Origin of the sequence: Manganibacter manganicus, from assembly GCF_002075885.1 — a bacterium.
Classification (GTDB): domain Bacteria; phylum Pseudomonadota; class Alphaproteobacteria; order Rhizobiales; family Rhizobiaceae; genus Mesorhizobium; species Mesorhizobium manganicum.
This window is the reverse complement of the sequence record NZ_MDET01000001.1, coordinates 1-57,671: the sequence shown is the minus strand read 5'-3', so window position 1 is coordinate 57,671 and position 57,671 is coordinate 1. Positions and strand designations below refer to the sequence as shown.

Annotated in this window: 48 protein-coding genes and 1 pseudogene (1 of these 49 running past the window's edge); 16 read left to right on the top strand and 33 right to left on the bottom strand. The window is 61.9% G+C overall.

From position 1 onward, the window contains the following. Positions 1 to 382, bottom strand: partial view of an omega-aminotransferase AptA gene (aptA, locus tag BFN67_RS00245; protein WP_080917587.1) — the 5' portion only. The gene continues 947 nt to the left of window position 1, outside the view; the window shows 382 of its 1,329 coding nt (coding positions 1–382); its start codon is at positions 380 to 382; its stop codon lies beyond the left edge, outside the window. A gap of 237 nt (positions 383 to 619) precedes the next feature. Between aptA and BFN67_RS00240 the strand changes: the two genes are divergently transcribed. Then, entirely contained in the window at positions 620 to 1,252 is a 633-nt protein-coding gene (locus tag BFN67_RS00240; RefSeq protein ID WP_080917586.1) for a TetR family transcriptional regulator C-terminal domain-containing protein, read from the top strand. A 96-nt stretch (positions 1,253 to 1,348) separates the two neighbouring features. Continuing rightward, the gene (locus BFN67_RS00235) at positions 1,349 to 1,657 is read left to right on the top strand and encodes an EthD family reductase (protein ID WP_080917585.1); all 309 of its coding nucleotides are present in this window, start codon (positions 1,349 to 1,351) and stop codon (positions 1,655 to 1,657) included. A 25-nt stretch (positions 1,658 to 1,682) separates the two neighbouring features. Here the strand turns inward: BFN67_RS00235 and BFN67_RS00230 are convergent, their stop codons facing one another. The 5 genes from BFN67_RS00230 to BFN67_RS00210 form a co-directional block, all read right to left on the bottom strand. Further along, entirely contained in the window at positions 1,683 to 2,057 is a 375-nt protein-coding gene (locus BFN67_RS00230; RefSeq protein ID WP_080917584.1) for a DoxX family protein, read from the bottom strand. Positions 2,058 to 2,161: 104 nt separating this feature from the next. After that, positions 2,162 to 2,620, bottom strand: a complete 459-nt coding sequence (locus BFN67_RS00225; protein ID WP_080917583.1) for a carboxymuconolactone decarboxylase family protein — start codon at positions 2,618 to 2,620, stop codon at positions 2,162 to 2,164. A gap of 17 nt (positions 2,621 to 2,637) precedes the next feature. Beyond that, entirely contained in the window at positions 2,638 to 3,153 is a 516-nt protein-coding gene (locus BFN67_RS00220) for an RrF2 family transcriptional regulator (protein WP_080917582.1), read from the bottom strand. A 209-nt stretch (positions 3,154 to 3,362) separates the two neighbouring features. Continuing rightward, entirely contained in the window at positions 3,363 to 4,676 is a 1,314-nt protein-coding gene (gene preA, locus BFN67_RS00215; RefSeq protein ID WP_080917581.1) for an NAD-dependent dihydropyrimidine dehydrogenase subunit PreA, read from the bottom strand. A gap of 2 nt (positions 4,677 to 4,678) precedes the next feature. Then, positions 4,679 to 6,043 (bottom strand): NAD(P)-dependent oxidoreductase, encoded by a 1,365-nt coding sequence (locus tag BFN67_RS00210; RefSeq protein WP_080917580.1) that lies wholly within the window; start codon positions 6,041 to 6,043, stop codon positions 4,679 to 4,681. A 236-nt stretch (positions 6,044 to 6,279) separates the two neighbouring features. Here BFN67_RS00210 and BFN67_RS00205 point away from each other — a divergent pair, with 236 nt between their 5' ends. Next, the gene (locus tag BFN67_RS00205; RefSeq protein WP_080917579.1) at positions 6,280 to 7,053 is read left to right on the top strand and encodes a VOC family protein; all 774 of its coding nucleotides are present in this window, start codon (positions 6,280 to 6,282) and stop codon (positions 7,051 to 7,053) included. Positions 7,054 to 7,107: 54 nt separating this feature from the next. Here BFN67_RS00205 and BFN67_RS00200 read toward each other — a convergent pair whose 3' ends face one another. Together BFN67_RS00200 and BFN67_RS00195 are read right to left on the bottom strand one after the other, a co-directional pair. Next, entirely contained in the window at positions 7,108 to 7,503 is a 396-nt protein-coding gene (locus tag BFN67_RS00200) for a type II toxin-antitoxin system VapC family toxin (RefSeq protein WP_080917578.1), read from the bottom strand. After that, positions 7,503 to 7,748, bottom strand: coding sequence for a type II toxin-antitoxin system VapB family antitoxin (locus tag BFN67_RS00195; RefSeq protein WP_080917577.1), 246 nt, complete (start codon positions 7,746 to 7,748; stop codon positions 7,503 to 7,505). The genes BFN67_RS00200 and BFN67_RS00195 overlap by 1 nt, the downstream gene beginning before the upstream one ends. A 188-nt stretch (positions 7,749 to 7,936) precedes the next feature. Between BFN67_RS00195 and BFN67_RS00190 the strand changes: the two genes are divergently transcribed. Next, positions 7,937 to 8,530 (top strand): transglycosylase SLT domain-containing protein, encoded by a 594-nt coding sequence (locus BFN67_RS00190; RefSeq protein WP_080917576.1) that lies wholly within the window; start codon positions 7,937 to 7,939, stop codon positions 8,528 to 8,530. A 36-nt stretch (positions 8,531 to 8,566) separates the two neighbouring features. On the opposite strand, the gene BFN67_RS00185 is transcribed toward BFN67_RS00190, so the two are convergent. The 6 genes from BFN67_RS00185 to BFN67_RS00160 form a co-directional block, all read right to left on the bottom strand. Next, the gene (locus BFN67_RS00185; RefSeq protein WP_080917575.1) at positions 8,567 to 11,281 is read right to left on the bottom strand and encodes a dipeptide ABC transporter ATP-binding protein; all 2,715 of its coding nucleotides are present in this window, start codon (positions 11,279 to 11,281) and stop codon (positions 8,567 to 8,569) included. Positions 11,282 to 11,337: 56 nt separating this feature from the next. Next, positions 11,338 to 12,498 (bottom strand): ABC transporter permease, encoded by a 1,161-nt coding sequence (locus BFN67_RS00180; RefSeq protein ID WP_080917574.1) that lies wholly within the window; start codon positions 12,496 to 12,498, stop codon positions 11,338 to 11,340. A gap of 11 nt (positions 12,499 to 12,509) precedes the next feature. After that, complete coding sequence (locus BFN67_RS00175) at positions 12,510 to 13,544, bottom strand: ABC transporter permease (protein ID WP_139788960.1); 1,035 nt, start codon at positions 13,542 to 13,544, stop codon at positions 12,510 to 12,512. A 244-nt stretch (positions 13,545 to 13,788) separates the two neighbouring features. Continuing rightward, a complete protein-coding gene (locus BFN67_RS00170) occupies positions 13,789 to 15,450 on the bottom strand; it encodes an ABC transporter substrate-binding protein (RefSeq protein ID WP_080917572.1) in 1,662 nt (553 codons plus the stop codon). A 300-nt stretch (positions 15,451 to 15,750) separates the two neighbouring features. Further along, positions 15,751 to 19,929: a translocation/assembly module TamB domain-containing protein gene (locus BFN67_RS00165; RefSeq protein WP_080917571.1), complete on the bottom strand. Its 4,179-nt coding sequence runs from the start codon at positions 19,927 to 19,929 to the stop codon at positions 15,751 to 15,753. Positions 19,930 to 19,931: 2 nt separating this feature from the next. Continuing rightward, positions 19,932 to 21,860 carry an autotransporter assembly complex protein TamA gene (locus BFN67_RS00160; RefSeq protein WP_245295115.1) on the bottom strand — a complete coding sequence of 643 codons (1,929 nt, stop codon included), beginning with the start codon at positions 21,858 to 21,860 and terminating at the stop codon, positions 19,932 to 19,934. Between the two features lie 299 nt (positions 21,861 to 22,159). Here BFN67_RS00160 and BFN67_RS00155 point away from each other — a divergent pair, with 299 nt between their 5' ends. The 7 genes from BFN67_RS00155 to BFN67_RS00125 all read left to right on the top strand — a co-directional run bounded on the left by BFN67_RS00155 (position 22,160) and on the right by BFN67_RS00125 (position 34,574). After that, a complete protein-coding gene (locus tag BFN67_RS00155) occupies positions 22,160 to 27,640 on the top strand; it encodes an alpha-2-macroglobulin family protein (protein ID WP_080917569.1) in 5,481 nt (1,826 codons plus the stop codon). 46 nt (positions 27,641 to 27,686) lie between these two features. Continuing rightward, on the top strand, positions 27,687 to 29,777 hold the full coding sequence (pbpC, locus tag BFN67_RS00150; RefSeq protein ID WP_080917568.1) for a penicillin-binding protein 1C: 2,091 nt from the start codon (positions 27,687 to 27,689) through the stop codon (positions 29,775 to 29,777). 302 nt (positions 29,778 to 30,079) lie between these two features. Then, positions 30,080 to 31,105 (top strand): sulfate ABC transporter substrate-binding protein, encoded by a 1,026-nt coding sequence (locus BFN67_RS00145; RefSeq protein ID WP_080917567.1) that lies wholly within the window; start codon positions 30,080 to 30,082, stop codon positions 31,103 to 31,105. A 65-nt stretch (positions 31,106 to 31,170) separates the two neighbouring features. Next, complete coding sequence (gene cysT, locus BFN67_RS00140) at positions 31,171 to 32,022, top strand: sulfate ABC transporter permease subunit CysT (RefSeq protein WP_080917566.1); 852 nt, start codon at positions 31,171 to 31,173, stop codon at positions 32,020 to 32,022. Continuing rightward, positions 32,015 to 32,890, top strand: coding sequence for a sulfate ABC transporter permease subunit CysW (cysW, locus tag BFN67_RS00135; RefSeq protein WP_080917565.1), 876 nt, complete (start codon positions 32,015 to 32,017; stop codon positions 32,888 to 32,890). The genes cysT and cysW overlap by 8 nt, the downstream gene beginning before the upstream one ends. 13 nt (positions 32,891 to 32,903) lie before the next feature. Continuing rightward, on the top strand, positions 32,904 to 33,947 hold the full coding sequence (locus BFN67_RS00130) for a sulfate/molybdate ABC transporter ATP-binding protein (protein WP_080917905.1): 1,044 nt from the start codon (positions 32,904 to 32,906) through the stop codon (positions 33,945 to 33,947). A gap of 177 nt (positions 33,948 to 34,124) precedes the next feature. Continuing rightward, positions 34,125 to 34,574, top strand: coding sequence for an RrF2 family transcriptional regulator (locus BFN67_RS00125; protein WP_080917904.1), 450 nt, complete (start codon positions 34,125 to 34,127; stop codon positions 34,572 to 34,574). 23 nt (positions 34,575 to 34,597) lie between these two features. Here BFN67_RS00125 and BFN67_RS00120 read toward each other — a convergent pair whose 3' ends face one another. Both BFN67_RS00120 and BFN67_RS00115 read right to left on the bottom strand, forming a co-directional pair. Beyond that, a complete protein-coding gene (locus BFN67_RS00120; protein ID WP_080917564.1) occupies positions 34,598 to 36,148 on the bottom strand; it encodes an alkaline phosphatase family protein in 1,551 nt (516 codons plus the stop codon). A 29-nt stretch (positions 36,149 to 36,177) separates the two neighbouring features. Beyond that, positions 36,178 to 36,861 (bottom strand): annotated as a pseudogene (locus BFN67_RS00115) (FadR/GntR family transcriptional regulator); the annotation flags it as partial. Between the two features lie 243 nt (positions 36,862 to 37,104). Between BFN67_RS00115 and BFN67_RS00110 the strand changes: the two are divergent. Beyond that, complete coding sequence (locus BFN67_RS00110; RefSeq protein ID WP_080917903.1) at positions 37,105 to 38,043, top strand: NAD(P)-dependent oxidoreductase; 939 nt, start codon at positions 37,105 to 37,107, stop codon at positions 38,041 to 38,043. 17 nt (positions 38,044 to 38,060) lie between these two features. Here the strand turns inward: BFN67_RS00110 and BFN67_RS00105 are convergent, their stop codons facing one another. From BFN67_RS00105 to BFN67_RS00085, 5 genes are all read right to left on the bottom strand, one after another. Further along, positions 38,061 to 38,831 carry an ABC transporter ATP-binding protein gene (locus BFN67_RS00105; RefSeq protein ID WP_080917562.1) on the bottom strand — a complete coding sequence of 257 codons (771 nt, stop codon included), beginning with the start codon at positions 38,829 to 38,831 and terminating at the stop codon, positions 38,061 to 38,063. Positions 38,832 to 38,844: 13 nt separating this feature from the next. Beyond that, a complete protein-coding gene (locus BFN67_RS00100) occupies positions 38,845 to 39,543 on the bottom strand; it encodes an ABC transporter permease (RefSeq protein WP_080917561.1) in 699 nt (232 codons plus the stop codon). A gap of 9 nt (positions 39,544 to 39,552) precedes the next feature. Next, entirely contained in the window at positions 39,553 to 40,275 is a 723-nt protein-coding gene (locus BFN67_RS00095) for an ABC transporter permease (protein ID WP_080917560.1), read from the bottom strand. A 66-nt stretch (positions 40,276 to 40,341) separates the two neighbouring features. Continuing rightward, positions 40,342 to 41,181 carry a transporter substrate-binding domain-containing protein gene (locus BFN67_RS00090; protein ID WP_080917559.1) on the bottom strand — a complete coding sequence of 280 codons (840 nt, stop codon included), beginning with the start codon at positions 41,179 to 41,181 and terminating at the stop codon, positions 40,342 to 40,344. A 155-nt stretch (positions 41,182 to 41,336) separates the two neighbouring features. Continuing rightward, positions 41,337 to 42,320, bottom strand: coding sequence for a sugar-binding transcriptional regulator (locus BFN67_RS00085; protein ID WP_245295128.1), 984 nt, complete (start codon positions 42,318 to 42,320; stop codon positions 41,337 to 41,339). A 191-nt stretch (positions 42,321 to 42,511) separates the two neighbouring features. Here BFN67_RS00085 and BFN67_RS00080 point away from each other — a divergent pair, with 191 nt between their 5' ends. After that, a complete protein-coding gene (locus tag BFN67_RS00080) occupies positions 42,512 to 43,315 on the top strand; it encodes a hypothetical protein (protein ID WP_080917558.1) in 804 nt (267 codons plus the stop codon). Here the strand turns inward: BFN67_RS00080 and ptsP are convergent. The 5 genes from ptsP to BFN67_RS00055 form a co-directional block, all read right to left on the bottom strand. Further along, complete coding sequence (gene ptsP, locus BFN67_RS00075; protein ID WP_080917901.1) at positions 43,312 to 45,297, bottom strand: phosphoenolpyruvate--protein phosphotransferase; 1,986 nt, start codon at positions 45,295 to 45,297, stop codon at positions 43,312 to 43,314. The genes BFN67_RS00080 and ptsP overlap by 4 nt on opposite strands. A 61-nt stretch (positions 45,298 to 45,358) precedes the next feature. After that, on the bottom strand, positions 45,359 to 45,739 hold the full coding sequence (locus BFN67_RS00070) for a PTS glucitol/sorbitol transporter subunit IIA (protein WP_080917557.1): 381 nt from the start codon (positions 45,737 to 45,739) through the stop codon (positions 45,359 to 45,361). A 22-nt stretch (positions 45,740 to 45,761) separates the two neighbouring features. Beyond that, positions 45,762 to 46,763 (bottom strand): PTS glucitol/sorbitol transporter subunit IIB, encoded by a 1,002-nt coding sequence (gene srlE, locus BFN67_RS00065; protein WP_080917556.1) that lies wholly within the window; start codon positions 46,761 to 46,763, stop codon positions 45,762 to 45,764. Positions 46,764 to 46,778: 15 nt separating this feature from the next. Then, positions 46,779 to 47,540 carry a PTS glucitol/sorbitol transporter subunit IIC gene (srlA, locus tag BFN67_RS00060; RefSeq protein ID WP_080917555.1) on the bottom strand — a complete coding sequence of 254 codons (762 nt, stop codon included), beginning with the start codon at positions 47,538 to 47,540 and terminating at the stop codon, positions 46,779 to 46,781. Positions 47,541 to 47,571: 31 nt separating this feature from the next. Next, a complete protein-coding gene (locus BFN67_RS00055) occupies positions 47,572 to 48,009 on the bottom strand; it encodes a transcriptional regulator GutM (RefSeq protein ID WP_080917554.1) in 438 nt (145 codons plus the stop codon). A gap of 166 nt (positions 48,010 to 48,175) precedes the next feature. Between BFN67_RS00055 and BFN67_RS00050 the strand changes: the two genes are divergently transcribed. Both BFN67_RS00050 and BFN67_RS00045 read left to right on the top strand, forming a co-directional pair. Continuing rightward, on the top strand, positions 48,176 to 48,826 hold the full coding sequence (locus tag BFN67_RS00050) for a hypothetical protein (RefSeq protein ID WP_080917900.1): 651 nt from the start codon (positions 48,176 to 48,178) through the stop codon (positions 48,824 to 48,826). A 51-nt stretch (positions 48,827 to 48,877) separates the two neighbouring features. Next, positions 48,878 to 49,552 carry an HAD family hydrolase gene (locus tag BFN67_RS00045; RefSeq protein ID WP_080917553.1) on the top strand — a complete coding sequence of 225 codons (675 nt, stop codon included), beginning with the start codon at positions 48,878 to 48,880 and terminating at the stop codon, positions 49,550 to 49,552. An 18-nt stretch (positions 49,553 to 49,570) separates the two neighbouring features. Here the strand turns inward: BFN67_RS00045 and BFN67_RS00040 are convergent, their stop codons facing one another. From BFN67_RS00040 to BFN67_RS00020, 5 genes are read right to left on the bottom strand one after another with little or no spacing between them, the layout of a single operon-like run. After that, positions 49,571 to 50,317 carry a 5'/3'-nucleotidase SurE gene (locus tag BFN67_RS00040; RefSeq protein WP_080917552.1) on the bottom strand — a complete coding sequence of 249 codons (747 nt, stop codon included), beginning with the start codon at positions 50,315 to 50,317 and terminating at the stop codon, positions 49,571 to 49,573. Beyond that, positions 50,314 to 51,480, bottom strand: coding sequence for an MBL fold metallo-hydrolase (locus BFN67_RS00035; RefSeq protein ID WP_080917551.1), 1,167 nt, complete (start codon positions 51,478 to 51,480; stop codon positions 50,314 to 50,316). The genes BFN67_RS00040 and BFN67_RS00035 overlap by 4 nt, the downstream gene beginning before the upstream one ends. A gap of 2 nt (positions 51,481 to 51,482) precedes the next feature. Then, entirely contained in the window at positions 51,483 to 52,562 is a 1,080-nt protein-coding gene (locus tag BFN67_RS00030; RefSeq protein WP_080917550.1) for an ABC transporter ATP-binding protein, read from the bottom strand. After that, positions 52,550 to 54,253, bottom strand: a complete 1,704-nt coding sequence (locus tag BFN67_RS00025; RefSeq protein WP_080917549.1) for an ABC transporter permease — start codon at positions 54,251 to 54,253, stop codon at positions 52,550 to 52,552. Before BFN67_RS00025 ends, BFN67_RS00030 begins: the two co-directional genes overlap by 13 nt. A gap of 37 nt (positions 54,254 to 54,290) precedes the next feature. Beyond that, complete coding sequence (locus BFN67_RS00020) at positions 54,291 to 55,289, bottom strand: ABC transporter substrate-binding protein (RefSeq protein WP_080917548.1); 999 nt, start codon at positions 55,287 to 55,289, stop codon at positions 54,291 to 54,293. A 196-nt stretch (positions 55,290 to 55,485) separates the two neighbouring features. Here BFN67_RS00020 and BFN67_RS00015 point away from each other — a divergent pair, with 196 nt between their 5' ends. After that, on the top strand, positions 55,486 to 56,454 hold the full coding sequence (locus BFN67_RS00015) for a sugar-binding transcriptional regulator (protein ID WP_080917899.1): 969 nt from the start codon (positions 55,486 to 55,488) through the stop codon (positions 56,452 to 56,454). 8 nt (positions 56,455 to 56,462) lie between these two features. On the opposite strand, the gene BFN67_RS00010 is transcribed toward BFN67_RS00015, so the two are convergent. Together BFN67_RS00010 and BFN67_RS00005 are read right to left on the bottom strand one after the other, a co-directional pair. Beyond that, a complete protein-coding gene (locus BFN67_RS00010) occupies positions 56,463 to 56,831 on the bottom strand; it encodes a hypothetical protein (protein WP_080917898.1) in 369 nt (122 codons plus the stop codon). A gap of 94 nt (positions 56,832 to 56,925) precedes the next feature. Further along, on the bottom strand, positions 56,926 to 57,671 hold a 746-nt coding region (locus tag BFN67_RS00005), incomplete at its 5' end, for a 2-oxo acid dehydrogenase subunit E2 (protein WP_192856738.1).

Below are 57,671 nucleotides of genomic sequence, written 5' to 3'. Positions count from 1 at the left end.
CGATGGCCATCTTGAGCGCCGTCTCGACCGATTCAGAGCCTGAATTGGTGAAGAACACATGGTCCATGCCCTTGGGCGCGATATCGACCAGCCGGTTGGCCAGTTCGAAGACGATCGGGTGGCCCATCTGGAAGGCAGGCGCATAGTCGAGTTCGGCGGCCTGTTGCTGGATCGCCTCGGTGATCTTCGGTCGGCAGTGGCCGGCATTGACGCACCACAGGCCGGCGGTGCCGTCCATGATCTTGCGGCCGTCACTCGCCGTGTAATGCATATCCTTGGCGGCAACCAGCATGCGCGGCGCCTGCTTGAACTGCCGGTTCGCGCTGAATGGCATCCAGAATGCGCTGAGATCGTTGGGCGTTACCTTGAGCCGGTTGGACATGACCAAGCCTTCCTTTCAGTTGTGGTGTTTCATCGCGGCCAACGCTTGGTCCCGGCTGTCATTTCGTGCTAGCAATTTTTGACCGTTTGGACAAACGTTAGCACCGCCATGGTAGCGGTCAAGGGATTAGTAGCGGAAATGCGACTTGCGAAGCGCGCTCCACAAGCCAGCAAAAAACTGGTCCAGATTATTGGTCCAGAAACCGCCCATCCGCCTGAAATCCGGCCATTAGCAATCATGGAAGCCGTCGCCCCACGCCGCACCCGCATCCAGAAGGAAAAGCGCGAGTTGATTCTCGAGGCCGCGCTCGACACATTTTCAACCCATGGCTTCCGTGGCGCCACCATCGACCAGATCGCCGAGGCGGCGGGCATGTCGAAGCCAAACCTGCTTTATTATTTCCATCGCAAGGAAGACATTTTCGAGACGCTGATCCAGCGCCTACTGATCACATGGCTTCAGCCGCTGCGCGAACTGGACGACGTCGGCGATCCACTGACCGAACTTGGCGCCTATATCCGCCGCAAATTGGAAATGGCGCGCGACTATCCCCGCGAAAGCCGTCTGTTCGCCAACGAGATCCTGCAAGGCGCGCCTCGCATCATGCCGATGCTGGAAGGCGAGTTGAAGTCCCTGGTGGACGACAAGGCCGCGATCATCGAAGGCTGGATGCGCGCCGGCCGCATCGCCGAAACAGATCCCTATCACTTGATCTTTTCGATCTGGGCGACCACCCAGCATTATGCCGATTTCGACGTTCAGGTGCGCGCCGTGCTTGGTCCGGAGCGCGGCGGCAATGCCCGTTTCGAGGATGCCGCACAATTTCTGGAGCGGCTTTTTCTGGGTTCATTACGACCGCAGTGCCCTTGACCCTGCCACTTGACGTGGACTTTTCTCCAATTGCCGCATGGTACATCGTTCCTGCACTGTGGCGGATCGGCTTGTTACGACCCATGGGAGAAAAAAATGGCCAAATTCGTCGTGCTTTATAAGACGCCGAAGGATAAAACGGCGTTCGACCGCTATTACGCTGCAACGCACATACCACTGGCGAAGAAACTGCCCGGCCTGCGCAAATATGACATCAGCGACGGCGGCGTTCACGGACCGGGCGGTGAAACCGGCTATCATCTCGTCGCGACGCTCGACTTCGATTCATTGTCCGCCATCAAGGCCGCCCTCGCCTCGCCGGAAGGTCAGGCCGCAGCCGGCGACCTCGCTAATTTTGCCGACGGCGGCGTCGAACTGCTGTTTTTCGACACCAAAGAGGTGTGAGCGATGCGCCTGCCGTCTCGGCACGTCAAAGCGCCTGCCCCATCACCATCAGCAGGCCACCGCACAGCGTGATGTTGACCAGCGTCAGGTAAAGATGCGGATCGCGCTCCTTGCCGTGGAACAGGAAGAGATTGTGGTAGAGCGGCGTTGCCATGAGCAGGAACAGGATCAGCATGGCCGCACCGACCACCACATGCCAATTGAGGATCAGTAGCACTCCGCCGACAAGTTGCATGGCAAAGCCGATGGCCAGCATGGGCGCCGGCAGCGGCCAGCCGTAATTGGTCGTACTCATCGCCCTGCGTTCGCGGAAATTCCAGAAATTGCGAATACCGGCGATCAAAAAGAAACCGCCGAAAACCACGCGACCCACGACCATCAACAAATCCGCGTTCGCCATTGTCCCCTCATCGCCACAAGAGATGAACCGGCGACCAATTGGCCGCCGATTCCCGAAGTCGTATCACTATGATCGCAGGACACAAGCCGCGCCTGCCGGTGACCTCACGCCGCTTTCTGCGCCGACACCGGGTGCAGCGCATGGAAGGGCACGCAAAGCCTGTTCCACACATTGATCATGCCGATGGCCACGCTGAGCTTGACCAGTTCCTCTTCCGAAAAGTGCTTCAGCGTCGCTTCATAAAGTGCGTCGGGCACGCCCGCGTTGGAGATAAGCGTCACCGCTTCGGTATAGGCGAAGGCAGCGCGTTCGCGTTCGGTAAACAAGGGCGATTCCTTCCATGCCGCAACCAGGAACAGGCGCTGCTGCGTGTCACCGTCACGCAACGCCTCCTTGCTGTGCATGTCGACACAGAACGAGCAGCCGTTGATCTGCGAGGCGCGAAGCTTGACCAAATGCAGCAGCGAGTGCTCCAGCCCGCACTCATCGACGGCCTTGTTGAGCGCCTGCACCTGCTTCAGAAGGTCCGGCGCCTTGGCAAAAAACTGCAATCTCTGTTTCATCGTCTTTCCTTTCGATTTTAAGGCTTGGGAGAGCCGGGTTTCTGCGGGCGCTGATGGCGTTCAATGAAGGCGCAACCGGCAGCGACGGAGCGCGGATCGGCGTCCGTCATGAATTCGGCCACGATGTCGGAAAGCTTCTCCGTAGCGAGAGCCGCGCGATAGGCCTTTTCAGCGCGCAGCATCGCGGCATTGATGCCGCACGGCTTGGCATAGGCGGACGCCGGCAGTTTCACCGGCCCGCGCCGACGGATTTCACCGCAGCGGAAGGCCGGCTGCGGCCCTTCCACCGCCTGCACGATGTCGAGTAGCGAAATGCGCTCGGCCGCTCGCGCCAGCCTGTAGCCGCCGGCAGGACCCGGCACAGATTCCAGCACGCCGGCCGCCGTCAAGGCATTGAGATGCTTGGCCAGATAGCTGGATGACAGGCCGAACTGTTCGGCAAGCGCCGAACCCGGCATGGTTGCTCCACCTTCGACACCTGCCAGCGTCGCGGCGCAATGGATCGCCGCTTCCACGCCTTCGCTGAGCTTCATTTTCTTGCTTCCCTAATCATGGACTAAATATATCGTAGATAATTTTTATCATCAATAGGTCGATTGAAAAAAAGAGCCTCTCCTGACACATCCTGAATTCAGGATGTCAGATGCCGTTCAGGGAAAAGTCGGATAGGTGGCACTGCTGCCAAGCCTCAAGCATAGGCGGAACCACTCCCCAAGAGCGGCCCCGCCTGGCCTGGGAGGAACTATTCCGCAGCCACTTTGGCCATCGGATTGTTCGGGTGCGTCGTCCAGTTTGCGTAGATCGGCGATACCGGCTTGCCGGTCCGCTCGTCCATTTCGCCTGCCGCCAGCGGCACCATGGTGATGCAGCCTTCCACCGGGCAGACATTGACGCACAGATTGCAGCCGACGCACTCGTCGTCCATAACCTCGAAATGGCGGACACCGTCCACCATCGCTGTAATCGCCTGGTGCGAGGTATCCTCGCAAACGATGTGGCAACGGCCGCACTTGATGCAGGCGTCCTGGTCGATATGCGCCTTGGCGATGTAGTTGAGGTTGAGGTACTGCCAGTCGGTGACGTTGGGCGTGGCCCGGCCGATAATATCGTCCAGCGAGCGATGGCCCTTCTCGTCCATCCAGTTCGACAGGCCCGAAATCATCTCCTGCACGACCTTGAAGCCGTAGGTCATCGCCGCAGTGCACACCTGCACGTTGCCGGCGCCGAGCGCCAGGAATTCGGCAGCGTCCCGCCAGGTGGTGACGCCGCCGATGCCGGAGATCGGCAGGCCGCGCGTTTCCGCGTCGCGGGCGATCTCGGCCACCATGTTGAGTGCGATCGGCTTCACCGCCGGACCGCAATAGCCGCCATGGCTGCCCTTGCCGTCAATCGACGGCTCCGGCGAGAAACTGTCCAGATTGACCGAGGTGATGGAGGAGATGGTGTTGATGAGCGACACCGCGTCGGCCCCGCCCTTCTTGGCCGCGCGCGCCGGATAGCGGATGTCGGTGATGTTGGGCGTCAGCTTCACGATGACGGGCATGCGCGTGTACTGCTTGCACCAGCGCGCCACCATCTCGATATATTCCGGCACCTGGCCGACGGCAGCACCCATGCCGCGCTCGCTCATGCCATGCGGGCAACCGAAATTCAGTTCGATGCCGTCCGCTCCGGTTTCCTCGACCAGCGGCAGGATCGCCTTCCAGCTTGCCTCTTCGCAGGGCACCATGATCGAGGCGACCAGCGCCCGGTCGGGCCACTCCATCTTGACCTGCTTCATCTCGCGCAGATTGGTTTGCAAATCGCGGTCGGTGATCAGTTCGATGTTGTTCAAGCCCAGCAGGCGACGATCCGCGCCCCAGATCGCGCCATAGCGCGGGCCGTTGACGTTGACGACCGGCGGGCCTTCCTCGCCCAGCGTCTTCCACACCACGCCGCCCCAGCCGGCCTTGAAGGCGCGGATGACATTATAAGCCTTGTCGGTCGGCGGCGCGGAGGCCAGCCAGAACGGATTGGGCGACTTGATGCCGACGAAATTGTTTCGAATGTCTGCCATGCTCATGCCCTCCCGTTCGCGGTGAGTGCCTTGTGAATGCTTTCGGCCGCGTCCCTGCCCTGCGCCACGGACGTGACCGTGAGGTCTTCACCGGCACGCACGCAATCGCCACCGGCCCATACTTTCGCCAGCGAGGTGCGGCCCTCGGCGTCGACCTTGATGCGCCCGCCCTCCAATTCCAGTGCAGCACCGCTGCCGTTAAGAGAAGCCGGCACAAAGCTCTGGCCGATGGCCTTGAACACCTGGTCGGCGGCCAGCGTGACTGTCTCGCCGGTGCCGGCAAGTTTGTCGCCATCGAGCGCCGTATATTCCAGTTCAATGCCGCTGACCTTTCCGTCCTCCGAGATCACGCGCTTCGGCTGCAGCCAGTGGCGGATGGTGACGCCGTTCGAGGCGGCGAGGTCCTGCTCGAATTCCGAGGCGTTCATGTGCTCCTGTCCACGGCGGTAGCAGATCGTGACTTCATCTGCGCCGAGTAGTTTCGATTGCATCGCAGCATCAATGGCCGTCATGCCGCCGCCAATGACGACGACACGCCGGCCGATGGGAAGGGCCGCCAAATCCCGGGCCTGCCGAAGGACGGAAATGAATTCGACCGCATTGACGACACCATTCGCATCCTCGCCCTCGGCGCTCAACGCGTTGATGCCGCCAAGCCCCATGCCGAGAAACACGGCATCATAGTCCTTGACGATATCCGAAAGCTGAAAGTCGCGGCCGAGCATCTTGCCGTTTTGAATGTCGATGCCGCCAATAGCCGTCACATAATCCACTTCGGCCTGCGCGAAATCGTCGGTGCTCTTGTAGGCAGCGATACCGTATTCATTGAGGCCGCCGGATTTTTCTTTCGCCTCCAGCACGGTCACGTCATGGCCGTAGCGGGCCAAGCGGTGCGCCGCCGCCAACCCCGCCGGGCCGGCGCCGACAACGGCAATCTTCCTTCCGGACGGGGCGGCGCGTTCGTAAAACTGCTTGCCCTCTTCCATCGCGATATCGGTGGAATAGCGCTGAAGCCGGCCGATCTGCACCGGCTTGCCCTCGGCGGCCTCGCGCACGCAGGCTTCTTCGCACAGCGTCTCGGTCGGGCAGACACGAGCGCACATGCCGCCAAGAATGTTCTGGTCGAAAATGGTCTTGGCCGAGCCGATCGGGTTGCCCGTGGCGATCTGCCGGATGAACAGCGGAATATCGATGGATGTCGGGCAAGCCTTCATGCACGGCGCATCGTAGCAGAAATAGCACCGATCCGCCTCGACCAGTGCCTCGTGAGCATCGAGCGGCGGGTGCAAATCGGAGAAATTCTCCGCATAGACTTCAGGTGACAGCCGGCCGCCGGCAATCCCTTGCTTGAAATGACCAGTCGCCATTCCCGTATTCCCCATTGTTATGTTTTGCCGAAAGGCTAGCACGTTTTATTTTTTTATCAATCGGTCAAATTTTTCCAAGCCACTGTTTTAGCGAGATAAATATGATCTTTTAACTCATGTTTGTTTGCCATAGCTGTGGCATATTTTGCGCTCACTGTCGGAACTTCTCAGCCTGCTTCGTCCTAAGTGCGCCTGCACCGCTTTCGCGGCAGCGGCACAAACACAAGGAGAATTTCATGGCCAAGTCTCCCACCTCTTTCTTCTGGTATGAGTTGATGACAACCGACATTGACGCGGCGAGTGACTTCTATGCCGCCGTTGTTGGCTGGAAGCCGCAGGATTTCGCCGGCTCGCCGGGCATGCCGCGTTATATCGTCGTGAATGCCGGCGAGCGTGGCGTCGGCGGTATCATGGGAATGCTGGAACAGGCCGGTCCGGCCACGCCGCCAGCCTGGACGGGTTATATCAAGGCGCAGGACACCGACGCCGCCACGAAAGCCGTCAAGGATGCCGGTGGCGAGATCTGCTGGGGACCGGACGACATTCCCGGCGTCGGCCGCTTCTCGGTCGTCGCCGACCCGCAAGGCGCGGTGTTCAAGCTCCTCCACCCGGACGGTCCAGAGCAGCCCGAGGTACCACACGGAACGCCCGGCCATATCGGCTGGCATGAGCTTTATACAACCGACTGGCGCAAAGCCCTCGCCTTCTATTCCAGCCAGTTCGGCTGGACCAAGAATCGTGAGTTCGACATGGGCGAGATGGGCACCTACGCCATCTTTGCCGCGGGCGCGGACGCGATCGGCGGCATGATGAACAAGCCCGAGCAGATCCCCGTGCCGTGCTGGCAGTTCTATTTCAACGTGACTGCCATCGACGACGCCGCCAAACGCGTGACCGACAAGGGCGGCAAGGTGCTGATGGGACCGATGGAGGTGCCCGGTGGAAGCTGGATCGTCCAGTGCCAGGACCCGCAAGGCGCGCATTTCGCGTTAACCGCACCGAAGCGGTAGGACTTTTCATGTTCATGGGGCGCGGCCTGGTTCGCGCCTCATGGAACCGGCAAATCACTTCCCGGCCAAGTCCGTCTGGGCGAAATCGTTGCCCTTGTATAGCAGTGCCTGCCCCGTTCGCTTTGCCAACGCATAGGACAAGCAATCTCCGAAATTCAGTTTCGCGGGGTGGCCAGACCCTTTGCCATAACGGGAATAGGCACGAACCACATCGTCGTAAACGTCAGCCGCAACCGGGAGAATTCTGACACCCGCTTTATCAAGAAAAGCAGCAACCAGTTGGCCCGCAAGCGGATAATCCTCGATACTTCTGCCCACAGACAACGCAGCCTCAACCGCATTGATCACTGACGTTACCGGGTTATCGTCCGCGTTCAGCCGAACGAGCAATTCCTTCGCTTCCGGTTCCTCCAGCAAAATGCCTACGACTGCAGAAGTCTCGACATGCATCAGTTATCCTCCCCCCACATTTCGTCCATAAAAGCCTTGTCATTCCCGATTCCGGGCTGCCTTCTTGCCCTGATCTGCTCCCACAGAGGCTCTATGCGCTGCGCCAATGCCTCGACGCTTTGGGCTTCATGTCCCATCGCCTCCTGAACCGCGACTTTGATGGCAGCGGTGATGCCAATCCCGCGACGTCGAGCAAATTCCCGCACGAGCCAATCCGCTTCTTCGTCTTGTACGTGTATAGCCATTCTTGTTCACAACCACAAGTACGTTGTACATAAATTATTCTACCTTGTAGATATCGAGAACACAAGATGAACATTATGGAATAGGACGCCACGTTCAGCAGACCAACCACCGCCTCTGCTTGATCTCGCCATACTGGTTAAGCGCGGCTGCAATACTCCCTTTATGATTTCAGCCTATTGCTCGGCGCATGTTTGCGTACAAGTTTAGTCGAGTTTTAGCGATTTCCGCGGTGCTGGCGCTTTCGGCCTGCGCCACCGCGCCGCGCCACATCAACGATGTGTGCGCCGTGTTCGACCAGCGTGACGGCTGGTTCAACGACTGGCGTTCCGGTGCCGAACGGGCCGAGCAAAAATACGGCATTCCGGTTCCGGTTCTGATGGCGACCGTGCGAAAGGAATCCGGCTTCAAGGCCAATGCCAAGCCGCCACGCACCAAACTGTTCGGCTTCATCCCATGGAAGCGCCCCTCAAGCGCCACCGGCTTTTCTCAGGCACTGGACGGCACATGGGCGCAATACAAGCGCGAGACAGGCAACTGGTCGGCGCGCCGCACCAATTTCGCCGACGCCGTGGATTTCGTCGGCTGGTATCATTCCAAGACGGCCGAGAAATACGGCGTTGCCCGGAATGACACCTACAACCTCTATCTGGCTTATTATTCCGGCTGGAGCGGCTATGGACGCGGTAACTGGAAGAACAATGCCAGCCTGCGCCGTTATGCCCGCGAGACCGACGACATGGCCAAAAGATATGCCGCGCAGATGCGGCAGTGCAGCGGCTGAGGCTTTCGCCTCAGCCTCGCCGTTTTGACGCGCGAGCTATCGCGGCTTCTTTCCGAACACCCGTACATATTCCGCCTCGCCGCCCTTGGCGAGCGCCTTGGCCTGCTTGACCCAGTCGTCACGCTCGACACGGCCATGGAAATTGAGATGGTCATCCACCCATTCGCGCTCCGCCTTCTTCCAGGAAGCGATCTGCGCATAGGTGTAGATACCGAGCCCGTTCAGGATACCCTCAATCTTTGGCCCAACGCCGGCGATCAGCTTGAGGTCGTCGGGCTTGCGCGGCTTGCGCATGGACACCGGCTGGTTGCTTTTCGCCACTGACGACTTGCCGGCAGGTTTCGTTTTTGCCGGCACCGCCTGGCGTCCGCTTCCGGCGCGTAACGGACGGATCGGCGCCCCCGCAGCCCTTCGCGGCGCGGGCTTTCCAGCCCTCTGCCCGCCGCGATCGTCTTTCACCTCATCGCGATGCGCCACATCGGCAGCCGCGTCCTGGCCGGAGGCGGCGTCCGCGCGATCGGCAGCCACACTGCCGCGCTTGCCGCGCGGTCGCTTTGGCGGGGCCCCGGCAAAGCCGGGGTCGCCTTCAGCACTGTACCGCTCGCCATGGCGCGGTACATCTTCCGGCTCGCCTTCAAGCGCGGCGTGCTGACTGTCGAAGCTGATCACCGGCTCCATCTTCGCCAGTTCGTCATCGGACAGCCAGCACAGGCTCATGTGACCGCCGCCAAGGTCCTTTTGCGGCGGCACCGTCGTCTCGCACAGATTGTCCGGCACCAGATGCTTGTAGGGGCAGCGTGTCTGGAACGGACAGCCGCTGGGCGGGTTCATGGCGGACGGAATATCACCATCCAGCACCACCCGCTTCTTGACGACTGAGGTATCGGCGATCGGTATCGCCGAGAGCAGCGCCTCCGTATAGGGGTGGTAGGGCGGCGCGAAAATCTGGTCGGTCGTGCCCTGCTCGACGATATAGCCGAGATACATGACCACGACGCGGTCGGCAATGTAACGCACCACCGAAAGATCGTGGCTGATGAACAGCAGCGTCGTCTTGTTTTCGCGCTGGATATCCATCAGCAATTCAGTCACGGCCGCCTGCACCGAAACGTCGAGCGCCGAAACCGGCTCGTCGGCCACCACCACCTTGGCATTGCCGGCAAATGCCCGCGCCACGCCGATACGCTGCTTCTGGCCGCCCGATAGCTGGCGCGGCCTGCGGCTTTCGAACGCGCGTGGCAGTTTCACGAGGTCGAGAAGTTCCAGCATGCGCTTGCGGCGATCGGCCGGATTGGCACCGACCTTGAACTTCTCCAGCGTGCGGATGATCTGCGAGCCGACCGAATGGCTGGGATTGAGCGTATCGAACGGGTTCTGGAACACCATCTGGATCGATGACACCGTCTCGACACCGCGATTTTCGATGGCCTTGTCCTGGATTTCGGTATTGCCGAGCTTGACCGTTCCGGCACTCGCCGTCTCCAGGCCGAGCAGCACCTTGGCGAGCGTCGATTTCCCGCAGCCGGATTCACCGACGATGGCGACGGTCTCACTCTCGCGCGCCTCGAAGCTGATCGACTCATTGGCCTTGACTACGCGATCTTCAGCCGAGCCGAACACCTCGCTGCCGCCGACCTTGTAGTACTTCTTCAACTGGTCGATCTTGAGCATCGGTGCGCCGGCCTTGACTGGCTCGCTCTTTGTCTCCGCGCCCGGCGGCAATGCCTCCCAATCGATCTCGTTGAAGCGCACGCAACGCGAAAAATGGCCCTCATGGCCCTTGACCGGGATCATCGGGATTTCAGCGGCGTTGCACACGCCCTCGACGAAATGGTGGCAGCGCGGCCCGAAATTGCAGCCCTTGGGACGCTCATGGGGCAGCGGCAACTGCCCCGGAATGGCGATCAGCGGCCGGGCGTTCTTGTCAGCGCCGGGCAACGGGATCGAGCGGAACAGGCCTTGCGTATAGGGATGGCGCATACGGTCGAAGACATCCTTGATTTTGCCCGTCTCCACCGCCTCACCGGAATACATCACGGTGATCCGGTCACACGTATCCAGGATCAGGCCCAGATTGTGCGACACGAAGATCATCGACGTGCCGAACTGCTCGCCGAGCCCCCTCACCAGATCGACAATGCCGGCCTCCACCGTCACGTCGAGCGCGGTGGTCGGCTCGTCGAGCAACAGCAGGGACGGCTTGGACAGAAGCGCCATGGCAATGACGATGCGCTGCTGCTGGCCGCCGGAAAGCTGGTGCGGAAAGGAGCGCATCATGCGCTCCGGGTCCGGCAGTTTCACCGCCTCCACCATTTCAAGCGCCCGCTTGTAGGCCTCTTCCTTCGACACCTTGTCGTGGATCAGCGGCACTTCCATCAACTGCTTGCCGATCTTCATTGCCGGATTGAGGCTCGCCATCGGCTCCTGATAGATCATGGCGATCTTGTTGCCGCGGATGGAGCGAAGCTCCGCCTCCGACATGTCGCCCATATCCTTGCCGCGGAACTTGATCCGCCCGCCGACGATCTTTCCGATATTGGAAAGATCGCGCATGATGCCGAGCGATACGGTGGACTTGCCACAGCCGGATTCGCCGACAATGCCCATGGCTTCGCCGGGCATGACCTTGCAGGAGAAGTCCATCACCGCCGGAATTTCGCCCTTGCGGGTGAAGAACGAGATGGACAGGTTATCGATCTCGATGATCGGTTCGGCGTCTGCGGTGTTCGTGGCTTTGACAGCTTCGTTCATGTTTGACTCCTTGGCCCGGTGACGCCCGCATGCGCGGGCGCCATCCCGGTTTTGGATCAGTCCTTCATCGATTCCTCGCGCAACGCGTCGGCCAGTAGGTTAAGGCCCAGCACGAACGACATCAGCGCAATCGCCGGCGGTAAGGCCGGATGGACATAGGCGCGCAGCAATTGGCTTCCATCCTTGATGGTCGTGCCCCAATCCGGACTTTCCGGTGGCATGCCGAGACCGAAGAAGCCCAGCGTGCCGAGCAGGATGGTGGTGTAGCCGATCCGCAGGCAGGCATCGACGATCAGCGGTCCCCGCGCATTGGGCAGCACCTCCCAGACCATGATGTACCAGGGATTCTCACCGCGCGTCTGCGCCGCCGCCACATAGTCGCGTGTCTTGATGTCCATCACCAGCCCGCGCACGATGCGGAAAACACCAGGCGAGGAAGCGAACACCACGGCAACGAAAATGTTGAGCGTGCTTGCGGTCACCTGGATCTGCCCGAACGGATCGTCGAAGAAGACGAATGTCGAGTAGAGCCAATAGGTGACGGCCAGAACGACCAGAAGCTGGATCGCCAGAAGCAGCGGCCGCCCCGCATAGCGGGTGCCGAAGGCCATGCACGCCAGAATGACAGGAAAGGCGAAGAACACGCCCGCCGTTTGCCGCGGCAATCCTGTCTCTACGATCTCCGGCGAAACCAGCAGGTAAAACAGCAGGATCACCGGGAAGGCCAGCACCAGATTGGCAAGGAAGGACAGCGTCGAATCCGTCTTCTTGCCGAAATAGCCGGCCGGAAGGCCAAGCGTGATGCCGACGGTCAGTGCAACCAGTGTCGCCAGCGGCGCAATCAGGAGCACGATGCGGCTGCCGTCGATCACCCGGCTGAACACATCGCGCGCCAGCTTGTCGCCACCAAGCAGGAACGGAAGCCCGCTTTGCGGCTCGATCGCGCCCGGCAGCGCATTACGCATGACGGCGATCTGGTCCAGCGGGTCGAACGGCGAAACATAGCTGGAAAAGACCGCAGCGAAGAACCAGAAGCTCAGCAGCGCAATACCGGAGATGCCGACGCCGCTGTCATAAAGCTGGCCGTACAGGCCGAGCCGCTTGCGGTAACGGAAGCTCAACCCCATCAGCACGGCCATCGCGACCCATACGGGCCACAGCCGGTAGAAGAGGATATGAATCACCACCTGGGTGGGAGAAAGGAAATCGAGTTGCATCGCCTGTCCCCCTATTGCACGCGGATGCGCGGATTGAGAAACGCATAGCCCACGTCGGATATGAGTTGCGTGATGAGAACGATGAACACCGAAACCAGCGAACAGCCGAGCAGAAGGTCGATGTCATTGTTCCCTGCCGCCTCGACCAGCGTGTAGCCGAAACCCTGGTAGCGGAACATGATCTCCACCACCACGACGCCGGTCAGCAGCCACGGGAACTGAAGCATGATGACCGTGAAGGGCGCGATCAGCGCATTGCGCAAGGCATGCTTCAACACCACGGCCCTGAACCGCAAACCCTTGAGCCGCGCCGTGCGGATATATTGGGCCGTCATCACCTCGACCATCGAGGCACGTGTCATGCGCGCGATATAGCCCATGCCGTAAATCGCCAGCGTCATCACCGGCAGGGTGAAATTGACGAAAGTTATGCCTCTGGACGTGGCGCTTGCCGCCGAGCCGTTAAACCAGCCGAGCCATGTCGCGAAGATGACGGTGAAGATGACGCCGGAAACATATTCCGGCGTGGCCGTACTGCCGATAGCCACGACCGAAAGCGTTCGGTCTGTCTTCGAGCCCTCCCGCATACCGGCAAGCACACCGATAATGAGCGCGCCCGGTATCATGACCATCATCACCCAGAACATCAGGATTCCAGTCGCCTCAAGCGCTGGAAACAGCTTCTTGCCGACCGTCGTGCGGAATTTTGTCGAACAGCCAAAGTCACCCTGCAAGACACCCGAAAGCCTCGGCGTAACCGTGTCACCGCAATAGGAAAAACGCGGGATCGCCTTGCCCTGTGCGTCAACGGCGGGCTGCTTCGGCCATAAACCCATCCATTCCGCGTAGCGCAGCAGGAATGGATCGCGATAGCCGTAGCGCTGGAGCCAACTGTCGATCTGCTCCTGCGTGGCGCGGCTGTTGGTCTGCGTCAGCGCCAGTTTCTTGAGATTGGGTTCCAGATTGACGAGATAAAAAACCACGAACGTCAGGCAGATCATGGTGAGTAACATGACGCCCAGACGTCTGGCTATGAAAGATAGCACCTGTGCCCCTCCTCAAGCCTTGATTGGCTTTGTGTAGTTCTCCCCTTAGAGCGCCGTGCGTTGCGATGAACACGACGACGCTCCAACAGTGTGATGGAGCATCGGAACAATCCGAAAACCGGCAACCACTTTTCGGTCCGATGCTCTGGAGCGCCTTGCGTTGCAGTGAACACAATGACGCTCCAACAGTGTGATGGAGGAGAAACGGGGCCGCTCCCCCTCCGCCTGTTCGCAATATCCGCCGTCAGGCGTCCGGATCGAGCCACGTCTTTTCGTAGTTGATCTCGAAGGTCGGATGCATCGGGTTGTTCTTCACCTGCGTCGCGGAATGGTTGACGATCGTCAGCCAGAACGGCTGCACGATGACCCCCGAATCCTGAAGGATCTGTTCGACATCCTTCATCACTTCCTTGCGCTTTTCCGGGTCGGCGATGGCCAGCGCCTCGCCAAGTTTCTTGTCGAATTCCGGGTTGGAATAGGCCGTTTCGTTCCAGGCCGAACCGGTGGTGTAACCAAGCGAGAGAACCTGCACGCCGAGCGGGCGCATGTTCCAGTTGGTGGTGGAATAGGGATATTTTGTCCAGTCGTTCCAGAACGTCGAGCCCGGCAGGATTGTGCGCTTGACCTTGAAGCCGGCGTCACGAAGCTGACCGGCAACGGCGTCGCCGGTGTTCTTGTGCCAATCCTCATCCACCGAGATCAGCTCATGCTCGAAATCCATCTGGCCGGCTTCCGTCATCAGCTTCTTGGCGCCTTCGGCGTCCTTCTTCTTCTTCGGCAACGGGTAGTATTCCGGATGGATTGGCGCGACATGGTGGTTTTCCGCCACCGTGCCCAGGCTGTTGTAGCCGAGTTGCAGGACGATCGCGTTATCGACTGCCATCTGCAAGGCGTTGCGCACCTTCTGGTCGTCATAAGGCTTGTGCAGCACATTGGTGCGCACCGTGATCGTCGTCGCCGTCTTGCTCTCCGATTTGGTCAGTCCCATGCCGTCCAGGATAGCCACGAAATCGGCCATCGTCTGGTAGTCGGTGTCGATCTCACCGGCATCGAAAGCATTGACATAGGCATTGAAGTCGGTGCCGTAATCGATGAATTCCACGCCGTCGAGATGGGCCTCGCCGCCCCACCATTTGCCGTTCTCACGGCGTTTGGCTACGACCTTGGAGCCGACATCGTAGGACACCAGTTCAAAGGCACCGGTGCCGACTGGATTCTTGACGATGTCGGATCCGTTTTTCTCGTAGTCGCGGTGCAGGACCAGACCCGGATAGTCGGCGAAATTGGGAATGATGGAGATGTCGGAAGCAGGCAGCTTGAGCTTGATCGTATAGTCGTCCACCTTTGTAATGGCACCATCGCGTGCCTTGCCGGTCTTTTCATCGACCATGCCGCCCATGCGGGCCGCCATCGAGTTGCCTTCCGCCTTGCTGTCGGCCCAACGCACCAGGTTGAACATCACGTCGTCGGCGTTGAAGTCGTCGCCATTGTTCCACTTGACGTTCTTGCGCACATGCAACGTGTATTCGGTGGCATCATCATTGACCTCCCAGCTTTCCAGAAGCATCGGCTCGAAGGTGTATTGCGGCGTATATTTGACCAGGGGTTCAAGGAAAGTGCGCGTCGCGTTGGCCAGTTCCGACCAGTCATAGGTGCGCGGATCCTTCTGCGCCTTGACCGACATGGCGCAGCGGATGACGCCGCCCTTCTTGGGCGTTTCTTCCGCCGCTAGCGCCGGCGTCGGGTCGGCCAGTCCGATCATGCCATAAGCCATTGCCGTGGAGGCGCCCATGACGCTTGCCATGGCCAGGAACTCGCGGCGATCCATATTGCCTGCCTTCGTGCTCTCGGCCAGCTTCTCGATCACCGACGGAACACGGTCGCCGTTACTCTTGTAAAATGTCATCAATAGCTCCCATTACTTGGCTTTTCGCCTCTTAGCATCCACATCCGAACCGCGATGTCAAAAACGGTTCCAACGATCATGCAGAGGGAATGTGCAACTTTGCGGAACGAGCGGTTTTCGCGAAAACGACAATCATGGCGCAAATTTGCTAGTGCGCAAGGGATTTCCGTCAAATTCGGGGGCAATTAAACTGAGACATTGGCTGTTTTCCGAACAGCGTCAGATCATCCCGATCTTAGTGCCAGATCAGGCACCAACACCGCGCGCCCGCCGAATCGGGCCCGCGCCAGCGTGCGAAGATCAATATTCCTTCTCGTAGAAAATGCCGCCCTTGGCTTCGCCGGCATCCGTCGCTTCGCCGCGCAGCTTCAGGCCACGCCCCAAATTCAGATCGATCGCCGCTTTTCCCGATCCGGGCTTGTCGCCCTTCTGGATCGTCACATAGGTGCGGTCGTTGAGATATTTTCCCGCCGACACCGCCGTGCCGCCCTGCTCGTCCGTCGTCACGTCGAGGTCGTCCACCCCGATGGCGCTGCGCAGATTCTGCAGCAGCGAGGTCGAGCCGCCGACACCGGCAAGCTGGGCCGCGGCACTGGCAAGCTGCGCGATCTGCAACGGCGACAGTTTCGACATCGAGCGGCCGAAGATCAGTTGTGCCAGCACCTCGTCTTCCGGCAGGGCCGGCACCGAGGAGAAGCTGAATTTCGGATCGGTCGCCTCGCCCGAAACAGTCACCGTGACCGTGGCATCCGACGTTTTCGATTCTGCGCTGAGGTTGAGATAAGGCACCAGCGAACCGGCAAAGCTGAGATCGCCCTCTGTGAAAGTGAGCCGCTTGCCGAGGATTTCCAGGCGGCCACGCCTGAGCGTGAATTTGCCGACTGCCTGCGGTGAGGACACTGGTCCCGTCAGCTTGAGCCGCCCGCCGAGTTCGGCATCGACGCCGCGCCCCTGCACGAAAATCTCGTTCGGCGCGTTGATGACAAGATCGAGCAGCAGTCCGCCACCGCCGCCGCCGCCGCCGCTGCCTGCCGGATGCAACGCATCGTTCTGTGCCCGCACATCGGCCGGCGCGTTTCTGTGCTTCACGTCGAGCGTCGAAAGCGAGCTTGGCAGCTTTTGCGGCACGGTGATGACGGTGCGCGCGAGATTGATGGTTCCCGAAAGCGTCGCCGCTGTCGCCAGTGGTCCCTTGACCGTAAGCTCGCCGCCGAGATTGGCGGTGACGATGCGCCCATCCGTATAACGGCCATCCACCAGCTTGATCGACAGATCGGCCGGCAGGCCGGAACCCGGCGCGATGCCGACGGTGCCGTTGGCGGACAGCGTGCCGCGCGTGGACAGCTTGCCGGTCAGCCGGTTGATCGTGACCACGTTGCGGCCGATGCCGACATCGAGCGCGATGTCGTTGACCGCCAGGCCGGAACTGGCGTCGAGGAACCGTGCGCCCGATGCCGTGACCTTGCCGCCGATCACCGGTGCCGTCGCCGGCCCATTGACCTGCACGCTGACATTGGCGGCACCGGTCAGCGACAGGCCTTGCGCGGCCAGCTTGTCGGCGATCAGTGAAAACGGCACCGGCCCGGAAAAGTCCAGCGCCAGTTGCGGCGTGCCGGCAATCGTCACCGTGCCGCCGCCCTTCAGATTAAGCCCCGATCCCTCGCTGATATCGGCCTTGAAACCGAGCTTCTTGCCGGCGAACGTGCCGGTGGAGGCGATGGCGAGAGCCGGCAGGCCGGCGCTGCGGGTCTGCGCCACTTCCAGCCCGGAAACCTTGATATCGTAGGCGACAGAGGGGTCAGCCGGCTTGCCTGTCACCTTGACCGTGCCGGAAACCGAGCCGGCGGCACCAAGCCCCGGCGAAAACGCATTGGCCAGCGACACCGGCACGCCGGCCAGGCGGGCATCCAGCGCCAGCGCCTCACCCGCCGTACCCGAAACCGTGGCGGTGCCGCCGCCGAGGTCCAGCGCCAGTTCCTTCAGCGTGGTGACGCCGTCTGCAATAGTAATAGTGGAGGGCCGCGCGATTGCCGCCTTGATGCCGCGAAAGGCAGCATTGCCGGATTGGAGTTCGATGGTTGTGGTGCCGTCCGCGAGTTTTACCCGCCCCGCCGCCTTGGCGGGAATATCCTTCACCGTCGCGCCGCCGGAAAACGCGGTCCATTCGCCATCACGTTTCAGATCCACGGCAATGCCCGTAATGGCCGTGCCGCCCGACACGACGCTGTCAGCCCGGATCATGCCGGAAATCGCCGGCGTGCCGAGATAATCGGCCACCAGCGCGTCCACCGTTACCTTGTTCGCCTTGAGGTCGTCACGCGTCAGCGAACCCGTGGTGGCGTTGACCGCCACTTGCGGCGTGCCGTCCGGCTTTGAAAAGACGATCTTGCCGGCGACGTCGCCCGTCACTTTCTGCATGGCCAGTGCCGCCAGCGGGCCGATATCGGGCAGGTCCAGCGTGATCGTGCCTTCCGGCACGAAGGCATCGTCAAGGGCGAGCGAACCGGAAATGCGGTTCTTGCCCAGCGACAATGCCAGATTGTCCACCGTGCTGCGGCCATTCGCGGATTTCAGCACCGCATCGCCCTGCAAGGCCTCGCCCGCGACATTGCCTGTCAGCGAAACCGTGGCTGCGGGGCTGGCCATATCGGCCTTGCCGGAGGCTTCCAGTTTCAGACCGGTGATTTCGCGCCCGGCCATTGACAGCCTGTCGCTGTCCAACGTCAGCGATACGTCCGGCGCCGCCAGCGGCCCCTTGGCCGAAACAGTGAGATCAACCGCCCCCTTCGCGTCCTTCGACAGGCGGGACAGATCGGCAAGCGAACCGGTCAGGTCGGCGGCAATCACGCCGTCGATGAAACTGGCATTGCCTTTCGCCGAAACCGGGCCGGACTCCAGTGTCAGCGATCTGGCCGTGACATTACCTTCGGTGTCGCGCGCCAGTGCCGCCGCAAGCACGGTGCGCTCGCCAAGTACCGGACGCGCCGCTGCCGGCAGCGCAGCCGACGCGGCATCCGCCTTGACGTTCAGTTCGATCGAACCGTCCGCAAGCGAGACCTGGCCGTCGAACGCGCCTTTCAGCGCATCGGAGACGATGGAACCGCTTTTCACGGTTATCACGTCTTTCGACAGGCTGCCCGCGACCTTGGTGGTGATCTTGCCGGCGATCAGCGGCGCGACGGTCGGGTTGTCGAGGCCGATCTTGTCGGCCGTTACCGTGCCATTGAAAGGACCGCCGCGCTCATCGATGTTGAAGGCGTCGGAATGCAGCGCCAGCGCGATGTTCTCGACCTTGGTGATATTGGTGGTCACCTTGGCGAGCGAGGCGACAATGTCGATGGCGGGCGCCCTGCCTTCGCCGAAGGCGCGCATCGACACCGATTTCAGCTCGATGTCGATCGGGCTTTCCTCGCTGCCGAGCGACAGCGGCACGGTTGGCCCGACGGAGGCGAATTGCAGTGCGAAGTCGGTGGCGCCTTGCGGGTCGATCGATCCCTTGGCTGTGCCGTGCAGCGCGTCGCTTTCAATCGTCGCACGTTCGATATCGACGCCGCCCGCCGTCGTTGCCGTCCCGGCGAGATCGAAATGTACCTGGCCCGCAAGCAGCGGTTTCAGTTGCGCTGGCAGGAAGCGGGCGAAATCCCCCTCGCCCTTCGCTTCGATGCGGTTGCCCTCGCTGGTCGATTGGTGTCCACCGGTAATCTGCGTGACCAGTTGCCCATCGACGCTGAACGTGCCCTTGCCGTTCCAGTCGGCCAGCGGCCCATTGCCGGCGATGGTAATATCGATCGGCGGTGCACCGGGCAGTTTCAGCAGATTGGCAATGATGCCGCCGGCGGGCTCTGCCGCCTTGATGTCGAGGTCGAGCTTGTTGTCGGCAGGCGCGAAGCGCACCACGGCATCGACAGTGCCTTCCTTCCCGTCATTGCGCGCCACGTTGAACCTGGCATCGACGGCAAGCGGCGAGGCATCGACCTTCACCGCTCCCTTGGCGGCAAGTTCGGCAATGCCGGCGCCGGCCAGCGCCTCGCCAAGCGCAATGTCAGGCAGGTCGATCGCCGCGATATCGATGGAGACCGGCAGGCCCGTGCCGCTGGAGTTCTTCGGCTCGGCCTCGGCCTTGGACTCCGGCAGCCGCGCCGCCTCGATGCGTCCTACCGCGACCCGCTCGGCGCGAAACGTCTTTGAAAGCAGGGCCAATGGCGACCAGTCCACCGCCACCTTGCGCAGCACCAGCCACGGTCCTTTTCCATCCGCCAGCACGACATGATCGACCGTCAGATTGCCGGACCAGATGCCGTCGATGCCACCGATCTCGACCTTGCTGTCTTCCGACGAGGCCATGTTGGAGATCAGCCCGGCAAGGTTGTCGCGTCCGCGTTGCGTCTCGGTCAGGACCAGCACCGCGCCGGCCGCGACCGCAACGACCAGGACAACCGCATAAAACAGCACCCGCACGACGCGCTTGACGATCTTCATCTTCAAAATGCCTGACCGATGCCGGCATAAATGCCGTAGCTCGGATCGCCGGGGTCAGGATTCAGCGGCACGGCGGCATCGATGCGCAGCGGCCCGAACGGCGTGATATAGCGCAGGCCGACGCCGGCCCCGACCTTGACGTGGGAGAAATCTGGAAACTGCTTGGTCGAGACCGTACCGGCATCGACAAAAGGCACGATGCCGATCGTGTCGGTGATGCCGATCCGCAATTCCGCCGAGGTCTCGAAATAGGAAAGCCCGCCGATCGGCTCGCCATAAAAGGAACTGTTCTTGTCCGTCACCTTCGGGCCGATCCCCTGATAGGCATAGCCGCGCACCGAGCCGCCGCCGCCGGCATAGAAGCGGCGGTCTGCCGGCACATCCTGCAGGCTGGCGCCGACGATCGAGCCCATGGCCGCCCGCCCGGCAAGCACGAAGCGGGCATTGTCGTCCAGCGCCAGATAGGTCGAGCCCTCGCCCTTCAGCTTGAGGAAGGCGGCGCCGCCATTGATGTCATAGCTTGGCTCCGCCGACGCCAGGAAGCGGAAACCTGTTGTCGGATTGAGCTTGCTGTCGCGATTGTCGAAGACATATTTCAGCGGCACTGAAGCAATCAGGTAATCGTGCTTGCCGAAACTGTCGGTGATCTTGGAATAGTCGAGCGCAAGTTCCGCCGAAACCGTCTGCCTCTTGTCGAGTTCGTAGGAGACGCCGGCGCTGCCATTGATCGAAAAGCGGTCATAGGCGTCGGGATGCTCATAGACGGTCCGGACGCCGGTGAAGAATTTCGAGTTCGGCCCGAGCACGCCCGGCTTCTGGAACATGATCCCGGCATTATAGTTCAGCTTGCTGATCTCGTTTGAGCCGATACCGCTGATCGAACCTTCGAGACGCAGGTTTTCGGCCTTGCCGAACAGGTTGCGATGCCCCCAATAGCCCTCCAGCCCAAGCCCGTCGGTATTCGACACCGTGCCGCCGATGCCGAAATAGCGCGGCTTTCGTTCGCTCACCTTCACATCGATTGGGATATTGCCCTCGGCGTCCAGTTCCTCGGCAGGCTTCACGGTCACGCTGTTGAAGACTTCGAGACCGAGCAACCGGTCGCGCGCGTCCTCGATCTCCTTCGGCGAATATTGGCGGCCGCGCTTCAGCCCGGTCATGTATTCCGTGAAGTCGCGATCGACCGCTTCCGTTCCCTCGACCGTGGTGTCGCCATAGCCTGCGACGGGGCCGGCCACCACCGTCAGCGTGACGTCCAGCGTCGTCGTCGCGTGATCGGCGACGATTTCGCGGTCCGTCACCTTGGCCAGTGGCCGCCCGTCATCCTTCAAAGTGCGCACGATCAGCGCCTCGGCCTTGAGGATGGCGCCGGAACTGGCATCGCCGCCGGCAATCAGGCCGAAATCGGCACTGGCAAGCCCCGCGGCGTCGCCTTTCAGGCGGATATTGCCCAGCGTGAACTTGCGCCCCGGATCGACCGACACCACCACAGGAACAGGTTGCGGTCCCTTGAACTCGGCATCGGGCGGCAGTTCGTCCAGCGATTGCCCGGCAATGCTGATATCGACCACGCCATCGTAGCGGGCTTCGCCATAAAGGGCCGCGACCAGTTGCTCGCGGTCGCCGCGCGCCTTGGTCATCAGGCCGAGCGAGCCCGATACCGGATCGTCCTCGTCGTTCTTGAGAGCGGAGACGTTTTCCAGCTTCTCCTGGAGATCGTCGTCGCCATCGGCCATTTTGAACGTGACCGAATAGCGGAGCGGATTGACGATCTGCTTGTCCTCCTTGTCGGAGCCCCACAGCTTGATGCCGAAAATCTCGAAGGCCTGCGCGCCCTGCCCGGACCAGACGAAAGCGGACGAGCACAAAAGGGCGCAAAACAGGGCACGCGAAAGGGTGCGCCCCGGCACACACTTTACACTGCTACTCAACGCCTGTGCCTGCATCGCCCTAACTTAACGCAGAAAGTTAAAATTCGACTGAATTCATCGAATACGCATCAAAGACCACATCTCAATTGTCGGAAATGACACGCGGTTGAAACTCACACCTTTTACGCGAGCGCAAGACTCCGTGATCCCTTCTCGGGAACGCTATAGACGGCAAGGCTTCAAAAGGAAACGGCCCGCACCGCCGCCTGATCGCACTCCGATCGCCCAATGCAACCCGTGTTGACAAGCCGCGTCCAAGCCTGATCATGCACGTTCGCAGGTAGCGTCTGGAGGGTAGCATGGCTTTGCGCACGGCTCGTTGGTTCTCGCTTCTTGCCCTGATGGCCCTGCTCTGCGCGGGCATCGCGCAAGCAGCCGAAGTGCGCCGCATCACCACCACCGACAATGCCGATTATTTCGGTTTCGACCTGCGATCGGAACAGAACCTGTCGCTCGACCAGTGCGAGACGACCTGCCTCGGCGACCCTGCCTGCCGCGCCTTCACCTATAACAAGAAAGCGAAATGGTGCTTCCTCAAGTCGGACTTCAACACAATGAAACCCTTCAACGGCGCTGTTGCCGGCAAGGTTGTGACACTGACCGGAGATCCCGACATCGGCGCTCCGCCCGCCCTTGCCTTTTTCCCCGACTGGATGGGCGAACAGGCGCAGCAATACCGCAACCGCCTGACCGGCCCGGCCTTCACCAAGCCGACCGGCGGCCTTGCCGGCATCCAAGCCACTGCCGCGCAGACCGCCGCTGCCGGCGACCATCGCGGCGCGATGCAGGCCTATGAGAAGCTGGTTTCCGTCATGCCCGACGAGGGCAAGCTGTGGCGCGACCTTGCCCGCGAGACATTGGCGGTCAAGCCGGCCAAAGGCAGCGAGGCCACCACTTTGCAAGCCAACGCAACCTCCGCCGGCCTTTATGCCTACCAACTCAGCCGCACCGCGCCGGCCCGTGCGGACGCGCTGGCGCTGCTTGCCGCCGGGCTTGACCGCCGCGACCTCTACAGGCCGGCATTGCAAGCCTATGAAGCCAGCCTGGCTTTGGTCAACTCGGCTACGATCCGCGCGGCCTATGAAGATCTGAAGCGCCGCAAGGGCTTCCGCATCATCGACCACACGGTCGAGGCCGACACCAGCGCGCCGCGCATCTGCACGCAATTTTCCGAGGAGCTGATCAAGACCGGCATCGACTACGCCCAGTTCGTGCGTGTCGACGGCGGCCCGCCGAAGGGCATCGAGGCCAAGGGCAGGCAGATCTGCGTGGAAGGCCTGGAACATGGCCGGCAATACACCGTAACCTTCCTGTCCGGCCTGCCAGCCGGCGTCGGCGAGGTGATCGAAGCGCCCGTTACCCTGTCCGCTTATGTCCAGGACCGCGCGCCGTCGGCCCGTTTCACCGGCGACAGCTTCGTGCTGCCGGCCGGCACGCGGCGCGGTATTCCCGTCGTCACCGTCAACATGAAGGCGGCGACGATGAAGCTTTATCGCATCGGCGACCGCTCGCTGGCGCAATTGCTTTCCGGCTATCAGTTCCTGCGCCAGCTCGACGGCTATGACATCTCCAACATCACCGAGCAGATGGGCGAGCCGGTCTGGCAGGGCACGCTGGACATCGCCAGCCAGCTCAACGAGGAGGTGACGACCTCCTTTCCGGTGGATGAGGCGCTGCCCCAGCGCAAGCCCGGCGTCTATGTGCTGACCGCGCAGCCGGTCGACGACACCAGCGAGGAATACAACAGCCGCGCCACGCAATGGTTCGTCGTCTCCGATATCGGCCTCTCGACCTATACCGGGCGGGACGGGTTGAATGTCTTCGCCCGCTCGCTCGCCACAGCCAAGCCGATTGCCGGGGCAGAACTCACCCTGCTGGCGCGAAACAACGAAGTTCTCGGCAAGGCCACCACCGACACGGAGGGCCGCGCCACCTTCAATCCCGGCCTGACGCGCGGCGAAGGCGGCATGGTGCCGGCCGTGCTGATGGCCAAGAAGGGCGATCAGGATTTCGTCTTCCTCGACATGAGCAAGGCCGGCTTCGACCTGTCCGACCGTGGCGTCACCGGCCGCGCTGCACCCGGCGCGCTCGACGTCTATGCCTGGACCGAACGCGGCATCTACCGCGCCGGCGAAACCGTTCATGTCGCCGCCCTTGCCCGCGACGACGCCGCCAAGGCCGTCGAGAAACTGCCGCTCACCTTCATCTTCACGCGCCCCGACGGCGTCGAGCAGCGCCGCATGGTCGTGGAAAGCACCACCGCCGGCGGCTACGCGGTGGACCTGCCGACCGCGGCCAACGCTATGCGCGGCACCTGGACCGTCGGCATTTATACCGATCCCAAACAGCCTGCCGTCGCCAGCCAGATGTTCCTGGTCGAGGATTTCGTACCCGACCGGATCGAGTTCGACCTGTCCACCGACAAGACCGAGATTTCCCAGGGCGAGACGGCCAACGTCACCGTGGATGGTCGCTTCCTCTATGGCGCACCCGCCGCCGGCCTGGCGCTGGAAGGCGAACAGACCCTTTCGCTCAGCCATCAATGGGATCGCTTCAAGGGCTTTTATTTCGGACTGGCGGACGAGCAGGCATCGCAACCGACCGTTACGCCGCTGGCCGGCCTGCCGGCGGTCGGCGACGATGGCAAGGCCACCTTCCCCATCGCCGTGGACCAGCTTCCCGCCACCACCCAACTCGTCAACGCCAAGGTTACGGTGCGCATGCGCGAGGCCGGCGGCCGCGCTGTCGAACGCTCGATCGACATCGGCATCAAGCCTCAGGGCCAGATGATCGGCATCCGCCCGGACTTTTCCGGCGATGCCCCTCAAGGCGGCACCGCCAAATTCAGCCTCATCGCGGTTTCCGCCGATGGCAAGCGGACCGCGCTGAAAGGGGCTGCCTGGACGCTGCTCAAGGTCGAGCGCAATTACCAATGGTATCGCTCCAACAATTCGTGGAACTACGAGCCTGTCACCTTCACCAAATCGATTGCCAACGGCACCGTCGATATCGCCGCCGACGGCGATGCGACGGTTTCCCTGCCCGTCGATTGGGGCCGTTACCGGCTGGAGGTCGTGACCGCCGATCCGGAAGGCCCGGCATCGAGCTATGAGTTCGACGCCGGCTGGTATGTCGAGGCTTCGTCCACGGAAACGCCGGACGGGCTCGAAATCGCCCTCGACAAGGATAGCTACTCGCCCGGAGAAACCGCGAAGTTGGAAATTGCGCCGCATTTCGCCGGCGAGCTTCTGGTGACGGTCGGCGCCGACCGGCTGTTGAAGACCTTTACCGCGTCCGTCCCGGCGACCGGGGGAACTGTCGATATTCCTGTCGGCGAAAACTGGGGCGCCGGCGCCTATGTCACCGCCACCCTGTTCAGGCCGGGCGATGCGCAGGAAACCCGCATGCCGGCCCGCGCCATCGGCGTGAAATGGCTGAAAATCGATCCCGGCGAACGAAAGCTCGCCGTCACGCTGACGCCGCCACAGAAGATGGAGCCGCGCCAGGCGCTGTCGATCCCGATTGCCGTGGCGGGCGTGAAACCCGGCTCCGAGGCGTATGTCATGGTCGCGGCCGTCGATGTCGGCATCCTCAACCTGACCAATTACCAGGCACCGGACCCGGACAACTGGTTCTTCGGCCAGCGCATGATGGGACTGGAAATGCGCGACCTCTACGGCCGGCTGATCGACGGCTCGCTCGGCGTCACCGGCCGGCTGCGCACCGGCGGCGACGGCGCCAACATGCAGACGCAGGGCAGCCCGCCGACCGAAAAGCTGGTCGCCTTCTTTTCCGGCCCGGTAAAGCTGGGCAATGACGGCAAGGCGACAGTCGATTTCGACATACCGCAATTCAACGGCACCGTGCGCGTCATGGCCGTTGCATGGACAAAGGAAGCGGTCGGCCACGCGGTTCAGGACGTCATCGTGCGCGATCCGGTCGTCATCACCGCCGGCCTGCCTCGCTTCCTGGCGCCCGGCGACGCTTCCACCATGCGCCTCGACATCGCCAACACCGATGCGCCGGACGGCGACTACGATCTCAGCGTCACCTCCGATGGCAATCTGACCATCGGCGACGACACCGTGCCGCAAAAGCTTACCCTTACGGGCGGCAAGCGCCAGAGCCTGACCGTGCCGCTGATCGCGGTGGCGCCGGGCGATGCCAGCGTTACCGTCAGGATCTCCAACCTTGACGGCATCGATGTCGAGCAGACGCTGGCGCTGCCCATCCGCCCTGCCCAGCTTCCGGTGACGACGCGCATGGTCGTCGATCTCAAGCCGAATGGCGGCGCGCTGCGCATCGACAAGGAATTGCTGGCGGCCAGCCTGCTCGAAGGCGCTTCCGTCAGTGTAGGCGTATCGGAAGGCAGCGCCTTCGACGTGCCATCGCTGCTGATGTCGCTCGACCGCTATCCCTATGGCTGCGCCGAGCAGACGACCAGCCGCGCCCTGCCGCTGCTCTATATCAACGCCATGGCCGGCGATTTCGGCATGGCAAGCGATCCCGACCTGCACAAGCGCATACAGGACGCCATCTACAAGGTGCTGAACTATCAGGCATCGTCCGGCAGCTTCGGGCTCTGGGGGCCGGGTTCCGGCGATCTGTGGCTGGATTCATACGTCACCGACTTCCTCACCAGGGCCCGCGAGCAGAAATACGACGTGCCTGCCGAGGCGCTGAAACAGGCACTGGCCAATCTCCAGAATTCGATCGGCTACGATCAGGATGTCAGGGACCGCGGCAGCGCCATCGCCTATGCGCTCTATGTGCTGGCGCGCAACAAGAAGGCCTCGGTCGGCGACCTACGCTATTATGCCGACACCCAGTTGAAGAACTTCTCCAGCCCGATGGCGGTGGCGCAGCTTGCCGCGGCCCTTGCGCTTTATGGCGATGCGCAACGCTCCGAGGTGACATTCGTGGCGGCGCTGAAGCTCGCTAAAGCAACGCCGGACTACGACTATCATCGGTCGGATTATGGTTCGGCCCTGCGCGACGGCGCCGCCATGCTGGCGCTGGCCGCCGAAAGCAAGCCGATACCCTCCGTCGTGCCGCAACTCATCAAGCTGGTGACGAAGGAACGGGCGGCGCAACGCTGGACCAGCACCCAGGATCAGGCGTGGATGCTTTTAGCGGCTCGCGCGCTGCGCGAGGGCAACAAGGCCATTTCGCTGACCGTCAACGGCGCGCCGCACAGTGGCGCTTCTTCCGGCACCATGAGCGGCGACCAGTTGATCGACACGCCGATCACCATCGCCAATACCGGCAGAGAGGCCCTGCAGGCTGTCGTCACCACGGTGGCGGCGCCCAAACAGCCGCTGCCGGCCGGCGGCGACGGCTTTACCATCCAGCGCGCCTATTACAGACTGGACGGCACCGAGGCCAACATCACCGAGGCGGTGCAGAACGAACGCTATGTCGTCGTGCTCAATATCGCCCAGATGCACGATTGGCCGACGCGCCTGCTTGTCACCGATCTGCTGCCGGCCGGCTTCGAGATCGACAATCCGCATCTGGTTTCCAGTGCCCAATTGTCCAACTTCTCCTGGCTGAAGCAGACCGACGCCGCGCATCTGGAATTCCGCGACGACCGTTTCGTCGCCGCCTTCGATCCCGTCAACGGCAACAGCGGCGGCGGACATAAGGTCACGCTGGCCTATGTCGTGCGCGCGGTGACGCCGGGCGTCTATGCTCATCCGGCAGCGACTGTGGAGGATATGTACCGGCCGCAATATTCGGCGCGCACGGCCACCGGCATGATGGAGGTCAAGGCGCCTTGAGCGCCTCGCCCCTCCGGGGCGCTGCTTCAGGCGGGCTGCAAGTGTCATGAGAGGTCTTCGAACCAAGACTTTGCAAAGATTCGCGATTGCGGCGATCGCCTCCATGGCAATGCTCGCCGTGGCCGCCATCGTACTTTGGCAACTCGACCGCGCCTTTCCGCTGCCGCTGGCCAAAACGCCGGTCGTCTCCGCGGAGGTGCTCGACCGCGACGGCCAGTTGCTGCGCGCCTTCGCGACGCCCGACGGCTATTGGCGGCTGAAAGTCGATCTCGACCAGGTCGATCCGCAATTCATCGACATGCTTTTGACCTATGAGGACAAGCGCTTCTGGCACCATCAGGGCATCGACGTGCTGGCGCTCGCTCGCGCCGCCTTCCAGTTCGTCACCAGCGGCCATATCGTCTCCGGCGGCTCGACCATCTCCATGCAACTCGCCCGGCTGATCGAGCCGCGCGAAAGCCGCAGCGTCGCCGCCAAGCTGAGACAAATGGCGCGCGCCTTGCAGATCGAGGCGCGCCTTTCCAAGCGCGAGATCCTCGAACGCTACCTGACGCTGGCGCCCTATGGCGGCAATCTGGAAGGCGTGCGCGCCGCCTCTCTGGCCTGGTTCGGCAAGGAGCCGAAAAGGCTGACGGTGGCGCAGGCGGCCCTGCTTGTCGCCTTGCCGCAATTGCCGGAAAAGCGGCGACCGGACCGCAACCCCGAAACCGCGCGGCTGACGCGCGACCGGGTGCTGCAACGCATGGTTTCGGCCGGCGAGCTCGGCGAACGCGAAGCCGCGCGCGCCGAGCTCGACACCATCCCCGCCATCCGGCGCGACATGCCCGCACTTGCCGCCCATGCCGCGCACGCCGCGTTGCAGCGGGCAAAGCCCGGAACAACGCCGCGCCTCACCATCCGCAAGAGCGTTCAGCAGGGGCTGGAGGCCGTAGCAGCCGATGCGGCCCGCAAGCTCGGCCCGAAATTGTCCGTCGCCATGGTGCTGGCCGATTCGCGCACCGGCGAGATACTGGGCGAGGTCGGCGCCGCCGACCCGTTCAATGCGAGCCGGTCCGGCTGGATCGACATGACGCAAGTGCTGCGCTCGCCCGGTTCGACACTAAAGCCCTTCATCTATGGGCTTGCCTTCGAACAGGGGCTGATCGCGCAGGAAACCATGATCGAGGACAGCCCGGTCGATTTTTCCGGCTACCGGCCGAAGAATTTCGACATGGCCTATCAGGGCGATGTATCGATCCGCACGGCCTTGCAGCTTTCGCTCAACGTGCCAGCGATCCGCATTCTCGACGCGGTCGGGCCGACGCGGTTGATGGCGCGGTTCCGCCAGGCCGGCGTCGTGCCCGTCCTGCCGGTCAATGAAGCACCGGGGCTGGCCATCGGCCTCGGCGGCGTCGGCATAACGCTGCGCGATCTGGTGCAGCTTTACACGGGCCTTGCCAATGGCGGCAGGGTCAATGCCCTGCGCGACGACATGGACGCCAAGCCTACGGAAACGGCGGCCACCATTCTCGATCCGCAGGCCAATTGGCAGATCGGCGACATCCTGTCCGGCGTGCGCCCGCCGGCGGGCGCCGCGCCCCGCGGCATCGCCTACAAGACCGGCACCTCCTACGGCTATCGCGATGCCTGGTCGGTCGGCTTCGACGGTCGCTATGTGCTGGGTGTCTGGGTCGGCCGTGCCGATGCCGGCGCCGTGCCCGGCCTGTCCGGCTATGTGTCCGCCGCGCCCATCCTGTTTGAAGGCTTTGCCCGCTCCGGCCTTGCCGCCGCGCCGATGCCCTCCCCGCCGCCCGGCATCTATCGGCCGCGTCGCGAGGACCTGCCGGTCACGCTCGCGCGCTTCGGTTCCAACATTCAATCCAACAATGCAAAGGCGCCAGAACCGGCGCCGCGCATTGTCTTTCCACCCGAAGGCGCACGCGTCGACCTCGGCACCAATTCCGCCGACGCCACGCCGCTGGTGCTGAAACTGCAGGGCGGCCGCGCGCCGTTCCGTTGGCTGGCCAATGGCAAGCCGCTCGCCGGCATCGATCGCCGCCGCACCGCCACATGGTTGCCGGATGGCGTCGGCTATTCGACCTTGACCGTGATCGATGCCGCCGGCCGCGCGGCCAGCGTGAATGTCTTCGTGCAATAACCACCGGTAAGGGATTCACGAGATTCAGGCTTTTCACCGATGCCGCCCGTCTCTCGCCCCTCCTGTGGCGACACAGCGAAAAATTCTCTCAATTGAGCCGAAATTCGAAAACGCTTTGCGATGCCGCCCCACAAAAAAGAAAATGATGGGCGCAGATTAATTCTATAAAAAAGGTAGGGTTTGGTCCGTGTCGCCCGAAAGCGGGAACCGGTTTTCGGAAAACGACATGCGTGAAAGCAAACACTCAAAGCGGCCTGGGCGAATCTTTATCGCGACGCGCTTGAGTTCAATGGAGGCTCGAAATGACCAAACCTCATTTCAAACTGCTCGGCGCATTGCTTGCCGGCTCCGTCCAGCTCGGCACGCTGGGCTTCGCATTCGCCGATACCACCATTCTCAACGTGTCCTACGATCCGACACGCGAACTCTACAGGGCCTATGACGAGGCCTTCGCCGCTCATTGGAAAGCCGAGACGGGCGAAACGGTGACGATCCAGCAATCGCATGGCGGTTCCGGCGCGCAAGCCCGTTCGGTGATCGACGGGCTGAATGCCGATGTCGTGACGCTGGCGCTGGAAAGCGACATCAACGCGATCGCTGAGAAGACCGGCAGGATCAACCCCGACTGGCGCACGAAATTCGAAAACAATTCAGCGCCTTACACCTCGACCATCGTCTTTCTTGTACGCAAGGGCAATCCCAAGGGCATTCACGATTGGGGCGATCTCCTCAAGGAAGGCGTCGAGGTCGTCACGCCGAACCCGAAGACTTCCGGCGGCGCGCGCTGGAACTATCTTGCCGCCTGGGCGTGGGCGAATGACCAGTATGGCGGCGACGAGGCCAGGATCCGCAAATACATTGGCGACCTCTATCGCCACGTCCCGGTGCTCGACACCGGCGCGCGCGGCTCCACGCTGACCTTTGCGCAGAAGGAGATCGGCGACGTGCTGCTGGCCTGGGAGAACGAGGCCTATCTGGCGCTCGACGAATTCGGAGCCGACAATTTCGATATCGTCGTGCCTCCGAGTTCGATCCTGGCCGAGCCGCCGGTCGCGGTGGTCGATGCCAATGTGGACGCCAAGGGAACGCGCAAGGTTGCCGAAGCCTATCTGCAATATCTCTATTCCAAGGAGGCGCAGACGCTGATCGCCAGGAACCACTACCGGCCTTACAAACCCGATCTGGCCGCGCCCGAAGACCTCAAATGGGAAACCAAGCTCAAGCTTATCACCATCGACGATCCGCTCTTCGGCGGCTGGAAGAAGGCCCAGCCCCACCATTTCGGCGACGGCGGCGTGTTCGACCAGATCTTCAAGCAGGCGCAATAGGGCACAGGCCGGAAAAGTCCGCACAGGCCGATGCCTGAACAGGTGCAAGGAGGCGGCTACCCATCATGACAGCAGCACCCGCGCGGGCGGGTTGGCGACTGAAGCAACCGAGCGTCGTTCCAGGCTTTGGATTGACGCTCGGCTTGTCGCTTGCCTGGCTCGCCCTCATCATCCTCATTCCACTCTGCGGTCTGGCCTGGCGTTCGGCGGCGCTCGGCTGGTCCGAGTTCTGGGCTATCGCCACCGATCGCCGCACGCTGAACGCGCTCCGGATCAGCTTCGGCACCGCCTTCGTCGCGGCGGTTGTCAATGTCGTGTTCGGCACGCTGGTCGCCTGGGTTCTGGTCCGCTATCGCTTTTTCGGTCGTCGCATCGTCGATGCCATGGTGGATCTGCCCTTCGCCCTGCCGACGGCCGTGGCGGGCATCGCGCTGACGACGCTTTATGCCTCCAACGGCTGGGCCGGGTCGCTGCTCAAGCCGCTCGGCATCAAGGTCGCCTATACGCCGCTCGGCATCGTCGTCGCGCTGGTCTTTATCGGCCTGCCATTCGTGGTGCGCACCGTCCAGCCGGTGATGGAGGAGATCGACCGCGAGGTCGAGGAAGCGGCGGCGACACTTGGGGCTTCCCGTTTCCAGACCGTCACGCGGGTGCTGTTTCCAGGGCTTGCACCAGCCATTCTCACCGGCTTTGCGCTCGCCTTCGCGCGCGGCGTCGGCGAATACGGCTCGGTGATCTTCATCGCCGGCAACCTGCCCAACATTTCGGAGATCGCACCATTGCTGATCGTCATCCGACTGGAAGAATTCAACTATCCCGCGGCCACCGCGATCGCCGCGATCATGCTGGCCATCGCCTTCCTCATGCTGCTTGTCATCAACCTTCTTCAGGCGTGGAACCGCAAGCGCTATGGCTGACACCATTCCAGCCCGCCCTGCCCGCGAAGTCGCGTCCGCCGTCAACGAGTCCCGGCCGGCGCGCGTGATGCTGATGGCGCTGGCCTTCGCCTTCCTGGCCATCTTCCTCGCGCTGCCGCTGGTGCTGGTGTTCCTTCAGGCCTTTTCCAGAGGCCTCGGCTATTTCGTGGAAACCCTGTTTGAACCCGACTCGCTTTCCGCCATTCGCCTGACCCTGATCGTCGCCGCCATTGCCGTACCGCTCAATCTCGTCTTCGGCGTCGCCATGGCCTGGGCCATTGCCAAGTTCGAATTCAAGGGCAAGGCCTTCCTCACCACGCTGATCGACCTGCCCTTCTCGGTCTCTCCGGTCATATCGGGGCTTGTCTACGTGATCCTGTTCGGGGCGCAGAGCGCGCTCGGCCCGTGGCTGAGGGCGCATGGCATCGAAATCCTGTTCGCCGTGCCCGGTATCGTGCTCGCCACGATCTTCGTCACCTTCCCCTTCGTCGCGCGCGAACTGATCCCGCTCATGCAGGACCAGGGCACCGGCGACGAGGAAGCCGCGATCTCGCTCGGCGCGAATGGCTGGCAGACTTTCCGTTACGTCACGCTGCCCAACATCAAATGGGGGCTGCTCTACGGCGTGCTGCTATGCAACGCCCGCGCCATGGGCGAATTCGGTGCGGTGTCGGTGGTTTCCGGTCACATACGCGGCCAGACCAACACCATGCCGCTGCATGTCGAAGTTCTCTACAACGGCTACAACGTCACCGGTGCCTTCGCCGTCGCCTCCCTGCTCGCCGGCCTGGCGTTGGTCACGCTGGCGCTGAAAACCCTTCTCGAAATGCGCTATGGCGCCGAAATCGCCGCCACGCGCGGACATTGAACAGGATCGCCCGATGGACGTTCGCATCGCCAATATCCGCAAGGAATTCGACCGCTTTCCCGCCTTGCATGACGTGTCGCTGGATATTCACTCCGGCGAACTGATCGCGCTGCTCGGGCCATCCGGCTCCGGCAAGACGACGCTGCTGCGCCTGATCGCCGGGTTGGAGCAGCCGACACGCGGGCAGATCTTCTTCGGCGAAGAGGATGCGTCGGCCAAGCCGATCCGCGAGCGCAATGTGGGCTTCGTTTTCCAGCATTACGCTCTCTTTCGCCATATGACGGTGGCCGACAATATCGGCTTCGGGCTGAAGGTGCGCCCCGCCGCGACCAGGCCGCCCGCCTCGGAAATTCGCCGCCGCGCCTCCGAACTTCTCGACCTGGTGCAGCTTTCCGGATTGGAGAAGCGCTACCCGGCCCAGCTTTCGGGCGGCCAGCGCCAGCGCGTCGCGCTCGCCCGCGCCATGGCCATCGAGCCGAAAGTGCTTTTGCTCGACGAGCCGTTCGGCGCACTCGACGCACAGGTGCGCCGTGAATTGCGGCGTTGGCTGCGCGACATTCACGAGGCGACCGGCTTCACCACCATCTTCGTCACCCACGATCAGGAGGAGGCGCTGGAACTGGCGGACCGCGTCGTGGTGATGAGCCAGGGCCGGATCGAGCAGGTGGGCAGCGCCGACGAGGTTTACGACACGCCGAACTCGCCCTTCGTCTATGGCTTCATCGGCGATTCCTCTTCCCTGCCGGCCAAGGTCGAGGATGGTCAGGTGTGGATCGCCGACCGCCCTATCGGCCTGTCGGTGCCGGACCTGCCAGCAGGCCGCGCGACACTGTTCTTCCGCCCGCATGATGTGGAACTGCTCGACGGATGCGGCGGCTGCATTGCCGGCACCGTGGTCAGCAGCCGGCGCGTGGCCGAGACACGGAGGGTCGAACTGGAAGTCGGCGGCGCTCGCCAGCGCGTCGAGATCGAACTGCCGATCGACCATCCCGCGGCACAGAAAAGCCGCGTCGCATTCCGCCCGCGCCGCTGGAAACTGTTCGCAACAGAAGGCTGAGTTTGTTGCAACAATGCCTTTTGCGGGAGGCGACGGGCGAATGTTTCGGAAAATCAAGGCGTTTTGACTTGTCGTTCACGTGGTCGAAGCTTATTCATACCAACAATGCATATCGGCGTTTTTGGCCATATCGGCCGCGCGCTAATGCCGAAAAGACTTGAAAGAACGATCTCGGGCATGCTGACCAAAAAAGGCAAATACGGCCTCAAGGCGCTGGTGCATCTGTCACGCCTGCCGCCGGAGCGGCTGGCTTTCGTCAATGACGTCGCCGTCGCCAACCATATTCCGAAGAAATTCCTAGACGCCATTCTCGGCGAATTGCGCAATGCCGGCTTCGTCCAGAGCCGCAAAGGCAAGGATGGCGGCTATCGCCTTGCCCGTCCCGCCGCCGAGATCAAGATCGGTCATGTCATCCGCGTGCTCGACGGGCCGCTGGCGCCCCTTTCCTGCGCCAGCCAGACGCGATACCAGCGTTGCGAGGACTGCGACGAGACGACCTGCGAGGTCCGTCATATGATGCTGGAGGTGCGCCAGGCGATCGCCAGCGTGCTGGACAACCGCAGCCTTGCGGCCATGCGCGACGCCGACAACGACGATTTGCCGATCGAACTGATCGCCCGATTGTAACTCGGACACCGGCAGGAGAGCAGCTAAGGTCGGGAAAACACGCCGTCGGAGGTCAATTGCATATTGGTGAGACTGCGCTCGGCATGGATTAGCCGCCAACTCAGCATCTTTTGCGCATAGCGCAGCACTGTACCAGCCATTTCGGCGCGATCGGCGAGGTTGTTCATCTCGTGCGGGTCTTCCGCCAGATCGAACAGCAGCGGCGGCAAAGCCGCGAAATGCACATATTTGTAGCGCGCGTCGCGGATTACCGCATAGCTGCACTCGTCCGAGGACAGGCCAAGAGCACCCTCGGCCCTTTGTGCCTTCACAGTGCGGAAATCGTGCTCGAAAAAGACGGCGTCGCGCCAGTCGGTCGGTTGTTGCCCCTCGATCAGTTCCAGCAACGAACGACCGTCGCAAGCACGCGGCACCGGCTGCCCCAACCAGTCCAGAATGGTCGGCATGATGTCCACCGCCTCGGTGAAGTCCTCGATTTGGCGGCCGCGCGTCGTGTCCCCCACCCGTCGCGGGTCGCGGATCACCAGCGGCAGATGAAAAGCCTGATCGAAATAGATTTCCTTGCCCCAGACATGATGCCCGCCCAGCATCTCGGCATGATCGCTGGTGACGACAATCAACGTCCTGTCATACTCACCGGTCGCCTTGAGATGCTTGATAATGCGGCCAAGATGATGATCGACTTCCGCGATCAGGCCGAAATAGGCTGCGCGCATCTGGCGGATTTCGAGATCGCCTGCCAAAACCGGATCGAGCGGACTGTGCTCGTCATAGCGGCCCGGCTCGCTGATCCGATCAAGTTCATAGGCAAGAAGCGGATGTTGGCTTTTCTCCTCCCCCACCGAGGCGGCACGCACCGGCAGCGCCACATCCTTCGGATCGACCATGGCGTTGTAAGGCTCGGGCGCAATCAGTGGCGGGTGCGGCCGATAGAAGACGAAATGCGCGAACCACGGCCTGTCTCGCCGCTCAGCCAACCATTTCAGGAAGCTGTCGGTCAAAAAGGCCGTCTCGCTGTGCTCGGCGGGAAAGATCGTCGGAATATAGCGAAAGCCGCGATCGGCCGGCTTGTCGAATGGCTGGCGTGGCCGGAAGGCGTCGTGCCGACCGTTCGGCAGATTATATCCCCTGGCGGTCAGATCGGCGATCCACGCGCCCATATCGTCCGGCAGGTGGAGCGGAGTAACGAAGCCCGGCAGCACGCCGCGGTCATAGCCGGTCAGCACCGGGTCGTTCGGATGGCGCCCGCGCGGGTCGATGCTGGTATCCGTATAGCCAAACAGCGCCGGTTCATATCCCGCCTTGCGCGCTTCCAGCGCCAGATTGGTGTGGCGATCGTCGAGCGGTGTACCGTTGCGGCCCGATCGATGGTTCATCAAATAGAGACCGGTCAGCACGCTGGCGCGCGACGGACCGCAAGGCGTGCATTGGCCGAAATGGTTCCTGAACAGAACGCCATCGGCAGCCAGCGCGTCGAGATTGGGCGTGCGGACATTGGGATGGCCGAGCGTCGAGATGCAGTCGGCTCGCCATTGGTCCGCGCAAATGAACAGCACATTCGGCCGCTCTGTCATGGTCTCTTTCCGTTTCCCTGAAATTGTGGCTATTCCGGCCCGCGCTCGACGACCTTGTCGGTATTGGCCAAGAGCTTGCGTACCGCCCGCCGCGCGGCTTCCGGGCGGACAAGCCGGATATTGCGCTCAATGCTCTCATGCAGTTTCTGGGCGGCGTCGAGATCGTCACCTTCGCGCGTCACATAGAGAAAAAGATGGGAGAAGGCCGATTCGATCAAAACACCGAGCGGCACCAGAAGGTCATTGCCTGACGCGCGCAGAATCGCCAGATGGAAGCGGGTATCGGCACCCGTGCGCTCCTCCAGGGTCACAGCGGCTCCCATCTCGCGGCAGGCTCGGCTAATTTCATCCATCTGCTCGTCGGTGCGGCGCGTGGCGGCCAATGCCGCGGCCTCCGGCTCGATGATGTGACGGAATTCCTGCACCGCCTTGAGGAAGGCCTCCCGATCCGGTGACGACGCATACCAGGCCAACACATCGCGGTCGAGCAGGTTCCAGCGCTCACGCGGCTCGACACGGCTGCCGATCTTGGGCCGCGAGGCCAACAGGCTCTTGGCCATCAGCATCTTGATCGCCTCGCGCACGGCGGAGCGGCTGGCATTGAAGGTTTCAGACCACTGCGCCTCATTCGGCAATATGGAGCCAGGCGGATAATCACCGCGCACAATTCTCAGGCCGATCTCGTTAGCGAGTTGTGCATGCACGCTCGACTTTCCGGCCCTACTATCCCGAGTGCGGGAAACTACCGGCTGCTTTCTCGCCATCCTGCCCTCATCATGCGTCTGCCGCATCCCCAAGCACTATAGGCGGCAAGTCGCGACACCCTCCCGCCAGAAAGCCATCACGGCGCAAACTGTCAAGCCACGCAGCGCAATCATCTGACAAAAGGGCGACAAGCCCGCACGATTTCGCTTAACATGGCCGGCATATTCTCTTCAACGGACAGGAAAGCAAACATGGTTGCGGCTTCGAGCGAACGTATCGGATTCATCGGCCTGGGTTTCATGGGACACGGCATGGCCAAGAATATCGTCGAAAAGGGCTACCCGCTGACCTTTCTTGGCCGCAAGAACCGCAAATCGGCCGAAGACATGCTGGCACGAGGCGCCAGGGAAGCCGCAACGAGCCGCGAGGTCGCGGAGCAATCCACCATCGTGTTCCTGTGCGTCACCGATTCGCGTGAAGTCGAGGCAATCGTGCGTGGCCCGGATGGGTTGAAGGATGGTTTGAAGCCCGGCTCACTGGTGGTGGACTGCTCGACCTCCGATCCTGTCTCGACGATGGCGCTGGCGGCCGACCTCGCCACCATCGGTGTCGAGATGGTGGACGCACCGCTCAGCCGCACGCCCAAGGAAGCCTGGGAAGGCATGCTCGACACCATGGTCGGTGCGTCGGACAAAACCTTCGCGCGCCTGAAGCCAGTGTTGGAAACATGGGCCGGCCGCGTCGTCCATATTGGCGGCACCGGAGACGGCCACCGCATGAAGCTCCTGAACAACTTCATATCGCTGGGCTATGCCGCGATCTATGCGGAAGCCCTTGCGCTGGCGCAAAAGGTTGGCATTTCCCCGACGCGCTTCGACAGCGTCATCCGCGGCGGACGAATGGATTGCGGCTTCTATCAGACCTTCATGCGCTGGACGCTCGAAGGCGACCGTGAGGCGCACAAATTCTCCATGGCTAATGGCTTGAAGGATCTGACCTATCTGGAATCGATGGCGGATGCCGCCGGCATCGCCAATCCGCTCGGCAACGCCGCCAAGAACGCGTTTGCCGGCGTTGTCGCCATGGGCGGCGGGAAGGAACATATCCCGATGCTGGCAACTCATATCGGCAAGCTCAATGGCGTGGATCTGTCGCCCGAGACCGGTGGGACGGAGAGGCCCAAAGCCTGACGACGGTCGCCGTCAACTTAGTTTGCGAAATGACCGATGAATTGGCGAAAGGCAGGTGATGCGCCATCGCCGAACATTTCGTCAGGCGTTCCCGTGCACTCGACCAGACCTTCACGCATGAAGACGACACGGTTGGAAACATTGCGCGCGAAGCTCATTTCATGCGTGACCACCAGCATGGTCATGCCCTCCTCGGCCAACGCCCGCATTACCCTGAGCACCTCGCCGACCAGTTCGGGATCGAGCGCGGAGGTCGGTTCGTCGAACAACATGACTTTGGGCTTCATCGCCAACGCCCGAGCAATCGCCGCACGCTGCTGCTGACCACCGGACAAATGCGCAGGATAGACGTGACGCTTGTCGGCAATACCGACCTTCTCAAGCAGAGCCTCGGCCTCCGATACAGCTTCCGCACGCGGCCGCTTCAGCACATGCACAGGCCCTTCGATGATGTTCTGCAGGATGGTCATATGCGACCAGAGATTGAACGACTGGAACACCATGCCGAGTTCCGAGCGGATATGATCGACCTGCTTCTGGCTGGCCGGGCGGCTCCTGCCGCTGCCGTGGATCATTCGGATCTGCTCGCCATCGACCCAGATCTCTCCGGCATCGGCAATTTCCAGAAGATTGATGCAGCGCAAAAAGGTCGATTTACCCGACCCGCTGGCGCCGAGCACTGAAATGACATCGCCGTCTTGCGCCTCGAGCGAGATGCCGCTCAGCACTTCATGCGCGCCGAAGCTCTTGCGAATGTCGCGGACGGAAAGCCGTGTAACACCTGGCATGATGGCTCCGTGTTCAGGGTTTCACAGGTGGTGCGCGCAGGTGTTTCGATAGCGACCGCTCCAGCAGCGCCATGGCCTGCAGCACGATGAAATTAAGGATCAGATAGATGATCGCCGCGCACAGGAACACTTCCATGGTGCGATAGCTATGCGAGATCAGTCGCTGCGCCACGCCCGTCACCTCCCAGACCGTAACCAGGCTGGCGAGCGAGGTGGACTTCATCATCAGCACCACCTCGGTCGAATAGGACGGCAGCGCGTAGCGGAAAGCAATCGGCGCGATGATACGGCGCACCAGAAGAAAACCCGACATGCCGATCGAGCGCGCCGCCTCAATTTCGCGCGGCGAAACCGAACGAATGCCGCCGCGAAAGATTTCCGCCGAGTAACCTGCGGTGCATAAAGCGAGCGACAACACCGCACAGACAAAGGGTTCGCGCAACAGCGGCCATAACGGGCCGTCGCGAATCACCTTGAACTGGGCGAGCCCGTAAAAGACGAGAAACATCTGGATCAAAAGCGGCGAGCCGCGAAACACGAAGATGTACCCCTTGGCAAAAGCGGACAGGACGGGATTGCCGCCGACACGCATCCACACGATCAGCAGTGCCAGCAAACCGCCGATCGCGACAGACAATGAAAACAGAGCCAATGTTGTCGGCACCGCCGCCAGCAATGTCATCGTCGTTTCTGACAGGAAGGCGAAATCCATCGGTCGTGCTCAAACCTGGCCCATGGCCGAAGGCATGGAACGATTGGCACGCCGCTCCGCGCGGTTGAATATCTGGTCCGAAAGGCTTGTCAGGATCAGGTAAAGACAACCACCAACCACGAAGAACAGGAAATACTGCCGCGTCGAACCGGCCGCCACCTGGCTTGTGCGCATCAGTTCGGCCAGCCCCGTCACGGAGACCAGCGCCGAATCCTTGAGGCTGAGTTGCCAGACATTGCTGATACCCGGCAACGCATAGCGCAGAACCTGGGGCATGATAATGCGCCGCAGCCGCAGGCCACGATGCATGCCGATGGCCGATGCCGCCTCCAGTTCGCCTTTGGAAATGGCAAGATAGGCACCGCGAAAAACCTCGGCTTGATAGGAGCCTGAAATGACGCCGACGGCAAAGGCGCCGGCCAGAAACGAAGGCAGGCCGAGAAAGCCCTGATAACCCATCGCCTTGCCGACCGCCGTCACCGCGCTCGAACCGCCGAAATAGATCAGGTAGATGATGAGCAGTTCCGGCACGCCGCGAAAGATGGTGGTGTAAAGGTGGCCGAGAAAGTTGAGCAATCGGCTATGCGACAGTTTCGCCGCCGCAACGATGGTGCCCAATACGGCACCGATCGCGAGTGCGGCGGCCGTGACGGCCAGCGTCACCCCTGCCGCAACGAGCAGCAATGCTCCCCAACCATTCTCACCGAAGCCGAGCACTTCAAGCGTCGCCATTCAAAGCGCCTCCTCCATCACCAAACCGCGCCGCCAAAGCTCCAGCGGCGGCGCGGATTGGGTCTCTCAGCGTGGCGAAACGTCGATCTTGAACCACTTTTCGGAAAGTTTCTTCACCGTTCCGTCGGCAAGCGCGGACTTGATTGCCTCGCTGAACATATCGCGAAGGTCGGTGTCGGATTTACGCACGCCAAGCCCCTCGCCCGCGCCCCAGATCGGGCCGACAATGTCGGGGCCGGTATAGACGAGTTCGCCTTTCGCCGCCTCGATGGCACTGGCAAAATAGACCGTATCGTCGAAGCCGAGATCGATGCGGCCGTTCTGTAGGTCAAGATCGCGGTCGGCGCCGGTCTTGTATTCGCGGATGGTCGAATCCTTGCCGAAATTGTCATAGACGAATTTTGAATAGACGGTCGCCGCCTGGATACCGATGGTCTTGCCCTTGAAGGCCTCCTTCATCGCCTCGACTTCCTTCACGCCAGTCTGGCCGACGTCCATGTGGACCTCGGTGCCGGTGCCGGCGGCATTCGCCAGCGGGCTGTCCTTGGCGGTGGCAAAACCGGCCGGTGTCGCCGCATAGGGGATGGTGAAGTCGATCACCTTCTTGCGATCCTCGGTGATCGACAGCGCATCCATGATCATGTCGAACTTGCCGGCATTGAGCGCCGGGATCATGCCGTCCCAGTCGGAGGCGACGAGCTTGCACTCGACCTTCGCACGCTCGCACAGCACTTTGGCGAGTTCCGGCTCGAAACCGCCGAGCGTGCCGTCGGCGTTGGTCATGTTCCAGGGGGCGTAGGCACCCTCAAGCGTGATGGTGACGGTCTTCCAGTCTTTCGCCGCGGCTGGCGTGGCCAGCACGGCCAAGGCCAGCGCACCGGAAATGGCAAACGCGTTCAATTTCATCGAATTGTCTCCTCCAGAATTCAAAAGCCCCTGCGACCACGACATACCGGTCTGTGCCGGCTTGCCGGTTCCGGTCTCGTCAGGAACGCGGGATGGTCGATACGGCTACCATATGATTTGCCGTTTGGCGCGCAAGCACAAACTTGCCAAAACTCTCATGTCGGGGCCTGCGCGTCCAGCATGCGCCTTGCGCTGTGCTCATCGGTAATCAGCACGGTCGGCGCGATCAGGTTCATGGCGCCCAGCAGCGCCTCGGTCTTTTCCTGCCCGCCCGAGGTGAGAATACGGATTGGCGTCTTGCGTAGCCGATCCACCTCGACCGACATCACCAGCCTGTTGATGGGATGACCGACCAGATCGCCGTTTCGATCGAAAAAATGAAACAGAAGGTCGCCCACCGCGCCACGCGCCACCAGCGCCTCGCGCTCGGCTTCGGTTAGAAAGCCGCCACGATAGAACGTCGTGGCCGAAGCGATACCGCCGATACTGACCAGGACCGCATCCAGGGTATCGGCCATGCGGAAAAGCTCCTGCAGCCCGCAGCGCTCGACCAGCGCCTGCTTGGTTTCGACGCTGTCCACCACGGCTGGCGTGGGGATAAGATAGCCATCGCCCTGGAATGCCTGGGCGAATCGCCAGGCAAATTCCGCCGGGTTGATCTGGCGCGCCACGCCTACGCCGCCAAGCAGAGAGATCACCTTGAAGTCGCTCAACGTATGAGCGCCGATGAAAGGCAGGCTGCTGAACAGCGTGCGCCCCCAGCCGACACCGACCCGCATGCCCGAACGCATCGTCTCGGAGACAAACGCGCCGGTGCGGGCGGCGATTGCCGGGATAGGGTCGGACTCAGGCGTCGAAAGCGGCGCAACCAATGCCTGTTGAAGCCCGAAGGTCCGTTCCAGCGCCCGTTCCAGGCTGACGATCTCGCCAAGTTCGCTTTCAATCGCGATGCGCACTTCATTGCGCGCCCGCGCTTCGGCCAGCATGCGCACCACCGTGACACGACCGACGCCAAGCACCTCGGCGATCTCGTTTTGCGTCATCTGCTCGATGAAATACATCCAGGCCGCACGAATACGCAGCCGGTCGCTACGGCCCTCGCCATTCGAGCCGGATACATTCGCCGTCCCATCGACCACCGCGGAACCGCCATTTCGCCGCGAATGTCTTGCCAAGCCCACAGTCTCCCAAAATCCGGCTTGAGCGTTAACGATTCTACCGCCCGACGCAAGATCGCCTATTGACGGTCAATGCGTGGTGGCGACAATCGCACAGTCAGTTGGGACGCGCCGTCAGTTCCAGACGCCCCTTCAATTGTAGGCGAATCAAGATGCTGCGTGAAATCTCCGAGGAAGTCCGTGTCAATCTCAAGGACCGGCTGCGCGATGTGCGGCATGTCGTGCGCCAGCACCGGCATGACAGCCCGGCAGTGGAAAGATCGGGCGAAACGGCGCGGGCGAGGCCATTCTTCCCGCGTCGGGAAATCGAAGGGCTGCTCGGTCATGCCATCAGCGCTTTCGACGATGCAATGGGATTGGCGCAAACACTGGTGCCGCGCACGCATTCCGGCAATACGCATCGACCCAAAGGCTTTGCTGCTTACTTTCCCGCCGACGGCCAAAGCGGCCTTGATGCCGAGCGCGCCTTTCGGCGTGACATGTACAGTCTCACCCGCATGATGCTCGCGCGCCGCAAACTCGTAAATGTTCGTGTGCACGAAGCTGATTTCGTCGCTATTCATGCCGCCATGCGCCGACGCCATCAGCCGCTGCTCGCTATGCAGGATGCAGACATGGGGTGGGCAGAAAAGGTTTCGCTGGCCGCCGAACTCAGCGCAGCTCTGCTTGGTGAATTTCTGACCCACAGGCCACTGCGCACAGCACCGGCGGCGCTTTCCTCGCCCATGGCAGACGAAATTGCCCGTAACGATGCCGTTGCCTGCCTGGCACCCGTGGCGCTGGCATGCGGCCTCGCCTCCGTCGATCCGGACGGCAATGAGGCACCCGACCTGATCGACATGGCGGTTCTTGCCATCGATGCGCGCAGCGAGCGCGTAGTCCAGGCCTGCGACAGCGCCGATCCGCAGAGCGAACTGACGGTGCTGTTCGCCATGCTGCTGACCCATCTTCCCTAACCAGCTTCTGCCGTCAGTTCGGCAATCCGCTTTTTGGCGCGCGGTATAGAGGCCGGGCTCATCGAAAGCTCGGTGAGCCCCATGCGGATAAAGGCCGGGATCAAATCCGGTCTGCCGGCAGCCTCGCCGCACATGCCCACCATGATGCCGGCCGCTTTGGCCGCGTTCACCGTCATTTCAATGGCCGCCATGACAGCCGGATTGGTGACATCATTGAGATTGGCCACCGTCGGGTTCAGCCTATCGGCAGCCATGACATATTGCGTGAGATCGTTGGTGCCGATGGAAAAGAACGATACTTCCTTCGCCAGCATCGGGGCGATCAGCACCGCCGCCGGCGTTTCTATCATCACGCCGAGATCGAAACGCGTGAACGGCACGCTTTCGCGCGCCAGTTCGGTCGCGCATTCATCGATCAATATCTTTGTGCGGCGCACCTCGCCAATGTCGGAAACCATCGGCAGCATGACTTTCAGATTTCCGTGAATACCGGCGCGCAGCAGTGCGCGCAACTGTCGCTTGAAGATATCGGGCCGGTCCAGGCACATGCGGATGCCGCGCCAGCCAAGAAATGGATTCTCCTCATCGGGAAACTCGACGCCGGCGACCGGCTTGTCGCCGCCAATGTCGAGCGTGCGCACAATGACGGGATGTGGTGCGAAGGCACGCGCCAGCGCGCCATAAGTCTCAGCCTGCATGTCCTCGGAAGGCAGGTGCATGTGCCGCATGAACAGAAGCTCGGTGCGAAACAGGCCGACGCCCATGGCGCCGGCTTCCTGCGCCGCCTCGATCTCCTCCAGCGAGCCTATATTGGCCGCCACTTCGATCACCGTGCCGTCGGCCAGTTTCGGTACAATGCCCTTGAAGGCGGCGAGCGCATCACGCTCGCGCATGGCCTCATCGCGGCGGCGAACGAACTCGCAGCGCACCGTCTCGTCCGGATCGGCAACGATGCGGCCGCTCTTGCCGTCGATCGCAATTTCACGTGCGGCGGCCAGTTCCTTCACCCGTTCGCCAAGCCCCAGAACCGCCGGAATACCGTGCGAGCGCGCAATGATGGCGATATGCGAAGTGGAGCCGCCATGGCCGCAGACGATGCCGCCGATATGCTTGAGCGGTGCACGGGCGAGATCCCAGGCGCCGATATCGTCCGCGATCAGCACCGCACCCTGCCGAATATGTTCGAGGCCCACATCCTCCTGCCCCAGCAGCGCGAGGCAGATTTGCCGGCCAACCGCCTGCATGTCGTCGGCGCGGGCATTGAGATAGGGATCTTCGACAGCGCCGAAGGCGGCCGCCAGTTGCGTGCTGGTCGCGATCACTGCCGACACAGCATCGCTGCCCTTGCGAATTGCAGCTTCCGTGTCGCCGATCAGCGTTTCATCTCCGGCAATGTCGCGCAAAGCGGCGACGATCCCCCGGTCGCCTTCGGCCAGCGCCTCTTCAGCAAGGGAAGCATCCATGCGGGCGCGCACCGCATCAACGGCACGCGCGAAGCGTTCGAGTTCCGGCTCGATCTCGTCATTGGCCAGCGAGCGCGGCTCAGCCTCGACGCGAAGCGGAAAATAGGCAAAGGCTGGTCCTAGATATGCGCCTTCGCTGGCGCCGATGCCGCGCAGATCGCCAGGCGGTTGGGTTGACGGTTGTGTCGTCACGGCCTTGCCATCAACAGAAGCTTCGTCCGCCGGGACATCTTTCGCAATGGCCGCGCTCTCATTGTCCAGCCCGGATTTCGGGTTCTCCAGATAACCGATCAGAGCCTCGATGGCTTCGATGGCGTCGGCGCCGTTCGCCCGGACCGTGACCTCCTGCCCTTCCTTGATGCCGAGAAGCATCAGCTTGACTGAACTCTTGGCGCTCACTGCCTTGCCACCCTTCTCGATCTCGACATCCGATTCGAAACTCTTGGCGAGCTTGACGAAGCGGGTGGCGGGACGGGCGTGCAAACCTTCATGCACTCTGACGATCGTCGAGCGTTCCATTTGCAATTCTCTGATCTCGATTATCGCCGCTTTCAAGGCGGCGCTCTGTCATGGGTGTCCGTCACGCCGAAATTGTGATGACCGCGTCCTGCTGCAACGCGGCGACGAGTTTTTCGGTCTCGACCGCCGACGCACAGATTTCACCCGGCCGCTCGGCGTTTGCGGCATCGTTGAAGGAAATCACCACATGACCCATTTCCTGCACCTTGTCCCAGGCGGTCGCGCCAATCGCGGTGATAGTCGCCGACACAGCGCCAATGACAATGGAAGCCCCGACACCCGGCGCACCCGCGCTCGGCCCCTCCTCCACCTTGTGCAGCACCGAAACCTCGGCCAGTTCGGGCGGCGAACCGTCCGCAAACAGGATGACCACGCCGCCTTCGGCGAGGTCCGCCACTTCGGGGCCGATCTCCGTGACCCGTGTCCTCAAAAGAACCGTCATGCGGCGAACCTCCTTTCCTTTGCTAAAGCACGATCAGGCTGACAATCCATGCAAGCAGCACGGATATCGGTCCCATGACCTGGCGACTGAACAGCACCGCCGGGACCCCGATCTCGATCGTCTTGGGTTTGGCTTCGCCAAGCGCCAGCCCAACCGGGATAAAGTCGCAGCCGACCTGGGTATTGTAGGCAAACAGCGCCGGCAGAGCCATGGCGGGCGCAATCGTGCCGTTGGCGATCTGCGGCCCGATAATGGCGACGCCGATCACCTGGGCGATGACCGCACCCGGCCCCAATATCGGTGACAGGAACGGCAGGCCGCAGATGGCCGACAGGATCAGCAGGCCGACGATGTTGTTGGCCAGCGGCCCCATCGGCTGCGCCAGCGCGTCGCCGATGCCTGTGTAGAGAATCAGGCCGATCAGCATCGTCACGAAGGCCATAAAGGGCAGCACGTTACGCACCACCTGGTCGATGGTGCGGCGACCGGCATTGAAGAAGATGCCGACAACGCGGCCCATGACTCGGCCGATTTTGCTGATTAGCCCGACTATGCCGCCTTCGCTTGGCGGCGGAACCGGCTTGGCCGCGGCGGGAGCCGTGATCTGCGAGGCGGATGCGGCTCCGGCAGTTGTTGCCGGCTCGGACCCGTCGGCCATGACGATATTATCCGGCTTCACGCCCGAGACATAAATGTCCTCGGTGATGAACTGCGCCAGCGGGCCGGCCTGTCCGACCGAGACAAGATTAACGGTGGGGATGCGTTTACGCGGATAGACGCCGCAACGCGCCGTGCCGCCGCAATCGACGACCACCACCGCCATCTCGCCTTCGATCGGCGGGGCGCGGAAACCGTCCACCGCCTCGGCGCCGGTCAATTCGGCGATTCGCGCCGCGACGGGGTGGATGCCACCACCAGTGACCGACACCACCTTGTTGCGTTGCTCGGTAGGCTGGATGACAAGCGGTCCGCCCCAGCCGTTGGGGCCGCGGGAAATCTTTACGGCTTTATAGCTCTTGGCCATTCTGTCCTCCCGCTTTTATAGATCGACGCCCTGACGGCGCGCCATGATGGCTGTGATGCGCTCGGTCAGGATGCCCTTGAACAGGATGACCACAAGACCGACGACCGCGTACCAGATCGCCACCTGGATGTGATAGCCGGAGGCAACGGCGCCTTTCTTTTCCAATTCCAGCAGGGCGACGAGAATACCGCCCCAGACGAAATATTCGCCGGGGTTCACATGCGGGAACAGACCGAGCGGCGGATGCACATAGGAAACAGCCGCATCGTAGAAAGCCGGCTTGTGCTTCTCTTCCAGGAACGAGCCGAATGTGTAGGCCATCGGATTGGTCAGGAAGAAAACGGCCAGTACCGGCAGAATCGTGTAGCGGGTGAGCGCGATGCGCCCGGCGCCGCGCGCCACGCCGTGCACCCGCTCCTCGCCGACCAGTTCGGTAATGGCGTAGAATGCCGTCATCAGCACGACAAGCGTGGGGATGATGCCGGTGACGAAGCCGGCGAAGACCTCGCCACCCTTCTGGAAGATGCCGATGAAATACTTGCCGGCGGTGGTCAACCAGCCGAGTTGCTCCTCCTGCGGCAGTTCCTTCAACTTCTCGCGAAACTGGTCCACTGTCATCTTGCCGGTGTCGTCCTGCGCCAGAACCACCAGATGATCCGCCGCGTGTTCGACGGCGAGCTTACCGTGTAAGGCGGCATCCGAGACCATGGCACCTGCAACATGCAGGTGCTGCATGGTCATGTCGGCATGCCCTGCCAACAATGAAAAGACAGACATTTCTCCTCCTTAAGCCGCTCTGCGGGTCCCTTTACGTGTTTGCCGTTTTCAGCCCCGTGAGGCCCGGTCGCCTCTCAGGGTCGGTCCTCACCCGGTCGATCTGCTCGACCGCCTTGCGGATAGCTTCCGCCATCCCCTTGTCCTTCGCGTCCAGAATGGCCGGATTGGTGCGGATGCGTTCAAGCGTCATGCCCTCGAACGCCTCGTGGCGTCTGAACTTGGCAAAGACCGAGCGTCCACTCATCGTCATCAGGCGCCGTACCGTCAGGTCCGGTGTCACCACGATCATCGCAATGGTGCCCTTGGCAAAGCGACCACGAACCTGCCCCGCTCCGACGAAACCATCCGCGTATTTCTGAGTAATGCCTTTGAAGACATCGGAATAGTGCCGCATCTGGACCCAGACGCCGACCGACTGGATGAGCCACGCCACCACAAGGCACAAAAGTGCCCATTGCCAGATAGCCATCAGACCTTCCTCCCGGACTCGCCGGTCACGCAACACGCGGCGCGGCAAGCATCAATTAGAGAACATTTGTTTTTTTTCGTGTCAATATGTATAGTTAAGCTGACCTATGCGGCAGGCCTGCCGGGCGTGCTAGTATCGCCGCGTGAATGGCGGAAAGGAAGCCGGCATGGATTTGCGCTTCAAGGACGAATTGGCCCGCATGCCGGATCTCCGGCATCGCCTCAGGCGATTGCGCTGGTTCCGTTCCACCTTCCGCGCCAATGCCAGCGCGATCACCGCAACCTATGGCGTCGGCTACAAGATCGATGAATCCCGGCTGACCGCTGCCTTCCTCGACTGGATCGAAACGCTCGAAACTGACAAGCGGCTGGCGTCTGTCGATCGAGCCGATTTCATCATCTTCGCGGCCGGAATGGTGCTGTGCGAATTGATCCGGCGCAATCCGGCAACGGCGGTCCTCCACGAAGATGCAAGGCCAGAGGCACCACAAAGCCTGGTCACAGCGGAGATCATAAAATTTTGGCCGGAAGGCTTCCTCTATACCAATTACTGCGTTGCCGTGGTCGCAGCCGTTCATGAGCAGGAATTCGACCAGGCGCCAGCGCTCGACAAATGCGCCGATGATCTGCGCGTCTGGTGGTCTTATCGCGAGAATGTCAGGGAAATGCCGGCCTATGCCGTCGCCTTCCTCGACCGCTTCCTCGGCGGCGAGCCGAACTGGATCGCACCCGCTCACGCAACGTCGCGAAGCGCCATGCAACGTGCCTTGAACGGCCTCACGCCCGACAAGCCGACAATCGGTGCCGCCAACCCTTGAACATCGGCGTCTTTACCGGTAGCGACATGCGAACTATCGATCGGAGCATTCGTGACCAATCCGCAACTCATCATCTTCGACTGTGACGGCGTTCTGGTGGACAGCGAACCGCTGGCAGCCCTTGCCTATGAGCGTGTTTATGAAAGACACGGCATGAGCGGCGTGACCGGCGAGGTTATCGGCCAATGCGTCGGGATGAAGCAGGCCGACATCATCGCCCGCATCAAGGAACTGACCGGCCACCAGTTTCCGGCCCAAGCCGATGGCGATATCTGGGCCGAAACGAAGCAACTGTTCTCCGACAGACTCAGTCCGACACCGGGCCTCGTTTCCTTCCTTCAACATCTTTCCGCCCGCCGCTGCGTTGCCTCCTCATCCTCGCTGGAGCGCATTCATCACAGTCTCGAAGTGACTGGTCTCGCACCCTATTTCGGCGATGCGATCTTTTCCTCATCCATGGTCAAGCGCGGCAAGCCGGCGCCCGACATCTTTTTGCATGCGGCCGGCCAGATGGGCACGCAGCCGAAGGATTGCGTCGTCATTGAGGATTCGGCGTTCGGCGTCGAAGCCGCGACCGCGGCCGGCATGATAGCCATCGGCTATATTGGCGGCGGCCATATCTTCCCCGGACATGGCGATAAGCTTCTGGCACGCGGCGCCACTGCCGTTTGCGCCGACTGGATTGAGATTGGCACCCGGCTAAGGGAACTCGGCTTCCGGCTCTGACAACCGGAAGCGACGATCTCAAGCCTGCTGGATCGCCGTGACAAAGCGGTCTTCAAGCCGCGTTTCGCCAAACCAGTTCAGCCGGTTGACGGTCGCAACCCCGGCCTCGATGGCGCTGTTCTCGTCGCCCGGTGTCATGACGTGCGCGCGCCCGCGCGGCACGACAATCACGGTGCGGTCGCCTTCGCTCTCCACGACTTCGGCGCGACGCGCAATCTTGTCACGCCCGATGCGCGTCTGCCGGATTTCGGCAGGCAAAGTTTTCGGCAGATTGACACTGAGCCAGTTGCCTTCCAGCGCCCATTCACCGCGCGTTTCCCATAAAGAGCGGATCAAACGCGCCAGCCAATCCTTGTCGCCAGCCAAATCAGCCGGGTTCTTCACCCGCGAAAAGCCAACAGCGGGAACGCCCCAGAAGGTTGCCTCCCGCGCAACGCCGAGTGTGCCGGAATAAGCGAGGTCCTCCGCCACATTGCGCCCGTCATTGACCCCAGCCAGCACGAGGTCGGGCTTGCCTCCTTCGGCGAAGAGCCATGTGAAAGCCGCGACCATACAGTCCGCCGGGCGGCCGGAGCAGGAATAGCGCCGTTCGCCAAGTTTTGTCATGGAGATGGGCTGGGCCATGGTCAGGGACGCACCGGCAGCGGTATGCTTCTTCTCAGGCGCCACAATCCACATATCGTCACTGACCAGGCTCGCGGCTTCGGCCAGAAGAGCCAAACCGGGTGCGGCAATGCCGTCGTCGTTGGCGAGCAGTATCCTCATGGCTTTTCTCCTCGCGGCAGGGGTACGCTGTCGCCCGTCCGGCAATCGGTTCGAAGAGTGGAGATATGAGCAGCAAGCGATTCGAGGTCCTCAAGACCGCAGGAATGGCCGAGCGTAACCGGTCGCCCCGCTTGCTCCCATATCGCAACATTGCCTGAAAGCGTCGGGTGTGTCGGCAAACGAATCCAGTCGGCCCTGCCCTTCTCGTGCAGGACCCAGCCGGGCGTGCCGGACGGCAAATGACCCGTGAGCAGGATCGGCAGGCCCTTTTCATCCGCCAACGGGATCAAACGAGCGGACGGACCGGCCCGCCCCATGCCATCGTCCGCCAGAAGCGGACAATCCGGCAATGGCTCGCCATTGCGCCAGTCGATTGCAGCCGCCAGTCGCTTGCGCAATTCCGCGCCAACGCCAGGCAACAGGGCGTCCCCTACCGCGATCTGCGCGTCCAGTGATGCACGCATCGCCGCATGAATGGCGAAACGGCCTTCTATCGCCGCCATCAATTCCAACGAGCGCCCGGCAAGTGGCGTCGGTAAGAGACAGCCACCGGCATGCGCAGCAATCCAACTCCGGATCGCTTCGACGCGCGCCTGCCCGGACACCGGGTCTGCTCCATAGGAGGCATCGAGCAGAAGAAGATCGCAGCTTGGGATCGGGTCCATAACAAAGACACTGCTGTGCGGCACGACATCGGCACTATAGACAAGCCGGTTTCCAGCGCTTTCAATGGCGAACCAGACACCACCGGCGACATGGCCCGAGCGGCCGGTCGTCACGTCGATGTCACCAAATGTCAGGCTCTGGCCCGGCTCGAAAATCTCGATCCTATCTCGCGGAAAGGGAAACGCGCGCAGGTCTTGAGCATCGGCATAGTCGGCGAGCGTGGCGGGAGCCTGTTCGCAGGTCTCGGCGGTCATCAGGATGCGGCCACGATAGCCCTTTGCCAGCAGCCAGCTCAGTGCACCGACATGATCCTCATGCGCGTGCGAAATCAGCACAGCCTCGACGCCGTCAAGCGGTCCTGCGATGGCCGGGTAATAGTCTGCGCCATGTGCGCCGACCTTGATGCCAAGATCGAACACAAGACGCCGGCCGCCATTCGCGACGGCGATGCTGGTCCGGCCCTTTTCGCCGAAACCGCCGAGCAGGTCGATATGCATGGCTACACCGCCGGTTCGTTGGGAATGAGCCAGCCCGATTTGATGCGCATGCGGATCGCCGATCCACTGTCGAGGCCGATAGGTTCGGACTGATCGAAATGAAGATGCGTGTCGGCATCGGATGCTGGCGCGAATTCGATGCGCGCCGTGCCGCCCTTGTAGATTGCGCGAACCACGGTGCCGTCGAAGCCGCCGCCCTTGTCGCCCACGATTTCAAGATCGGACGAGCGGATGCAGATTTTCGCCGCCTCGCGCGGGCGTTCGCCGGGTCGGCAGCGAACAACCACCTCCTGCCCCAGTACCTCGACGCGCGCGTGACCGGCTTCGGCTGCGGTCAGGGCCTTGGCCGACAACACCATGCCCTGCGCAATGAAGGAGGCGACCATCGCGCTGGCCGGTTCGCGGAAGAGGTCGCGCGGCGCTGCAAGTTGGGCAAGGCGTCCACCATCCATCACAGCGATGCGGTCGGCCAGTGCCATTGCCTCGGCCTGGTCGTGAGTGATGTATACAATCGTCGTGCCAGTGCGCTTGTGGAAGGCGGCGAACTCGTCCTCCATGGAGGCGCGCAGATGCACGTCGAGATTGGCAAGCGGCTCGTCGAACAGAACCAGAGAGGGTGCCGCCACGAGGCAACGCGCCAGCGCCACGCGCTGCCGCTGACCACCGGAAAGATTAGCGGGTCGTCGATCAGCCAACCCTTCGAGGTTCACCAGCGCCAATGCCTCGGCCACCTTGCGCCGGGCCTCGGCCTTGTCCACTTTGGCTACCTTCAGCGCATAGCCGACATTTTGCGCCACAGTCATATGCGGCCAAAGGGCATAGTTCTGGAAGACGATGCCGACGCGCCGCTTCTCGGGCGGAACGCTGCCCTGCGAACCCGAAACCAGCCTGTCGCCAATGTGGATTTCACCGGACGTCAGCTTTTCGAAGCCGGCGACTAGCCGCAAAAGCGTGGTCTTGCCGCAACCGGAGGGGCCAAGCACGGCGAGGAACTCGCCATCCTTCACCTCGATCGAGACATCCTTGACTGCGTCGAAGTCGCCGAAGGACTTGGTCGCCCGGCTGATTTTCAGTCCCGCCATGGCAGCACTCCGTTCGGAAGGTAGGGGGCAAGCAGATTGGTCGCCAGCATCAGCACGAATGTCACCACGACCATGATGGCCGACATCGCCGCCGCATAAGTGGAATTACCGCCCTGCTCGAAGGAAAACATCACCACGCCGATGGTTTCGGCACCCGACGACCATAGCAGCGCCGAAACGGTCAGTTCGCTCAGCGCGGTCATGAAGATCAAAAGCCCGCCGGCTATGGCCGCCGGCGCCACCATCGGGAAGACAATGGTTCTCAGCCGCATGAACAGGCCGGCGCCGGCGATCTGCGCGGCCTCTTCCAGTGTCCGGTCGATCTGGTGGTAGCCGGCAACCGTCGGTCTCAGCGCCAGCACCAGGAAACGGGCGAGATAGGCATAGAGGATGATCCAGACCGTATTGTAGATATGGATGCCGGTGAACGGGATCGGCCGCAGGAACAGAAGCAGGGCCGCGATCGCCATCACCACGCCGGGGAGTGCATAGGGCAGCTCGACCGAAAGGTTGATGAAGCGCACCCATTTGTGCTTGCTCCAGGCGACCAGATAGCCAATCGGCACCGCGACAAGCACAGCGAACAAAGCGGTCCCCAAAGCGAGATAGAAGCTGTTGAAGAAGGCGCGGCCGGCGGCCTCATGCTGGAACAGCACGAAACGGTAATTGTCCAGGGTCGCCGTCTCCATACTGAGCGGAATGCCGTAGCCGGGCACCAGCGAGGTGAGCAGCAGGCCGAACAGCGGCAGGACCAGGATCATCAAAATGACCAGCCACATGGCCGTCTGCACCGGCAGCCGCCAGCGCCCGAGTTCATACGGTTCGGCAGGCAGCGATGTGGTGGCGATGCGGAAATCGCGCCGCCGGCTCATCACGTCCTGCGCCACGATGCCGGTCATGGCGATAACGCCGATCAACACCGAAAGAAAAGCCGTTTCGCCCAATACCGCCGGTCCGCCGCCGGCGAGTTTTTGGTAGATCAATGTCGGCAGCACGAGATAGTTGGCGGGAATGCCAAGAAAGGCCGGAATGCCGAAATTGCCGACGCAGGACACGAAAGCCAGTGCCGCCGCGGCCACGATGGAAGGAGTCATCAAGGGTAGCACGACCGTGGTCAACACCGTGAACCAACCGGCGCCACCCGCCCGCGCCGCCTCGACCAGTTCGCGCGGCAGCTTGCGCAGACCGGCCCTTACCAGCAGGAACACCAGCGGGCCATATTGGATGCCCAGCAGAAGGATGATGCCGCTGGCCGAATAGAGCGGATTTCGGGTACCGAGCGGCGGGGCCATGCCAATGAGCTTGAGGAAGGGACTGGCCGGGCCGAACAATTGCAGCCAAGCCAGCGCCGTCACCTGCGGCGCGATCATCAAGGGCATCACATAGCAGAGCACGAAGCCACTGCGGCCGCGCATATCGGTCAGCGTGACCAGCAAGGCCACGCTTGCGCCAAGCAGCACCGCAAGCAGGGTGCCGCCGATACCGACAACCAGTGTGTGCCATGTCGCGATCCACGCCGCATCGCCGGCCAGTGCTGCCCTGATCGCGGCGGTCGAGAACGTACCACCTGGCAGGACAAGCTCCTTGAGCAGGCGCAGCATCGGCAACAGCGAAAGCAGCGCGATGACCGCAACAACAGCCACCGTCAGGACCAGTTCCTGGCCCCGACTTTCCTTCACGCGGGTAAACATGACGAGTTTCCCTGAGCCTCCGCCGTGCCGTTCAGCCTCAGCCGCCGAACAGTTTCCCGAACTTTTCCTTGTCGGCGTCGGTCTCGCTGACGATCGCCTTGGTATCGAAGGCCATGACCTTGACCTTCACGCCCTCCGGCAGCCAGTCGGGCCGTCCGACCGAAGCCCTGGCCGGCAGATAGCCCATGGAAAGCGCCAGCTTCTGTCCTTCATCGGAAAGGATGAAATCGACAAAGGCCTTCGCACCCTTGACGTTCTTGGCGGTCTTGAGAATGGCCACCGGTTCCGTCACCGCCGAAACACCTTCCGAGGGGAAGACGAAATCGATAGGAGATCCTTTCTTCTTGGCGCGCATGGCCATGAAATCGACCAGAATTCCATAGGGTTTCTCACCGCTGGCGACAGCCTTCAAAACCGCGCCGTTGCCGCGCACGGCAATGGTGTTGTTGGCCTTGAGCTTCTCGAAATAGTCCCAGCCGTAATCCGGGTTGAGCACGAAGCCGGAAAGCAGATAGGCGGCCGCACCTGAATAGAGCGGGCTCGGCATGACCAGCCCGTCCTTGTATTCGGGCTTGGTAAGATCGGCCCAATGCTGCGGCTTTTCCTTCGCTCCGGTATTGTAGGCAATGCCGGTAGTGATCAGCTTGGAGCCGAAATAGGTCTTGTCGGCGTCATAGGCGCTCGGCTCGATACCATCCAGCTTGGCTTCCGGATACGGCATCAGCCGGTCATCCTTCTTGAGCAGTTCCATGCTCACCGCGTCGGCAATCAAAAGCACGTCCGGCTGCGGACTGTTGGCGGCAAATTCTGCCGCCAGTTTGGTGAGGATATCGCTGGTTCCGGAGCGGTAGATATTTACATCGATACCCGGATTGGCCTTCTCGAAGGCATCTACCGTCTTGGTCGCGTCGGCTTCCGGCTGCGAAGTGTAGAGCGTGAGCGTTTCGGCATGCGCTGCGCCGGCAAAGAGCCCCGAACCCAGTAATGCCGCGAGCGCGACCTGCCCCGCCAGCCGCTTGATGATGTGCGTCTTCATGAGACCTCCTGATTCCTTTGTGCAAGATCGCGCCAATTCCAATGGCGCAACCTGCTCCTCCCTGCATGGCGGATATGACCGGTAGATGACATAACGCCAACCTCATTTGATATGTTCATTTGTTTGTTGTCAAATACAAATGAACAAGTTTACAGTGAAAAGCGTCCGGAGAGCGGGCACCAAGCGGGAGGGCTCCATGGCGAACGACAAAGTCGACAAGGCCGGCGGGCATGTCCCACTGGTTTCGTCCGACATCAACGTCAAGACGGCGTGGCTCTATTACGTCGAAGGCCTGACGCAGGAACAGATCGCCGAAAAACTCGGCGTCAATCGCGTCAAGGTCATGCGCACGCTGGCCGCGTGCCAGGCCGAAGGCATCGTCGTAACCACGATCAACGCACAGACGACAAAGCAGATCGCGCTGGAACGCGAACTGGAACGGCGTTGGGGACTGGATACGGCCATCGTCGTGCCCACGCCGTCAGGTGACGAACATCTGGAAAAGGCCATCGGCCACGCCATCGCGACTTATCTCGGCGAGACCATGCGAGACGGCACGACACTCGCCATCGGCGGCGGCGCGACCCTGCACGCCAGCCTTGCCTTTCTTGTACGGCGGCAGCTACGCGGTTCGGCCGTGGTGGCGCTGGTCGGTAGCCTGCCGCACTCGCAATGGATCAATCCGTCGATTGTCGCCGCCAAGGTGGCCGATGTCTATGGCATCGACAGCTACCAGCTTCCCGCGCCCGTCGTCGTTCACGCCCCGGCATTGCGCGATCTCCTATGGGCGCAACCTGAGTTGAAGGACGTGCGCGAACGCGCCTCACGCGCCGATATCGCTCTGCTCACCGTCGGTGAGATTTCACCCGGCGCTACCGTGTTCCGCTACGGTATCGTGCCGCCGTCCCTGATCCCTTCGCTGGCAGCCAAGGGTGCCGTTGCCAACATGCTCTCATACTTCGTCGATGCCGAAGGCAGGCTGGTCGAGCATGAGGTGAACGAGCGCATCATGGCCATCGGCCTCGACATCGTGGCCACCGTGCCCAATGTAGTGTTGGCGGCTGGCGGAATGCACAAGGTCACGGCCATGCGCGCGGCACTGAAAGCAGTGAATGCAAAAGTGCTGATTACAGACAGCCGGACCGCCGCCGCACTCTGCGATTAATCACAGGCTCAGATCAATCCGCGTTCGCGCAAAAAATCGTCGATGCCGACATGGGTCATCGCCTCGAACTCGTTGATTGCCTCGGCCATGCGCTTGCGCTGGGCTGCAAGCAATGCGAACACCTGCCGCATCTCACCCGAAACGCCGAAGCGGTCCCACCGCTCCGCGATGTGCGGCGGCAGGCCGATATCGGCGCAAAACGCCTCCAGGCTTTCATACCCCAGTTCCGACACGAATGTTCTCGTCTCCGGCCCGGACATGCGGGCCTCGAAGGCGTGGTCATGCAAGCGCCGCGCCACCAGCCTGATATCGGCCGGCGAGGCGCCCATGACCTTGGAAACCAGGTTCCTCACTTCAGAAGGACGGAAAGCAGGCATCTTTTCCTCCATGGGCGCGAACAAGTTCCACACTCGATCGATATAATGATGGGCCGGGATAATTTCACTGGCAAGGCGCTTTCCCGTTATTTCCTCACACCAGCATGGCCATGGGGTTTTCGATGAGGCGCTTGAAGGCCCCGAGCAGTTCGGCGCCCAGCGCCCCGTCGACGGCGCGATGGTCGGTCGAAAGCGTCACCGACATCACGGTGGCGATGGCAATCTCGCCATTTTTGACCACAGGCCGCTCCTCGCCCGCACCCACCGCCAGGATCGTCGCATGCGGCGGGTTGATCACGGCGGCAAAGTCCTTGATGCCGAACATGCCGAGATTGGAGACGGCTGTCGTGCCGCCCTGATATTCTTCCGGCTTCAGCTTGCGCTCGCGCGCGCGTTTGGCCATGTCCTTCATCTCGTTGGAGATCGCCGACAGGCTTTTCTCGTCGGCTTTGCGCACGATCGGCGTGATCAGCCCACCGGGAATGGAAACCGCAACGCCGACATCGGCATGCCTGTGCTTGACCATGGCGCTTTCGGTCCAGGACGCATTGGCATCCGGCACCGCCATCAAAGCCATGGCCATCGCCTTGATGATCAGGTCGTTGACCGAAAGCTTGTAGGCGGGAACCTCGCCATGCTCGGTCTTCTTCATCGGGGCCGCGCCATTGAGTTGTTTTCGCAAGGCCAGCAGCGCATCCAGTTCGCAATCGAGCGTCAGATAGAAATGCGGGATGGTGGATTTCGCCTCGACCAGCCGCCGCGCAATCGTCTTGCGCATATTGTCATGCGGCACAAGTTCGTAGGAGCCATCCTCGAACAGCTTCAACACCGCATCGTCAG

Bases quoted from the DNA above. Each gene is read 5' to 3' on its own strand.
- BFN67_RS00240 (WP_080917586.1), top strand. From the start codon at position 620: ATGGAAGCCGTCGCCCCACGCCGCACCCGCATCCAGAAGGAAAAGCGC.
- BFN67_RS00235 (WP_080917585.1), top strand. From the start codon at position 1,349: ATGGCCAAATTCGTCGTGCTTTATAAGACGCCGAAGGATAAAACGGCG.
- BFN67_RS00230 (WP_080917584.1), bottom strand. From the start codon at position 2,057: ATGGCGAACGCGGATTTGTTGATGGTCGTGGGTCGCGTGGTTTTCGGC.
- BFN67_RS00225 (WP_080917583.1), bottom strand. From the start codon at position 2,620: ATGAAACAGAGATTGCAGTTTTTTGCCAAGGCGCCGGACCTTCTGAAG.
- BFN67_RS00220 (WP_080917582.1), bottom strand. From the start codon at position 3,153: ATGAAGCTCAGCGAAGGCGTGGAAGCGGCGATCCATTGCGCCGCGACG.
- preA (WP_080917581.1), bottom strand. From the start codon at position 4,676: ATGGCAGACATTCGAAACAATTTCGTCGGCATCAAGTCGCCCAATCCG.
- BFN67_RS00210 (WP_080917580.1), bottom strand. From the start codon at position 6,043: ATGGCGACTGGTCATTTCAAGCAAGGGATTGCCGGCGGCCGGCTGTCA.
- BFN67_RS00205 (WP_080917579.1), top strand. From the start codon at position 6,280: ATGGCCAAGTCTCCCACCTCTTTCTTCTGGTATGAGTTGATGACAACC.
- BFN67_RS00200 (WP_080917578.1), bottom strand. From the start codon at position 7,503: ATGCATGTCGAGACTTCTGCAGTCGTAGGCATTTTGCTGGAGGAACCG.
- BFN67_RS00195 (WP_080917577.1), bottom strand. From the start codon at position 7,748: ATGGCTATACACGTACAAGACGAAGAAGCGGATTGGCTCGTGCGGGAA.
- BFN67_RS00190 (WP_080917576.1), top strand. From the start codon at position 7,937: ATGTTTGCGTACAAGTTTAGTCGAGTTTTAGCGATTTCCGCGGTGCTG.
- BFN67_RS00185 (WP_080917575.1), bottom strand. From the start codon at position 11,281: ATGAACGAAGCTGTCAAAGCCACGAACACCGCAGACGCCGAACCGATC.
- BFN67_RS00180 (WP_080917574.1), bottom strand. From the start codon at position 12,498: ATGCAACTCGATTTCCTTTCTCCCACCCAGGTGGTGATTCATATCCTC.
- BFN67_RS00170 (WP_080917572.1), bottom strand. From the start codon at position 15,450: ATGACATTTTACAAGAGTAACGGCGACCGTGTTCCGTCGGTGATCGAG.
- BFN67_RS00165 (WP_080917571.1), bottom strand. From the start codon at position 19,929: ATGAAGATCGTCAAGCGCGTCGTGCGGGTGCTGTTTTATGCGGTTGTC.
- BFN67_RS00155 (WP_080917569.1), top strand. From the start codon at position 22,160: ATGGCTTTGCGCACGGCTCGTTGGTTCTCGCTTCTTGCCCTGATGGCC.
- pbpC (WP_080917568.1), top strand. From the start codon at position 27,687: ATGAGAGGTCTTCGAACCAAGACTTTGCAAAGATTCGCGATTGCGGCG.
- BFN67_RS00145 (WP_080917567.1), top strand. From the start codon at position 30,080: ATGACCAAACCTCATTTCAAACTGCTCGGCGCATTGCTTGCCGGCTCC.
- cysT (WP_080917566.1), top strand. From the start codon at position 31,171: ATGACAGCAGCACCCGCGCGGGCGGGTTGGCGACTGAAGCAACCGAGC.
- cysW (WP_080917565.1), top strand. From the start codon at position 32,015: ATGGCTGACACCATTCCAGCCCGCCCTGCCCGCGAAGTCGCGTCCGCC.
- BFN67_RS00130 (WP_080917905.1), top strand. From the start codon at position 32,904: ATGGACGTTCGCATCGCCAATATCCGCAAGGAATTCGACCGCTTTCCC.
- BFN67_RS00125 (WP_080917904.1), top strand. From the start codon at position 34,125: ATGCTGACCAAAAAAGGCAAATACGGCCTCAAGGCGCTGGTGCATCTG.
- BFN67_RS00120 (WP_080917564.1), bottom strand. From the start codon at position 36,148: ATGACAGAGCGGCCGAATGTGCTGTTCATTTGCGCGGACCAATGGCGA.
- BFN67_RS00110 (WP_080917903.1), top strand. From the start codon at position 37,105: ATGGTTGCGGCTTCGAGCGAACGTATCGGATTCATCGGCCTGGGTTTC.
- BFN67_RS00105 (WP_080917562.1), bottom strand. From the start codon at position 38,831: ATGCCAGGTGTTACACGGCTTTCCGTCCGCGACATTCGCAAGAGCTTC.
- BFN67_RS00100 (WP_080917561.1), bottom strand. From the start codon at position 39,543: ATGGATTTCGCCTTCCTGTCAGAAACGACGATGACATTGCTGGCGGCG.
- BFN67_RS00095 (WP_080917560.1), bottom strand. From the start codon at position 40,275: ATGGCGACGCTTGAAGTGCTCGGCTTCGGTGAGAATGGTTGGGGAGCA.
- BFN67_RS00090 (WP_080917559.1), bottom strand. From the start codon at position 41,181: ATGAAATTGAACGCGTTTGCCATTTCCGGTGCGCTGGCCTTGGCCGTG.
- BFN67_RS00080 (WP_080917558.1), top strand. From the start codon at position 42,512: ATGCTGCGTGAAATCTCCGAGGAAGTCCGTGTCAATCTCAAGGACCGG.
- ptsP (WP_080917901.1), bottom strand. From the start codon at position 45,297: ATGGAACGCTCGACGATCGTCAGAGTGCATGAAGGTTTGCACGCCCGT.
- BFN67_RS00070 (WP_080917557.1), bottom strand. From the start codon at position 45,739: ATGACGGTTCTTTTGAGGACACGGGTCACGGAGATCGGCCCCGAAGTG.
- srlE (WP_080917556.1), bottom strand. From the start codon at position 46,763: ATGGCCAAGAGCTATAAAGCCGTAAAGATTTCCCGCGGCCCCAACGGC.
- srlA (WP_080917555.1), bottom strand. From the start codon at position 47,540: ATGTCTGTCTTTTCATTGTTGGCAGGGCATGCCGACATGACCATGCAG.
- BFN67_RS00055 (WP_080917554.1), bottom strand. From the start codon at position 48,009: ATGGCTATCTGGCAATGGGCACTTTTGTGCCTTGTGGTGGCGTGGCTC.
- BFN67_RS00050 (WP_080917900.1), top strand. From the start codon at position 48,176: ATGGATTTGCGCTTCAAGGACGAATTGGCCCGCATGCCGGATCTCCGG.
- BFN67_RS00040 (WP_080917552.1), bottom strand. From the start codon at position 50,317: ATGAGGATACTGCTCGCCAACGACGACGGCATTGCCGCACCCGGTTTG.
- BFN67_RS00035 (WP_080917551.1), bottom strand. From the start codon at position 51,480: ATGCATATCGACCTGCTCGGCGGTTTCGGCGAAAAGGGCCGGACCAGC.
- BFN67_RS00030 (WP_080917550.1), bottom strand. From the start codon at position 52,562: ATGGCGGGACTGAAAATCAGCCGGGCGACCAAGTCCTTCGGCGACTTC.
- BFN67_RS00025 (WP_080917549.1), bottom strand. From the start codon at position 54,253: ATGTTTACCCGCGTGAAGGAAAGTCGGGGCCAGGAACTGGTCCTGACG.
- BFN67_RS00020 (WP_080917548.1), bottom strand. From the start codon at position 55,289: ATGAAGACGCACATCATCAAGCGGCTGGCGGGGCAGGTCGCGCTCGCG.
- BFN67_RS00015 (WP_080917899.1), top strand. From the start codon at position 55,486: ATGGCGAACGACAAAGTCGACAAGGCCGGCGGGCATGTCCCACTGGTT.
- BFN67_RS00010 (WP_080917898.1), bottom strand. From the start codon at position 56,831: ATGCCTGCTTTCCGTCCTTCTGAAGTGAGGAACCTGGTTTCCAAGGTC.